General features: G+C 39.5%; 53 protein-coding genes, 1 tRNA gene, 2 pseudogenes and 1 other annotated feature (1 of these 57 running past the window's edge). Of the genes and pseudogenes, 5 read left to right on the top strand and 51 right to left on the bottom strand.

What is annotated here, in order from left to right:
* From wecB to HCJ55_RS11560, 20 genes are all read right to left on the bottom strand, one after another.
* Positions 1-620, bottom strand: partial view of a non-hydrolyzing UDP-N-acetylglucosamine 2-epimerase gene (gene wecB, locus HCJ55_RS11655; protein WP_185518333.1) — the 5' portion only. 520 nt of this gene lie to the left of the window's left edge; the window shows 620 of its 1140 coding nt (coding positions 1-620); it begins with the start codon at positions 618-620; its stop codon lies off the left edge, out of view.
* 116 nt (positions 621-736) lie between these two features.
* Complete coding sequence (gene upp, locus HCJ55_RS11650) at positions 737-1366, bottom strand: uracil phosphoribosyltransferase (protein WP_185392369.1); 630 nt, start codon at positions 1364-1366, stop codon at positions 737-739.
* Positions 1367-1503: 137 nt separating this feature from the next.
* Complete coding sequence (gene glyA / locus HCJ55_RS11645) at positions 1504-2745, bottom strand: serine hydroxymethyltransferase (protein ID WP_003732521.1); 1242 nt, start codon at positions 2743-2745, stop codon at positions 1504-1506.
* A gap of 135 nt (positions 2746-2880) precedes the next feature.
* The gene (locus HCJ55_RS11640) at positions 2881-3288 is read right to left on the bottom strand and encodes a low molecular weight protein arginine phosphatase (RefSeq protein ID WP_185518330.1); all 408 of its coding nucleotides are present in this window, start codon (positions 3286-3288) and stop codon (positions 2881-2883) included.
* A complete protein-coding gene (locus HCJ55_RS11635) occupies positions 3285-4322 on the bottom strand; it encodes an L-threonylcarbamoyladenylate synthase (protein WP_185518328.1) in 1038 nt (345 codons plus the stop codon). The genes HCJ55_RS11640 and HCJ55_RS11635 overlap by 4 nt, the downstream gene beginning before the upstream one ends.
* 300 nt (positions 4323-4622) lie before the next feature.
* A complete protein-coding gene (gene prmC / locus HCJ55_RS11630; protein ID WP_185518326.1) occupies positions 4623-5474 on the bottom strand; it encodes a peptide chain release factor N(5)-glutamine methyltransferase in 852 nt (283 codons plus the stop codon).
* Positions 5461-6537 (bottom strand): peptide chain release factor 1, encoded by a 1077-nt coding sequence (gene prfA, locus HCJ55_RS11625; RefSeq protein WP_008948779.1) that lies wholly within the window; start codon positions 6535-6537, stop codon positions 5461-5463. The genes prmC and prfA overlap by 14 nt, the downstream gene beginning before the upstream one ends.
* 22 nt (positions 6538-6559) lie before the next feature.
* The gene (locus HCJ55_RS11620) at positions 6560-7135 is read right to left on the bottom strand and encodes a thymidine kinase (protein WP_185392374.1); all 576 of its coding nucleotides are present in this window, start codon (positions 7133-7135) and stop codon (positions 6560-6562) included.
* A 111-nt stretch (positions 7136-7246) separates the two neighbouring features.
* Positions 7247-8113: a homoserine kinase gene (gene thrB, locus HCJ55_RS11615; RefSeq protein ID WP_185518325.1), complete on the bottom strand. Its 867-nt coding sequence runs from the start codon at positions 8111-8113 to the stop codon at positions 7247-7249.
* Positions 8113-9168, bottom strand: coding sequence for a threonine synthase (thrC, locus tag HCJ55_RS11610; protein WP_185503242.1), 1056 nt, complete (start codon positions 9166-9168; stop codon positions 8113-8115). The genes thrB and thrC overlap by 1 nt, the downstream gene beginning before the upstream one ends.
* Positions 9169-9170: 2 nt before the next feature.
* The gene (locus tag HCJ55_RS11605) at positions 9171-10457 is read right to left on the bottom strand and encodes a homoserine dehydrogenase (protein WP_185503241.1); all 1287 of its coding nucleotides are present in this window, start codon (positions 10455-10457) and stop codon (positions 9171-9173) included.
* Between the two features lie 221 nt (positions 10458-10678).
* Positions 10679-10924, bottom strand: coding sequence for a type B 50S ribosomal protein L31 (locus HCJ55_RS11600; protein ID WP_003726356.1), 246 nt, complete (start codon positions 10922-10924; stop codon positions 10679-10681).
* A 101-nt stretch (positions 10925-11025) separates the two neighbouring features.
* Positions 11026-11463 carry a cell wall teichoic acid glycosylation protein GtcA gene (gtcA, locus tag HCJ55_RS11595; protein ID WP_185392378.1) on the bottom strand — a complete coding sequence of 146 codons (438 nt, stop codon included), beginning with the start codon at positions 11461-11463 and terminating at the stop codon, positions 11026-11028.
* 27 nt (positions 11464-11490) lie between these two features.
* A complete protein-coding gene (gene rho, locus HCJ55_RS11590) occupies positions 11491-12762 on the bottom strand; it encodes a transcription termination factor Rho (RefSeq protein WP_008948787.1) in 1272 nt (423 codons plus the stop codon).
* A 107-nt stretch (positions 12763-12869) separates the two neighbouring features.
* Positions 12870-14141 carry a UDP-N-acetylglucosamine 1-carboxyvinyltransferase gene (murA, locus tag HCJ55_RS11585; protein WP_185503240.1) on the bottom strand — a complete coding sequence of 424 codons (1272 nt, stop codon included), beginning with the start codon at positions 14139-14141 and terminating at the stop codon, positions 12870-12872.
* A gap of 117 nt (positions 14142-14258) precedes the next feature.
* Complete coding sequence (locus tag HCJ55_RS11580) at positions 14259-15332, bottom strand: lysylphosphatidylglycerol synthase transmembrane domain-containing protein (protein ID WP_185503239.1); 1074 nt, start codon at positions 15330-15332, stop codon at positions 14259-14261.
* A gap of 5 nt (positions 15333-15337) precedes the next feature.
* Positions 15338-16363 (bottom strand): glycosyltransferase family 4 protein, encoded by a 1026-nt coding sequence (locus tag HCJ55_RS11575; RefSeq protein ID WP_185518323.1) that lies wholly within the window; start codon positions 16361-16363, stop codon positions 15338-15340.
* Entirely contained in the window at positions 16356-17639 is a 1284-nt protein-coding gene (locus HCJ55_RS11570; RefSeq protein WP_185504609.1) for a glycosyltransferase family 4 protein, read from the bottom strand. The genes HCJ55_RS11575 and HCJ55_RS11570 overlap by 8 nt, the downstream gene beginning before the upstream one ends.
* Before the next feature lie 324 nt (positions 17640-17963).
* Positions 17964-18818, bottom strand: coding sequence for a class II fructose-1,6-bisphosphate aldolase (gene fba / locus HCJ55_RS11565; protein ID WP_185504608.1), 855 nt, complete (start codon positions 18816-18818; stop codon positions 17964-17966).
* A 168-nt stretch (positions 18819-18986) separates the two neighbouring features.
* Complete coding sequence (locus HCJ55_RS11560) at positions 18987-19907, bottom strand: diacylglycerol kinase family lipid kinase (RefSeq protein WP_185518321.1); 921 nt, start codon at positions 19905-19907, stop codon at positions 18987-18989.
* A 313-nt stretch (positions 19908-20220) separates the two neighbouring features.
* On the opposite strand from HCJ55_RS11560, the gene HCJ55_RS11555 reads away from it, so the two are divergent.
* Complete coding sequence (locus HCJ55_RS11555) at positions 20221-22533, top strand: GW domain-containing glycosaminoglycan-binding protein (protein WP_185518319.1); 2313 nt, start codon at positions 20221-20223, stop codon at positions 22531-22533.
* Positions 22534-22579: 46 nt separating this feature from the next.
* Here the strand turns inward: HCJ55_RS11555 and pyrG are convergent, their stop codons facing one another.
* From pyrG to HCJ55_RS11530, 5 genes are all read right to left on the bottom strand, one after another.
* Positions 22580-24178 carry a CTP synthase gene (pyrG, locus tag HCJ55_RS11550; RefSeq protein WP_185503234.1) on the bottom strand — a complete coding sequence of 533 codons (1599 nt, stop codon included), beginning with the start codon at positions 24176-24178 and terminating at the stop codon, positions 22580-22582.
* A 367-nt stretch (positions 24179-24545) separates the two neighbouring features.
* A complete protein-coding gene (gene rpoE, locus HCJ55_RS11545) occupies positions 24546-25082 on the bottom strand; it encodes a DNA-directed RNA polymerase subunit delta (RefSeq protein ID WP_185399408.1) in 537 nt (178 codons plus the stop codon).
* A gap of 365 nt (positions 25083-25447) precedes the next feature.
* Positions 25448-27118 (bottom strand): arginine--tRNA ligase, encoded by a 1671-nt coding sequence (gene argS, locus HCJ55_RS11540; RefSeq protein ID WP_185504605.1) that lies wholly within the window; start codon positions 27116-27118, stop codon positions 25448-25450.
* The gene (locus HCJ55_RS11535) at positions 27115-27564 is read right to left on the bottom strand and encodes a YwiB family protein (RefSeq protein ID WP_003723610.1); all 450 of its coding nucleotides are present in this window, start codon (positions 27562-27564) and stop codon (positions 27115-27117) included. Before HCJ55_RS11535 ends, argS begins: the two co-directional genes overlap by 4 nt.
* A gap of 77 nt (positions 27565-27641) precedes the next feature.
* Positions 27642-28295 (bottom strand): site-2 protease family protein, encoded by a 654-nt coding sequence (locus HCJ55_RS11530; protein WP_185503232.1) that lies wholly within the window; start codon positions 28293-28295, stop codon positions 27642-27644.
* Positions 28296-28368: 73 nt separating this feature from the next.
* On the opposite strand from HCJ55_RS11530, the gene thmT reads away from it, so the two are divergent.
* On the top strand, positions 28369-28554 hold the full coding sequence (gene thmT, locus HCJ55_RS11525; RefSeq protein ID WP_003729271.1) for a 2-hydroxymuconate tautomerase: 186 nt from the start codon (positions 28369-28371) through the stop codon (positions 28552-28554).
* A 34-nt stretch (positions 28555-28588) separates the two neighbouring features.
* Here the strand turns inward: thmT and HCJ55_RS11520 are convergent, their stop codons facing one another.
* The 12 genes from HCJ55_RS11520 to HCJ55_RS11465 all read right to left on the bottom strand — a co-directional run bounded on the left by HCJ55_RS11520 (position 28589) and on the right by HCJ55_RS11465 (position 38686).
* Positions 28589-29911: an HD domain-containing protein gene (locus tag HCJ55_RS11520; RefSeq protein WP_185504604.1), complete on the bottom strand. Its 1323-nt coding sequence runs from the start codon at positions 29909-29911 to the stop codon at positions 28589-28591.
* A gap of 24 nt (positions 29912-29935) precedes the next feature.
* Entirely contained in the window at positions 29936-30772 is an 837-nt protein-coding gene (lipL, locus tag HCJ55_RS11515; RefSeq protein WP_185518317.1) for a lipoyl-[GcvH]:protein N-lipoyltransferase, read from the bottom strand.
* 318 nt (positions 30773-31090) lie between these two features.
* Positions 31091-31291: a hypothetical protein gene (locus HCJ55_RS11510; protein ID WP_008948803.1), complete on the bottom strand. Its 201-nt coding sequence runs from the start codon at positions 31289-31291 to the stop codon at positions 31091-31093.
* Positions 31292-31314: 23 nt separating this feature from the next.
* Positions 31315-31638, bottom strand: a complete 324-nt coding sequence (locus tag HCJ55_RS11505; RefSeq protein ID WP_008948804.1) for a YxeA family protein — start codon at positions 31636-31638, stop codon at positions 31315-31317.
* A gap of 154 nt (positions 31639-31792) precedes the next feature.
* The gene (locus HCJ55_RS11500) at positions 31793-33454 is read right to left on the bottom strand and encodes a peptide ABC transporter substrate-binding protein (protein ID WP_185504602.1); all 1662 of its coding nucleotides are present in this window, start codon (positions 33452-33454) and stop codon (positions 31793-31795) included.
* A 136-nt stretch (positions 33455-33590) separates the two neighbouring features.
* Entirely contained in the window at positions 33591-34205 is a 615-nt protein-coding gene (locus HCJ55_RS11495; protein ID WP_008948805.1) for a DUF1648 domain-containing protein, read from the bottom strand.
* A 22-nt stretch (positions 34206-34227) separates the two neighbouring features.
* Positions 34228-34860, bottom strand: a complete 633-nt coding sequence (locus HCJ55_RS11490) for a nicotinamidase (RefSeq protein WP_185518315.1) — start codon at positions 34858-34860, stop codon at positions 34228-34230.
* Positions 34861-35385, bottom strand: a complete 525-nt coding sequence (locus HCJ55_RS11485) for a dihydrofolate reductase family protein (protein WP_185518313.1) — start codon at positions 35383-35385, stop codon at positions 34861-34863. It abuts the gene before it with no gap.
* Positions 35386-35387: 2 nt separating this feature from the next.
* Positions 35388-36386: a zinc-binding alcohol dehydrogenase family protein gene (locus HCJ55_RS11480; RefSeq protein ID WP_185518311.1), complete on the bottom strand. Its 999-nt coding sequence runs from the start codon at positions 36384-36386 to the stop codon at positions 35388-35390.
* 96 nt (positions 36387-36482) lie between these two features.
* Positions 36483-36755, bottom strand: a complete 273-nt coding sequence (locus HCJ55_RS11475; RefSeq protein ID WP_185518309.1) for a hypothetical protein — start codon at positions 36753-36755, stop codon at positions 36483-36485.
* A gap of 48 nt (positions 36756-36803) precedes the next feature.
* Positions 36804-37715, bottom strand: a complete 912-nt coding sequence (locus HCJ55_RS11470; protein WP_185506893.1) for a cation diffusion facilitator family transporter — start codon at positions 37713-37715, stop codon at positions 36804-36806.
* Positions 37716-37858: 143 nt separating this feature from the next.
* The gene (locus HCJ55_RS11465) at positions 37859-38686 is read right to left on the bottom strand and encodes a Cof-type HAD-IIB family hydrolase (RefSeq protein WP_185518307.1); all 828 of its coding nucleotides are present in this window, start codon (positions 38684-38686) and stop codon (positions 37859-37861) included.
* A gap of 114 nt (positions 38687-38800) precedes the next feature.
* On the opposite strand from HCJ55_RS11465, the gene HCJ55_RS11460 reads away from it, so the two are divergent.
* Entirely contained in the window at positions 38801-39676 is an 876-nt protein-coding gene (locus tag HCJ55_RS11460) for an alpha/beta hydrolase (protein ID WP_185518305.1), read from the top strand.
* A 12-nt stretch (positions 39677-39688) separates the two neighbouring features.
* On the top strand, positions 39689-39970 hold the full coding sequence (locus HCJ55_RS11455) for a putative quinol monooxygenase (protein ID WP_185518303.1): 282 nt from the start codon (positions 39689-39691) through the stop codon (positions 39968-39970).
* Positions 39971-40020: 50 nt separating this feature from the next.
* Here the strand turns inward: HCJ55_RS11455 and HCJ55_RS11450 are convergent, their stop codons facing one another.
* The 10 genes and pseudogenes from HCJ55_RS11450 to fdhF form a co-directional block, all read right to left on the bottom strand.
* Positions 40021-42168: a LapB repeat-containing protein gene (locus HCJ55_RS11450; RefSeq protein ID WP_185518301.1), complete on the bottom strand. Its 2148-nt coding sequence runs from the start codon at positions 42166-42168 to the stop codon at positions 40021-40023.
* A gap of 471 nt (positions 42169-42639) precedes the next feature.
* Positions 42640-42735, bottom strand: a pseudogene (locus HCJ55_RS14035) (LPXTG cell wall anchor domain-containing protein); the annotation flags it as partial.
* A gap of 147 nt (positions 42736-42882) precedes the next feature.
* Positions 42883-43695: pseudogene (locus tag HCJ55_RS13995) on the bottom strand (InlB B-repeat-containing protein); the annotation flags it as partial.
* A gap of 479 nt (positions 43696-44174) precedes the next feature.
* Positions 44175-44843, bottom strand: coding sequence for an ABC transporter ATP-binding protein (locus HCJ55_RS11440; RefSeq protein WP_185503222.1), 669 nt, complete (start codon positions 44841-44843; stop codon positions 44175-44177).
* The gene (locus HCJ55_RS11435) at positions 44843-45931 is read right to left on the bottom strand and encodes an ABC transporter permease (protein WP_008948818.1); all 1089 of its coding nucleotides are present in this window, start codon (positions 45929-45931) and stop codon (positions 44843-44845) included. The genes HCJ55_RS11440 and HCJ55_RS11435 overlap by 1 nt, the downstream gene beginning before the upstream one ends.
* Before the next feature lie 78 nt (positions 45932-46009).
* Positions 46010-47383, bottom strand: a complete 1374-nt coding sequence (locus HCJ55_RS11430; protein ID WP_185518299.1) for a sensor histidine kinase — start codon at positions 47381-47383, stop codon at positions 46010-46012.
* Entirely contained in the window at positions 47380-48057 is a 678-nt protein-coding gene (locus HCJ55_RS11425) for a response regulator transcription factor (protein WP_008948820.1), read from the bottom strand. The genes HCJ55_RS11430 and HCJ55_RS11425 overlap by 4 nt, the downstream gene beginning before the upstream one ends.
* Before the next feature lie 46 nt (positions 48058-48103).
* Positions 48104-48889 carry a formate dehydrogenase accessory sulfurtransferase FdhD gene (fdhD, locus tag HCJ55_RS11420; RefSeq protein WP_185518297.1) on the bottom strand — a complete coding sequence of 262 codons (786 nt, stop codon included), beginning with the start codon at positions 48887-48889 and terminating at the stop codon, positions 48104-48106.
* Between the two features lie 61 nt (positions 48890-48950).
* Positions 48951-49427: a helical membrane plugin domain-containing protein gene (locus HCJ55_RS11415; RefSeq protein ID WP_185518294.1), complete on the bottom strand. Its 477-nt coding sequence runs from the start codon at positions 49425-49427 to the stop codon at positions 48951-48953.
* The gene (fdhF, locus tag HCJ55_RS11410) at positions 49427-52414 is read right to left on the bottom strand and encodes a formate dehydrogenase subunit alpha (RefSeq protein WP_185518292.1); all 2988 of its coding nucleotides are present in this window, start codon (positions 52412-52414) and stop codon (positions 49427-49429) included. Before fdhF ends, HCJ55_RS11415 begins: the two co-directional genes overlap by 1 nt.
* A gap of 179 nt (positions 52415-52593) precedes the next feature.
* Positions 52594-52842, top strand: a binding site (T-box leader).
* Positions 52843-52911: 69 nt separating this feature from the next.
* Here fdhF and HCJ55_RS11405 point away from each other — a divergent pair.
* Positions 52912-53754: an SAM hydrolase/SAM-dependent halogenase family protein gene (locus HCJ55_RS11405; protein ID WP_185503336.1), complete on the top strand. Its 843-nt coding sequence runs from the start codon at positions 52912-52914 to the stop codon at positions 53752-53754.
* Positions 53755-53803: 49 nt separating this feature from the next.
* Here HCJ55_RS11405 and mdrT read toward each other — a convergent pair whose 3' ends face one another.
* The 4 genes from mdrT to HCJ55_RS11385 form a co-directional block, all read right to left on the bottom strand.
* Positions 53804-55285 (bottom strand): cholic acid efflux MFS transporter MdrT, encoded by a 1482-nt coding sequence (gene mdrT / locus HCJ55_RS11400; RefSeq protein ID WP_008948825.1) that lies wholly within the window; start codon positions 55283-55285, stop codon positions 53804-53806.
* A 100-nt stretch (positions 55286-55385) separates the two neighbouring features.
* The gene (gene brtA / locus HCJ55_RS11395; protein WP_008948826.1) at positions 55386-56273 is read right to left on the bottom strand and encodes a bile-regulated transcriptional regulator BrtA; all 888 of its coding nucleotides are present in this window, start codon (positions 56271-56273) and stop codon (positions 55386-55388) included.
* Between the two features lie 104 nt (positions 56274-56377).
* A complete protein-coding gene (locus HCJ55_RS11390; protein ID WP_185518290.1) occupies positions 56378-57025 on the bottom strand; it encodes a hypothetical protein in 648 nt (215 codons plus the stop codon).
* Positions 57026-57501: 476 nt separating this feature from the next.
* Positions 57502-57574: transfer RNA gene (locus HCJ55_RS11385), tRNA-Thr, on the bottom strand.
* Positions 57575-57671: the final 97 nt, after the last annotated feature.

The raw sequence follows: 57671 nt of genomic DNA, 5'->3' as shown, positions 1-57671 counted from the left end.
GCAGTCATAAGTATTAGACGATTGTCGCCAAGATTTTCTAGGATTGGATGGTGATAATCTTTTTGAACAGTCGTTTTAAGTGCATCAATAGCTGTATTCCCAGTTACAAAAATCGTAGCTGGATCTTTACCTTCTGCAAGTAAGTTTTCTTTAGCCTGTTTCGTTGGAGAAAAGTGCATGTCTGCCATCACACCAGTTAATTGGCGATTCATTTCTTCTGGGAACGGCGAGTATTTGTTCCATGTTCTAAGTCCAGCTTCGACATGCCCTAGCATTTTTTGTTGATAGAAGGTCGCAAGTCCGGCAGCAAAACTCGTTGTTGTATCACCATGCACTAAAACGATGTCTGGGTTTTCCGCAGCGATAACTTCATTAATTCCGTTCATTACACGTGAAGTTATATCGGCTAGGGTTTGGCCTTTTTTCATAATATCTAAATCAATATCGGGTTTTATATCAAAAATTTCTAAGACTTGATCCAACATTTCGCGGTGTTGAGCTGTAATAACTACCGTTGATTCAAACGTTTCTGGTTCTTTTTCTAATGCCAAAACGAGCGGTGCCATTTTTATTGCCTCTGGTCTTGTACCAAAGATACTCATTACTTTGATTTTAGCCAATTTCGAGCCTCCTTATAAAAAAACTCCTCAGAAATAGCTCGACAAAAAATTTTTCAGTTTGCCAAAAGCAGCACTGTTTATAATTCCTTATCTCACTATATCGAGGAGAATGTTAATTATTTAGTTCCGAATAATCTATCGCCAGCATCTCCTAAGCCTGGACGGATATAACCATTTTCGTCTAACTTCTCGTCTAAGCCAGCTACGTAGATTTCTACATCTGGATGCGCGTCTTGAAGAGCTTTAACGCCTTCTGGAGCCGCTACTAGACACATGAATTTCATGTTGCGTGCGCCACGTTTTTTCAAGCAATCGATAGCCATAATTGCGGATCCACCAGTTGCAAGCATTGGATCTACAACGATGAAAAGACGTTCTTCCACGTCAGAAGGTAGTTTTACAAAATATTCTACTGGTTCAAGTGTATCATGGTCGCGGTAAAGACCTACATGACCTACTTTAGCAGCAGGGATTAGTTTTAAAATACCGTCTTGCATACCTAGACCAGCTCTTAAAATAGGTACAATACCTAATTTTTTACCAGTAAGTGTTTTAGCAGTTGTTGTTTGTAGTGGTGTTTCTACTTGGATGTCTTCGAGTTCCATATCACGTGTAATTTCGTACGCCATTAATGTAGCGACTTCATCTACAAGTTCGCGGAATGCTTTTGTTCCCGTATTTTTATCTCGAATGATTGTTAATTTGTGTTGTACTAGTGGGTGATCAATTACGTGTACATTTGCCATCGATTAGTTCGCTCCTTTGATATTGAAAATTTCCTTCTCTTATTGTATCAGAACAAGACACAAGTGCAAGGATTAATTTGCTATACATGAAAAAAACCGGTTTTCTCTATAAATTAGAAAAAACCGGAATCATTATTTTATAAACTTGGATAAAGCGGATATTCATTTGTTAAAGTTGCAACACGCGCTTTAACATCTGCTAAAACTTCTTCATTTTCTAGGTTATGCAATACTTCTGAAATAAGTACGCCAACTTTTTCAATCGCAACTTCATCGAATCCACGAGTTGTCACTGCAGCAACACCCACACGGATACCACTCGTTACAAATGGGCTTTCTGTTTCAAATGGGATGGTATTTTTGTTCACAGTAATACCAACTTCATCTAAAACTTTCTCAGCAGCTTTCCCTGTTAAGCCAAGTGGTTTTAAATCAATTAATAGTAAATGATTATCTGATCCACCTGTTAAAACAGCAACATCATTTGCTTGAAGCGTTTCTGCTAATTTTTTAGAGTTACGAATAATTTGCTCGCAGTACGTAGTGAATTCCGGTTGTAATGCTTCGCCAAATGCCACTGCTTTCGCTGCGATAACGTGCATTAACGGTCCACCTTGAATTCCTGGGAAAATGGATTTGTTTAATTTTTGTTCCCATTCCGCTTTGGCTAAAATCATTCCGCCGCGAGGTCCACGAAGGGTTTTATGTGTAGTTGTCGTTGTAAAATCAGCATAAGGAACTGGGTTTTGATGTAAACCAGCGGCAACAAGACCAGCGATATGCGCCATATCAACCATTAAGTATGCCCCAACTTCATCAGCAATTTCACGGAATTTAGCAAAATCAATTTTACGTGGGTAAGCACTTGCGCCTGCTACGATCATTTTTGGTTTATGTTTTAAAGCAGCTTCACGGACGATATCATAGTCAATTTCTTTCGTATCTTCACGCACGCCGTATTCAACAAAATTGTATAAAACGCCACTGAAATTAACGGGGCTACCATGTGTTAAATGCCCACCATGTGAAAGGTTCATACCAAGCACTGTGTCGCCTGGTTCAAGCACAGTATGATAAACTGCCATGTTTGCTTGAGCGCCTGAGTGAGGTTGAACGTTCGCATATTCAGCGCCAAATAATTTCTTCGCGCGGTCACGTGCTAAATCTTCCACGATATCCACGAATTCACATCCGCCGTAGTAACGTTTTCCTGGATAGCCTTCTGCATATTTATTCGTTAATACAGAACCCATTGCTTCCATTACTTGCTCACTAACAAAATTCTCAGATGCGATTAATTCGATATTCGCACGTTGTCTACCAAGCTCTAACTTAATTGCATCAAAAACTTCCTTATCTTGCTTTTGTAAATAGACCATCTGTGGACCCCATCCTTTTCTGATAAATTTTTCAAGTGAACTGTTATGTATTATCTTTAATAATTACTTAAATTGGGTAGAAAAGCAAGCATTTTGGAATAAAAAAACGCAATTCCCGATAGTGAAGCGCTTCACTTATAGAAAACGTTCGGAAATTGCACTTTTTAGTTCGTAATAGGTGATTTCGTATTGTTCAATTGGTCCACCGTATGGATCCGGAATATCCGTTCCATCTTCGGAAATCAATTGTATTTTATCACTCGCTTTTTGAAAAATGCTTTTGAGTTCTGCTTGATGACTTTGGGTCATTACGTAGATTTTATCTGCCCAATCGATATCAGCTTGTGTGATTTTTTTAGCTTGGTGCGTTGTTGGTAAATTCATTTGCGTGAGAATTTGACGCGAGTTTTCAGCGATAGCATCCCCGTCCAAAGCACGCGTACCAGCTGAACGAACATCTAAATCCGGGCGCAAGTTTTCCAAGATTTTCTCAGCTAAAGGGCTTCGGCAAGTGTTTCCTGTACAAACAAATAATACCTTCATTCGCTAATCCTCCTATTTCCAGCAGCTTTTTCTAGTCGGTTCATAATCGCCGCCCCAAGTTCTGTTTCTGGGTAAACTTCTGCAAAAATCAGCTCCACATCGGCATGATCAAATGCGCGCAGCCCGTTGTAAAGGTTAGTGGCCACTTCCTCCAACGCATCAATGCTACCTGTTGTTTGAATGACCGCACTCGTCGTTAGTTTATCTGTCAGCTCTTTTGTAGCTAAAATACCGATTTTTTTGTGCGTAGCTTCGGCTTTATTTATTTCACTTTGCCAAAATTCAGTAGAACCTTCAATAAGGTAAACAGGGGCTTTTGGTGCGTAGTGCGTATATTTCATGCCTGGCGCTTTTGGTTTTTCTGTTTCGGTAGTGCTGTTTGAAGATGAGTCTACTGGTCCGATAACTCGTTCGATTTGTTCTTTCGTAATGCCACCCGGGCGCAAGATGATTGGCATTTCCAGTGAGCAATCAATCACGGTGGATTCTAAGCCAACACCAGTCGGACCACCATCGATAATTCCCGCAATTTTCCCATCTAAATCTTCTATTACATGGTTAGCAGTCGTCGGGCTCGGTTTTCCGGAACGATTTGCACTCGGAGCCGCCACTGGAATATTTGCTGCTTTTATTAATTCAAGACTTACTGGGTGTTCCGGCATACGGACTCCGACTGTGGATAAACCAGCAGAAACATTGGCTGCTAAACTATCTTTTTTCAAAGGGAGAATCACCGTTAATGGGCCTGGCCAAAATTTTTCCATGAGTTGGAGGGCTTTCGGTGGATAACTCGCTACAAACGAATCCATCTGTTCACGGCGACCGATGTGGACAATTAGCGGATTATCTGACGGGCGACCTTTCGCAGCATATATTTTTTGAATGGCAGCTTGGTTTGTCGCATCCGCTCCAAGGCCGTACACTGTTTCAGTTGGGAAAGCCACGCATTCACCATTTTGTAGTAACTCAGCGGCTTCTTGATAGATGGATTGATTTGATTGTTGTTTGTTTATTTTCCAATGGATGGTTTGCATGAATTCCGGTCCCCTTTACATAACTTCTATTATATTTTAACGTTTTCTGCCTTATTTTTACAGTATTGTTTTTTAAAATCTGAAAATCGCGCTTTTCGAACAAAAGTTATCCCCAAACTGTGGATAATAACTTTGTCAATGGGGATAACTTATTGTGAAATGTGGATAATTCGTAAAGCTAAGTAAAAAAGCCATTTTCTTTATTAAGATTTGATTAAAAAAATTTTTTGCACAACATTTTATCCACAGTTTTGTGGATAACTTTGATAAGAAAAAGACGCTTCTTTTTCAGAAACGTCTTTATACCAGTATATTAGAGCATGTTACGTAACGATCTTTTGAATTTATATCTTTGTGGATAAGAACGGTGGAATGTGGATAACTTTTTTCAAATAGTTGTTTTACTCGCTCACCTTGTGTATAACCTATCTCCACACCTACCCAAAAGGACGGTTTTAGTACGTATTTCAAGTTATCCACAAATCGTTCATAGATAGCAAGCCCATCATTTTCTGCAAATAATGCTAGAGCTGGCTCATTTTTCAAAACATAATCCGACATCTCCGCTTTTTCAGCTTCTGCAATATATGGCGGATTCGCGACAATCATATCAAATCGCTCATTATTTTGTTTGAAAGCTTCAAGCAAATCTGTTTCCACAAAGCGCACATCGGCATTCAACAATCGAGCGTTCTTTTTCGCGACCGCAAGTGCTGGAGCTGATATATCAGAAGCTGTCACTGCAATACTAGGAAATGCTTTTTTTAGCGCAATAGCAATGATTCCACTGCCGGTGCAAACATCTAATACATTGTTCAGAGGATGCTTTTTCAAAAAGGCTTCCGCACAAGCGACAAGTTCCTCAGTTTCAGGGCGCGGAATAAGAACATCTTCCGTCACTAAAAAATCATATCCATAAAAAGGCGCTGTTTTTAAAATGTATTGCACTGGCTCTCCTGCCAAATATCTGGCAAAATCTTCTTTGAATTGCTTTTCATGATTCGGTTCGAGTTCCCGACCCAGTTCCATCCAAAGCTCAGAACGCGAAAGTCCCATTCTGGTTTCGAGTAAAATTTCCGCTGCGTTTTGATCCAAGCCTTTTTCAAGAAGGATGGCTTCCGCATTTTTTAGCAATTGACTAATTTGCGTCATTTAAATGCTCCAGTTTACTTGTTTGATCTTCTAGGATTAGCGCATCAATGATTTCATCGAGTTTGCCTTCCATGATTTGATCTAATTTTTGGATCGTTAAGCCGATACGGTGGTCGGTCACGCGATTTTGTGGATAGTTGTAAGTACGGATACGTTCGGAGCGGTCACCCGTTCCAACAGCTGACTTACGGTTAGCATCATATTCCTCGCGAGCTTCACGTTCAAATTTATCATAAACACGTGCGCGCAAAACTTTCATCGCTTTATCTTTATTTTTCAACTGAGAACGTTCATCTTGCATCGAAACGACAATCCCGGTCGGAATATGCGTTAAACGTACAGCTGACATCGTTGTATTGACACTTTGTCCACCGGCACCAGTAGATGCAAATGTATCTGTACGGATATCTTTGTCATGCAACTCGATTTCCACTTCTTCCGCTTCTGGCAAAATGGCAACTGTCGCTGTTGATGTATGAATTCGGCCACCTGACTCGGTTTCCGGAACACGTTGTACACGGTGCGCCCCGTTTTCATATTTCATTCGAGAAAAAGCATCATTTCCGTTCATCATTGCAATAATTTCTTTGTATCCCCCAATACCAGTAGGGTTAGCGTCCATGATTTCTACTTTCCAGCCGCGTGATTCAGCATATTTGCTGTACATTCGGAATAAATCACCCGCAAATAAAGCCGCTTCGTCTCCTCCAGCTGCTCCGCGAATTTCTAAAATAACGTTTTTATCATCATTTGGGTCTTTTGGAACAAGTAATAATTTTAGACGTTCTTCTAGTTCGGTTTTTTCTTTTTGAAGTTCCGCGAATTCTTCTTTCGCCATTTCGCGCATTTCATCGTCTAGTTTTTCGCCTAGAAGTTCTTTTGTTTCGTTGATTTGTTCGTTTACATTTTTGTATTCGCGGTACGCTTCAACTGTCGCTGTAATGCCGGACTGTTCTTTGGAAAGGTCGCGTAGTCGCTTTGGATCAGATACTACATCTGGGTCACTTAATAACTCATTTAGTTCGTCGTAACGGTCTTCCACCGCTTGTAATCGATCATACATTGTATTCCAACACCTCTTTCACTTATTTTATTGGTGGATTGGCATGGCATTTGCGGCACACTGGATAATAGTGGTCATTTCCGCCAATCATAATTTGTTCGCCTGTATAAACTGGTTTGCCTTTATCATCAACGCGCAGAACCATCGTCGCTTTTTTAGCACAAAACCAGCAAATTGTTTTCATTTCTTCTAATTTGTCCGCATATAGGAGCAAGTATTTCGAGCCTTCAAATAATTCATTTCGAAAATCATTTTTTAACCCGTAAGCAATTACCGGGATATTTAAACTATCGACAATTTTCGCTAACTGAAATACATGTTCTTTTTCTAGAAATTGTGATTCATCTAAAAGAACACAATTTGGTTTCGGATTAATATTTGCTACGATTTCAAAAATATTCGTGTCGCTAAAAATGGGGGTTGCTTCTCGTTTCAGTCCAATTCGACTTGAAATGAATCCAACTTGGTCTCTATCGTCAATACCTGAAGTAAAGATAGCTACTGTTTTATTTTGTTCTTCATAATTATGTGCGACTTTTAGAATTTCAATGGTTTTCCCACTATTCATGGAACCATAACGGAAAAATAATTGTGCCATTAAGACCGCTCCCTTTAACTTTATAAACTCTTTTCCTATTTTATCATAGAGCGGCACAAATTGGGACATATAGTTAAAAAAAGCTACGCCGCATGTGGGCATAGCTTAATTTTAACGAAAAACTTCTGCGCCGCTTCCTTCTACATCAAGAAGAAGAACGTCCGCATCTATTTCCAGTGATTGTAAAGATGTTTGCAGTGTACTTGCTATGTCGCGAGGAGCAAATACTAATACCGTTGGACCAGCACCACTTAAACAAGCTGCATAGGCACCTTCACTTTTGGCAACAGCTCGAATTTCGGTTAAATGTGGTACTAATTTGCTACGATATTTTTCATGCCATAAATCACGTTCCATCATTTCGCCAGCTAACGTCATATCATTACGCAAAATAGCTGCGATCATCACGTTGGCAATGCTGCTTGCTTTGACAGCTTCTTTGAACGGAAGCGTATCAGGAAGCACACCGCGACTTTCCGAAGTTAGCAATTCGGTTCTCGGGATAAAAGCAATTAAAGCACAATCTGGAAAAAGGTGGCGTACATAAAAATCTTCTCCGTCTAATTTTGCTCCTACGACCCAGTTTCCTAGGACGGCAGGTGCTACATTATCCGGATGGCCTTCTATTTCAGCAGCAATACGAACTTTTTCTTCTTTTGAAAGATGAAGTTCTGCAAGTGTGTTGGCTAATTCAATTCCCGCGACAACTGCGGCTGAACTGCTACCAAGTCCGCGAGCCGGTGGAATATCACATGCCATCACTAAATGGTGCGGCGTTAAATTAGGTGCTAAGTTTAGGGCTGTTTCGATAATCACATTGGTTTCATCATGCGGAATCCCACCGCCAATATTATGTTCGATATACCAAGAATCTGCTTCTTCGCCAATATCGAGCGTGAGATATAATGTTAGAGCTAAACCGCAAGAATCAAAGCCAGGACCAAGATTGGCCGTTGTTGCTGGGACACGAATACGCATTAAGCATTCACTCCTGAACGTAAATGTGTGCGCATTGCTTCAATATCATCGACGTGAGAAATTGGAATTTCATGCACGCTCATCGCAGTATCTGGATCTTTTAAGCCATTTCCAGTGAATACACAAACAACTGTTTCGCCTTTTTTAATTGTTCCATTTGCTACATGTTGGATAACACCGGCTAAAGATGCGGCAGAACCTGGCTCAATGAAGACACCATCTTGTGCGGCAATTTTTTTATACGCATTAACAATTTCATCGTCTGTTACAGAATGGATGTAACCACCAGATTCATCGCGAGCTGCTTCTGCAAGCCCCCAACTAGCTGGGTTTCCGATACGAATCGCTGTTGCAATTGTTTCTGGGTTATCAATTGGTTTCCCTTGAACAATCGCCGCAGCTCCTTCTGCTTCAAAACCATGCATCCGCGGCAGTCCAGAAGCTTTAGCCTCATTCCATTCTTTAAACCCCTTCCAGTATGCAGAAATATTCCCGGCATTACCGACTGGAATTGCAAGTACATCTGGCGCGGAACCTAATTGCTCACAGATTTCGAATGCAGCTGTTTTTTGACCTTCTAAACGATATGGATTCACGGAATTTACAAGTGTTACTGCTTCTGTTTCAGCTAATTCACGAACCGATTTTAATGCTTCATCAAAATTACCTTGAATCGAGATAATATCTGCGCCATACATAACTGCTTGCGCTAATTTTCCTAGAGCGACTTTGCCTTCTGGAATAACAATGTACGCTTTTAATCCCGCACGTGTTGCGTATGCCGCAGCCGCAGCAGAAGTATTCCCAGTGGATGCACAAATAACCGCTTCGGCACCTTCTTCTTTCGCTTTAGCAACAGCCATAACCATTCCACGATCTTTAAAAGAACCTGTTGGATTTAACCCTTCATATTTTCCGTATAAAGTAACACCAAGTTCTTTGGACAAATTCGGTAATGGAATAAGTGGTGTATTTCCTTCCGCGAGTGAAATCATTGGCGTTTTATCAGTTACAGGTAGATATTCTTTATATTTTTCTAGTAAACCTTTATACATATTTAACCCTCCACAACGGAATATTTTGCGAGCATTTGCATTTCTGGCTCGTCTTTCACCCTAGTGATTGCTTGTTCTAATTGCGCTTGGCTTGTTGAGTGTGTAACGATAACAACAGTCGCTGTAAAATCATCATACGGTTGTTGTAAAATTTTATCAAAACCAACGCCAGCTTCTGCAAAGATTTGCGTTAACTTGAGGAAGGTTCCTGTTTTATCGTCCATTGTTAGACGAAGATAGTATTTGGAGAAAACTTGTTCTTTTGGTGTATGTTTTGTTTCGTGTTTGTAGCTGTTGAAAGCATTACCGTTTGTACCTAGACGGCTATTTTTCGCAACAGTAATCAAATCACTAACAACACTTGTCGCTGTTGGTAATTCGCCAGCACCAGGTCCGTAAAACATTGTTTCTCCGACAGCTGCACCTGTTACAAATACGGCATTATTTTCATAGTTAACGCCGGCAAGTGGATGTGCTTTTGGTAATAACACTGGTCCGACATTGACGTTAACTGTGCCATTCGTTTCTTCGGCAGTACCTACTAGTTTAATTTTGTAGCCTAATTGGTACGCTACTTCGATATCTTCAGGAGAAATCCCGCGAATACCATTTGTTTCTACATTATCTAAATTCACATTCATACCGAATGCGAGTCTTGTCATAATAACCATTTTTCTAGCTGCATCGATTCCGTCCACGTCATTCGTTGGGTCGGACTCGGCAAATCCTAGTGCTTGTGCTTCTGCTAAAACTTCTTCATATGACTTTTTCTCTGATGTCATTTTTGTTAGCATGAAATTGGTCGTCCCGTTGACGATACCCATTACTTTTTGAATTTTATCTGCTGCAAGGCTGTTTACGATAGTACGTAAAATTGGAATTCCGCCCGCAACACTTGCTTCATAGAATAAATCACAATTATTAGCTTGTGCAACTGCCACTAATTCGTCGCCGTGTAGCGCAATCAAATCCTTATTCGCAGTTACTACATGTTTTCCAGCTTTCAAGGCCTGCAAAATGTATTCCCGCGCAGTTGTGATGCTGCCCATAACCTCGACAACAACAGCAATTTCTGGATCATCCAGTACATCAGACGGATTGGTGGTTAGTTCAAAACCTTTTGTTTCATAACGGCGATTTTTTTCTAAGTCACGAACTAGCACTTTCTTTACAGAAATATGGTATCCAGTTACTTGACTAATTTTTTCTTGATGCTCTTCTAAAATATGAATAACACCGCTACCTACCGTTCCAAATCCTAACACACCTACTTGTAACTTTGCTTCCACTTGAAAACCTCCTTATTATTGTTTAACAAAACAGAAAATTTAACTTTTTTATTACCTACTCATAAAAAAAGTAATTAGTGATATTATACGCAACTTCACAGGGAAAAGTAAACCCTTGAAAGGAAAGTTTTTATTTTTAGTGGTTCCGGGAGATAATTCCATAAAAAAACACACCCAGCAAAAGCCGAGTGCGCAAATTATTTCGTTCGTTACATACAGTCTTATTTGAGACCGTATTTTTTGTTGAAGCGGTCCACACGGCCATCTGCAGTCGCATGTTTTTGTTTACCAGTATAGAACGGGTGCGAATCAGAAGAGATTTCGACACGTAGTAAAGGATACTCGTTGCCATCTTCCCATTTAATTGTTTCGCTTGAGCTCTTAGTAGAACCTGACAAAAATTTGAAATCAGTACTAGTATCAACAAATACCACTGGACGGTACTCAGGATGAATTCCAGTTTTCATTTCTTTTCAACTCCTTCGCCCTGAATCATCTGAAACAGAGTAATTAAGTGCTTTTACACACAGTATAAATATTATAACAATGTTGAAGCAAACAAGCAAGATTATTTTTTCACTTTGAAGATTATCCATTTGCTAAACACGTAGTTCAGTACAAGCACAATAATGTTTGTCCAGATTTTTGCCCATAATTCATCTACGGATAGAACACTGATTAACAGAATCATAACTAAAATATCTATTATATAAGTCAAACAGCGGAATCCAAAGAAAGAGCTCGCTTCACGTAGACGATCTTTCCAAGTAGGCGTATAACTATCAAACACAAATTTTTTATTAGAAAAGTAGGCGAAAAGAACAGAGGCGATAAAAGCAATTGTGTTTGCAATACGATAATCCCAGTTCAACACATATGTACACAGCCAAAATGTTACGATATTAATAAGCGTAGTGAATCCGCCCATGATTAGATACATGAAAATACTGTGTACCTGATCTGTATACCACGGAATTTTATTTAATAATTGTCTTATTTTACTCATAAAATAACTTCTTTCTATGCTTGATTTTTATTTTTTAAACATCTCTTCTTGCAATAACTCATAAAATGCTTCGTTATTCTCCGTTTTCTTCAAATAGCGCACGAAACGTTCTGAAATCTCAAGTCCGTCGCTTTGTTTTGGCATTGCTTTACGGATTTTCCAAAGTTGTTCTAGGCGATCTTTGGATAGTAGCAATTCTTCTTTTCGTGTTCCGGAGCGGCGCATATCAATTGCTGGAAAGACACGGCGTTCTGCAAGTTGGCGATCAAGATGTAATTCCATGTTTCCAGTTCCTTTGAATTCCTCATAAATAACGTCATCCATACGAGAACCCGTATCAACTAAGGCAGTGGCAAGGATTGTTAAACTTCCGCCTTCTTCAATATTACGAGCAGCTCCAAAGAAGCGCTTCGGTCTATGGAAAGCCGCTGGATCAATACCGCCAGAAAGTGTGCGGCCACTTGGCGGAATAACTAGATTGTAAGCTCGCGCCAGCCGCGTAATACTATCCATTAAAATCACAACGTCGCGTTTCTGTTCAACTAAACGCATCGCACGCTCAAGTACTAGTTCCGCCACTTTAATATGATTTTCTGGTACTTCATCAAAAGTAGAACTAACCACATCGGCTTTTACAGAACGTTCAATATCCGTTACTTCTTCCGGACGCTCATCGATTAACAAGACAATCAATTCGGAATCCGGGTGATTAGTCGTAATCGCATTGGCAATTTCTTTAAGCAAGACTGTTTTACCTGCTTTTGGTGGTGCAACGATTAGTCCACGTTGACCGAATCCGATTGGTGAAATCAAATCAATCGTTCTAGTAGAAATCGGATTTTTTCCCGTTTCCAAATGAATTTGACGATCTGGATAAAGTGGCGTTAACCCTGGGAAATGTACTCTTTCTTTCGCCACTTCCGGATTTTCTCCATTAACAGCTTCAACGTGAAGTAAGCCAAAATAACGTTCATTTTCTTTCGGAGGACGAACCTTTCCAGAAACCTTATCCCCAGTTCTTAACTCAAAACGTCTGATTTGGGACGCTGAAATGTAAATATCTTCTGAACTAGAAGAATAATTGATAGGACGCAAGAAACCGAAACCTTCATTTGGAATAATTTCTAATACGCCTTCCATGAAGAAAAATCCTTCTTTTTCCGCGTTTGATTTTAATAAAGCAAAAATTAATTCTCGTTTTGTGAGTTTGCTGTAATAGGCAATTTTATGCTCTTTTGCTAAGGCATAAATCTCTTTAATTGTTAAACTTTCTAAGTATGCAATGGACAGTTTAGCCATGTATGTACCACCTTTTTGAGTTAATAAATAGTAATTAGGAATAAATGATAATGGAGGGAATTTGAGGAAAGGCTGAAACGACTTGACTCGGCTCAGCCTCAGATTTTTTACAATTGTGTTTCTGCTGCACTGCTACGGCTAATGTCAGCCCCGATAGCAGAAAGTTTCTCAATAATTTTACTATAACCACGTTCGATATGTTCAACGCCATGGATTTCTGTTTGTCCGTCAGCTAAAAGACCAGCAATCACTAGTGCTGCACCAGCTCGTAAATCTGTCGCTGTGACTTTGGAACCTTGCAGTTGGACAGGTCCGCTTATGACAGCCGATCTGCCTTCTAGTTTGAATTTCCCACCCATTCGCTCAATTTCAGCAATATGTTTAAAACGGCTTGGGTAAATCGTGTCCGTAATAACGCTACTACCTTCCGCGCGTGTTAAAAGTGCGGTTAGTGGTTGCTGCAAATCGGTTGGGAAACCTGGATACGCATAGGTTTTAATATCTACTTTTTTAACTTTTTCTACTTCTCCTACAAAAATAGCATCTTCCTCAATATCCATCGGAACGCCCATTTCTGTAAGTTTGGCAATGATTCCTTCTAAATGAGTTGGAATAACATTTTCGATTCGTACGCCTTTACCTGAAGCCGCCGCAAGTACCATGAATGTTCCCGCTTCGATTCGGTCTGGAATAATCGTATGATGACAGCCATGCAGATGATCTACCCCAGTAATGCGAATAGTATCTGTTCCAGCCCCTTTGATAATTGCGCCCATATTAGTTAAAAGGGTCGCAACATCAATGATTTCCGGTTCTTTAGCTGCATTTTCGATAATTGTTTTTCCTTTTGCACGAACAGCTGCTAGCATGATATTAATTGTAGCGCCAACACTTACAACGTCTAAGTAAATTCGCGCGCCTTTTAGTTCATCAGCACGTAAATAAATGGCGCCTTGTTCGTTAGTTACTTTTGCACCTAGAGCTTCGAAGCCTTTAATATGTTGGTCGATTGGACGTGGGCCTAAATAACAACCACCCGGCAGCCCAATAACAGCTTTTTTAAATCGACCTAACATCGCGCCCATTAAATAATAAGACGCACGCAATTTCTTCACATTTCCTGATGGAAGTGGCATCGAAATCATATCTGTTGGATCAATAACTGCTGTTTTATTATCATAGCGAACTGTGCCGCCAAGTTCTTCTAAAATATCATAAAGTGTATATACATCCGAAATATCTGGTAACCCTTCTAAAACTACTTCAGACTCCGCCAAAATTGCAGCTGGAATCAAGGCCACCGCACTATTTTTCGCACCATCTACTTGCAAAGTGCCAGCTAATTTTTTACCGCCTTGAATAATCAGTTTATCCGTCACAAATGTACCCTTCTTTCCTGAAGCTTGTCATACTTTTTCATTATCCATTAATTTGATTTACTTTGCAAGATGCTTTCTTTAAAAAAAGCCGGGAACTGTTCGCCCCCAAGCTTTCTATTATTGTGGTATATTTTTGACTGGTGCTTTTGCGAGAGCTTCAATATGTGGCTTGATTTTCTTGGAAGCTGTATCTTTTATTAACAAGGCTCCAGCGCCAAAAACAATGCAGCTATAATAAGTGATAATCCGCCATAAAACTAGCGCCATGAGCAGTTTCGCCGGGCCAAGTAACATCCCGAATAGCAAGGTGAACGTATACTCAGCCCCACCAGCCCCACCCGGCGTTGGCATAACCGTCGCAAACATAATAATAAATGCGTGATACGTAATCGCCATATACAGCCCGATTCCCGTAACACCAATCGCTTGTAAAATGAAAAATGGAATCGAGAAATAAATCCACAGTTGTAGCGTTGTATAAAAACAACAGCGTACAATTAACTTCCAATCTTTCCCAATTCGGCTACTCTCTTCGTGGAAAGTAACAATTTTTTCATCTAGCATATTTCTTAAATTAGCTACTTTTTCCTTTTTCATAAAAAGTCGCGTTGGTACAAGTAAGACATGGACTAATTTTGTCGTGAATTTTTGACTTCTACCTACTAAAATAAGTGCGGCAATAACGATGACATGTACACCAAACCCTAGTAAAACGAGGAATTTCAGTTGCGTCACGCCAGTCATTAAATAATGAATTCCAAAAATCAAAATAACTAAAAAGTTCAGCACGACCATCGCTTGATAAATAATAAATTTTACGAGTAAAACTGAGCTACCCCGGCCCGCATCCATGCCTTGCTTCGTTAACATCACGAGCTGTGCCGGTTGTCCGCCAGTTGACATCGGAGTAATCGTATTGAAAAATTGGCCAATCATGGTAATCCGAAAAGATGAAAAGAATCGTTGCTCTTTATTCGCTGGTTTAGATGCCGTTTGTAAAACGACTGCTTCTAAAAACCAATAAAGGAACATCGCAGCAAATGCCGCCAGCAGCCACCAAGGGTTCACTTTCAACATCGAAGCGAAAAAAGTGGAGATATCTACGCCTTGAAATTGCCAAATAATAAAGCCGATACTAATTGCTAATACAAGCGCAATATTAAATAGATTTTTCTTCGCAGCTCCACTCATACTCTTCACTCCTTCGTTAATAAACCTTGATAAAAGTCCAACCATATTTGCGCTAGTCGATCTTCGGAATAATAAGCTGCTCCTCGTTTTGCAGCTTGCAACATTTCTTGATAGTAATCCGCGTCATTTTCTAAACGTTCGATAGCCCGGATAAAACCTGGATTATCGACCTCTTTTACATAGTAACCATCTAAAATTTCTTCATATAAATCCAAATTTCGTAATAATATCGGAACATCCGAGCTCATTGCTTCCAAAATTGCCATCGGGAACAGCTCATTGTAGGAAGGCATAAAGAACACATCCGCCATATTGATACAAGCGTTCATTTCCGAACGATCAACAATCCCGATGAATTTCACATTACTTGGTGGATTATCATAGATTTTTTTCAATTCTTCGTAACCAGAAGTAATTTTCCCGAAAGAAAATCCGCCAGCCCAAACAAATTGAACATCAGGCAGTTGTTTAGCCACCTCGATAAAATCAAGCACACCTTTACGATGCTGCACTTGTCCAATCCCAATCACTGTAAATTTATCTGCTGGAATTCCATATTTTTTTCGCGCAAGTTGCTTTTCCGCCTCTGGAAGCGGGAAAAAGCTCTTTTTAGAAACAAAATTCGGAATGTAATGGATTTTTTCTTCTGGAATATCATACGCAGTAAGTTTTGGTATGAATGAAGGGTTAACCACAACGATTTCATCCATTCGCTTATAAAAGCCAATCAAGTATTTATAAAAAACGACCCGGGCGATCCACGGTAATTTTAGACTACCTTCCATTGTTTCCGGTAGAAAATGAACATATCCGACCCGAACGCCGCGTTTCTTCTTAAAAAAAGTCGAAAGAAAAAAACGGAAATCAACGGTATGATAATGCGTGATATCCGATTTCTCAAAACTATTAATCTTCATATCAATTTCATTTATATATCTTTCTTCTAGCAAGTTCACAAGTTCGCGGTAAGCTGATGCTACACCTTGTCCTTTTACTTTTTCTGCCGAAGATAGCATTGTCAACTTAATCACGCCGCGATGACCTCTCTTTCCTTTGAACATGCGTAGAAGATGAAAGTGAAAATACTTGTGAAGCTATTTTACTTTTTATTAATGTCGGTTTTACTTTAATCGTCCCATTTTGTCGTTTAGCTCGGTAGATTTCTCGAACTTCATTGTATGTAGATTCAATGTTGATTCCAAATTGGTCCGCAGAAATTGATTCCACTTTGACTCTACCGTTTGATGCTACTAATGTTGCGGTATTTTTATCTGAAATTATTTTGATTAACAGACTGGCAAGCTCGTAATCTTCATCGAACAAAAAGGCCGTTTCTCTGTCGCTTAAAAAGCCTTCAATACTTTCATCACGTTTAGCCACAACTGGTAAAGATGCCGCCATTGCTTCCGCATAAGTTAGACCTTGCGTTTCCGTCGTTGATGCACTCACAAAAAGGTCGCCTAATTGGTAATATAAACTAATATTTTCCCAGTCCACTGCACCGGTGAAAATAACATGTGTCTCTAATTGTTTTTCTTCTACTAACTTTTCTAAGTCTTTACGTACCGGTCCATCACCAACAATGACTAGTTTGGCTGTTGGTTTTGTTTGAAGGACTTCTGGCATCGCGTTAATAATCGCATCAATATTTTTCTCATGCGCAATTCTTCCGAGCGAAAGTATCACTGGATCCTCTGCTCCGATACCAAGTGATTTTTTCAGATCTAAAATACGTTGTTTCTCAACCGGTGCGAACGATGAAATATCTGTGCCTGTTGGAACTGTATACATTAGTTTGTGGATACCTTGTTCTTCTAAGTGATGTCTTACTTTTGCTGTTGGCGTAATTATCGCATCATAACTATCACAAAATGATTTGGTCATTTTCCCCACCATGGACGGTGTTAAAATTTTACCTTTCGCAATATAATGCAAGTAATCGACATACATTGTGTGGTAAGTATGAATAGAAGGAATATGATATTTTTTCGCAATTCGCTTACCTAAAAGACCTAAGGAGAACTCCGTATGTGTGTGGATAACATCTAAATCTAAGCGACCTACTAGCTTGATAAACTTATTCATTCCAGCAATTGCTACACGACGTTCTGGAAAAAAGACAAACGGAATACTTGGCAAACGAAACACACGCCCCTCTTCGCTTTCTCTATCAGCGTTCGGATCGGTTGTCGTAAATATATATACAGTGTGCCCTTGTTTTCTTAGTTCGTTTTCCATAATCATTATCGATGTAGCTACACCGCTAATTTGCGGACTGTAGGTATCCGTAAAAATCCCTATATTCATTACTATCGCCTACTCTCTTCCTCGTTGGTTCATTCATCATTTAATATATTATTATAACATAACTATAGTAAGTCGTATTACATAACTAACTACATTATGACTCATTTATTTTGATAAAACATGCGCCTGAAGCATGATTTTTAATCGGGAAATTTGGAGTGTTTACTTCTATTAAATGAAAGCTATAGTTATCATACCATATTCGCCCTCATAACGATAATTAAATTCCTTCTATAAAAGGCCCTAAGATACACATAAAAAAATAACTGGCAAAATCAACAAGTGATCCTACCAGTTATTTTTTATATCATCATAAAGTTTGTCTTACGCTTTACCGTTAGAACCAAACTCTTGAATTTTTTCTGAAACAGTTTTGATAATCGCGTCCACACCAGGGCCGATTACTTTACGTGGATCATAAACTTTGTCATCAGTAGCTAATTTTTCGCGAACAGCTGCAGTCCAAACGATTTGGCATTCAGTGTTAACGTTGATTTTGCTGTGACCTAGTTCAATTGCTTTTTTAACTTGGTGTTCAGGAATTCCAGAACCACCGTGAAGTACAAGTGGAGCACCTGTAAGTTCGGAGATTTCTTTCATTTCGTCAAAACCAAGAACAGGTTCGCCGTGGTAAGGACCGTGTACAGAACCTAATGCTGCAGCAAGTGCATCAATGTTAGCTTCTTTAACTACACGTAAACATTCTTGTGGATCAGCATAGTTGATTCCACCAGTAACTCCGTCTTCGTCTCCACCAACAGTTCCAATTTCAGCTTCAACAGATACGCCTTTAGCATGCGCGTAATCAACAACTTTTTTAGTCATTTCAATGTTTTCGTCGATTGGGTGGTGAGAACCGTCGATCATTACAGAAGAGAATCCTGCATCGATAGCCGCTTTACAAGAATCAAAGCTTGAACCATGATCAAGGTGAATCGCAACAGGTACAGTGATTTTCAGGTCTTCTACAAGTCCTTCAGTCATTTTTACAACTGTTTTGAATCCTCCCATGTATTTAGCAGCTCCTTCAGAAACTCCTAAAATAACTGGTGCTTTTTCTGCTTCTGCAGCTTTCAAAATAGCTTGAGTCCATTCAAGGTTGTTGATGTTGAATTGACCAACAGCATATTTTCCAGCTAATGCTTTTTTCAGCATGTCTGTCATGTTAACGATAGGCATAATACAATTTCCTCCCTCAGGAATTTAGGAAAACCATTTTTGATTTTCCCTAAGATTTGAATTTCCGCCGTGAAAAATAGTGGCAGCTATTTTCCCCTAACAAACATATGATAACAGATTTGTGATGAATTTACCATAAAAACTAGAAAATTTTCTGGTGTAAACGCTTTAGCCTCTAAGACGTTCTGAAATTCGCTTTTCATCAGCAAATACTTCTAGCGCTTCCGGAATGACCTCTAATGTATACGGAGCTTTCCCACCATATACACCGTCATAACTGACATTTAAATCTGCCTCACTTTTTATCACTACTTTATCGGTGCGCGCATGAATGACATCCGGACTAGTTAAATGCGTTCCTTTTTTTATAGAAGCAAACAGTTGAAATAATTTTTTAGGCGACACCTTTTTTAAAATTAAAAGTTCGAACATACCGCTGTTTAATTCTGCTGGTGGACATAGAGTTTCCATCCCGCCTACTGAATTCGATTTATTTACGAAAAATAGTAGAATTTCGCCTTTGAAAACTTCATCATTGTAGGCGATTTCCACACTCACTGGTGATAATTTTGGAAGTACTGTGAGCCCACTGAAAAGATAAGCTAATCTGCCCCATTTGGATTTCATCGATTCTTTTACAGCGTAGGTTATTTCCGTGATTTTCCCGCCTGCTGCATTATTAATAAAAAATTCGGTTTCGTTAGCTTTTCCAATGTCTACCTGAATCGTTTCTTGTTTAGCGATAATTTGAAGCGCTTCGAGTGGATCTTTAGCCACATTTAGTGCCCGGGCATAGTCATTCGTTGTGCCTACTGGTAGAATTCCTAGTTTTGGTCTTTTTTCAACTTGCATTAAACCGTTGACGACTTCATTCACTGTCCCATCGCCACCAGCAGCAATCACTACATCATAACCTGATTCCGCTGCTTGTTGTGCAATTTTTGTTGTGCTCTTTGGCGCTTTGGTTGACGGTACTAAAGTTACTTCAAAATCTGCTTCTGTTAAAATTTTTTCTGCGTCTGGAAGTAATTTTCGAAATTTATTTTTCCCCGCTGCCGGATTGTATACTATCATCGCTTTCTTCTGCAAATTGCCGCTCCCTCTTTCCTATAGATAGTGTTAGTTTCCTATTTTGGCTTCTTGATGTCAACTTGTTTGACCGAAAAAGAAAAAATCATTTAACTAGAGTCTTTTTACCTATTACAAAACACATACCTCTACTTCTTTAAAATTACATTTTGTGTACCATTTTGAAATTATATTACTTTTACATTAAAAAACATGTGCAATTAGGTTCATTGTTGCTTATAGCCATTGACTACGACTTCACGTATTGTCATAATTAGTGTAGAATAATTTTATTTCTTATTGAAAGTAGTGCAGTTAGGAGAGGATTTAAACTTTGAAAAAATTAGTAAAATCGGCGGTTGTTTTTACAAGCCTTGCTTTTATTGGCGTGTCCGCTACCATGATTACAGAGAAAGCAAGTGCAGCTTCTACGGAAACAGTGCAAAATGTAGATGATCAATCCATCTATATCCCGCAAGGAGTTAGGGACGGGACTGCTACGGAAGAACATGACGGCTTTGAAGATGGAACTAATAGCGTACTGAAGTCTGTACCTTTACTTCGCGCAACAGCAGGATATCCTGACGTTAATTCCTATATTAAATCAAATAAATTTTCAAGCGCATCCATTGAAAAGCAATTGCAAAGTCAATTTCCTAAATTTAATTACCGTAATGGTTACGGAAAACCAGAAGGAATTGTCATTCACGAAACAGCAAATAATTCTTCTACTATCACAGGTGAAATTAGTTACATGAGTAGAAACTACAATAATGCCTTCGTTCATTCGTTTGTAGACAAATCTCGTATTATTCAAATTCACCCTACCGAAAACGGAGTATGGGGAGCTGGCCAATATGCCAATGCTCGCTTTATCCAAGTCGAATTAGTTCGTTCAAAAACCTTTGACGAATTTGCTCGTTCTATTAATAACTATGCCTATTACGCGGCTTACTTGTTAGATCAATATAATCTTCCAGTTGATAGTGCGCATAATGACGGTAAAGGAACAGTTTGGTCTCACGATTCTGTTACACGTTATCTTGGTGGAACAACGCACACGGATCCCGTTTCTTATTTCAACCAATGGGGCTATAACTTCAATAGTTTTGTGACGTTGATCAACGAAAAATATAACGCTATTCAAGCAAGCAAAGTCACTTACGACAAAATCGAATATGATAAAGGCGTAACTGCTTATGCAAGAGTAAAAACTGCACCTTACAATGCGGTTTGGACAAGACCATACAAAACTGAAGGCGCAAAACTTGTGAATCCACTATCTTCGTATGTTGGCAAAAACATGCGTATCTTGCGCGAAGCTAAAACACCAATCACCACTTGGTACCAATTTAGCATCGACGGCAAGACAATTGGTTGGGTTGATACACGCGCACTTGATACATTCTACAAACAAAGCATGGAAACATCTGCTAATTTAACGCGTTATGTCGTGGCAAATAAAGCGAACGAAGCGTACTACAAGGTTCCAGTAGCTGATGCCGATGTTAAATGGGGCACTTTATCTACTTATAAAAACGAAAAATTAACCGTTGATAAACAAGCAACTGTTGAAGGACAACTTTGGTATCGCGTGAGCGCAGGCTCTACCTTTATTGGTTGGACGAAAGCTGCGAACTTAACAGCAACTTCTCCTTTCGATAAAATTGAATACGATAAAGGCGTAACTGCTTATGCACGAGTGAAAACTGCACCTTACAACGCCGTTTGGACAAAACCTTATAAAACAGAAGGTGCTAACTTAGTCAATCAACTTTCTGTCTATGAGGGTAAAAATATGCGCATCTTGCGCGAAGCCAAAACACCAATCACTACTTGGTACCAATTTAGTATTGATGGTAAAACGATTGGTTGGGTTGACACACGTGCGCTTGATACATTCTACAAACAAAGTATGGAAACTCCTGCTAATTTGACGCGTTATGTCGTGGCAACCAAAGCGAATGAAGCTTACTACAAAGTTCCTGTCGTGGATGCCGATGTTAAATGGGGCACTTTAGCCACTTATAAAAATGAAAAATTAACCGTCGACAAACAAGCAACTATCGAAGGAGAACTTTGGTATCGCGTGAGCGCAGGATCTACTTTTATTGGCTGGACAAAAGCTTCCAACTTAACAGCTACGTCTCCATTTGATCCAATCGAATATGATAAAGGCGTAACCGCTTATGCACGAGTAAAAACTGCTCCGGGTAATGCCGTTTGGACAAAACCTTACAAAACTGAAGGCGCTAATTTAGTTAATCAGCTTTCTGTCTATGCTGGTAAAAACATGCGTATCTTGCGCGAAGCTAAAACACCAATCACTACTTGGTATCAATTTAGTATTGATGGCAAAGTAATTGGTTGGGTTGACACGCGTCCACTCGATACGTTCTACAAGCAAAGCATGGAAACACCGACTAATTTAACGCGTTACGTTATCGCAAGCAAAACAGGCGAGGCGTACTACAAGGTTCCAGTAGTGGATGCCGATGTTAAATGGGGCACTTTAGCAACATACAAAAACGAAAAATTAACTGTCGATAAGCAAGCAACTGTCGAAGGACAACTTTGGTATCGTATAAGAACAAGTACTACTTTTATCGGTTGGACGAAAGCTTCTAACCTTAGTGCTACTAAATAATTCAAAAAAACTCCCAGCCACACTCGGCTGGGAGTTTTTTAACGTCTTATTTATTATTAAGTGCTGCGCCAACAAAATCTTTGAATAAGCTTTGTGGACGGTTTGGACGGGAAATGAATTCTGGGTGATATTGACAAGCGACGAACCAAGGGTGATCAATTAGTTCAACTACTTCAACTAAACGACCATCTGGGCTTGTTGCAGAAACAATCATACCAGCTTCTTCCATTTGTTCTCTATACTCGTTATTAAACTCATAACGATGACGGTGACGCTCTTCTACAAGTGTTGTACCATAAGCAGCCTCCGCTTTAGTTCCTTGCTTAATACGTGCTGGATACAAGCCTAGACGAAGCGTTCCACCCATGTTTTCGATATTTTTTTGTTCTGGTAGTAAATCAATGATGTTATGGTTTGTTTCTGGTTCGATTTCTGCGGAATGAGCTCCTTCAAGACCAAGAACATTACGGGCAAATTCAACAGTTGCTAGTTGCATACCTAAACAAATACCGAAATAAGGCACTTTATTTACACGTGCATACTCGATAGCAGCAATTTTACCTTCAATAGCACGGTCGCCGAAACCACCAGGAACTAAGATACCATCAACGTCTTTCATGATTTCAGCAACGTTTTCTTTTGTTACTTTTTCAGAATCAATCCAGTCGATTTCGATTTCTGCATCATGGTCATATCCGGCATGACGAAGTGCTTCTGCTACAGAAAGGTAAGCATCTTGCAAGGAAACATATTTACCAACTAAACCGATACGAACTTTTTTGGAAAGGTTTTTCACACGGTGTACTAGATTTTTCCAATCAGTCATTTCAGCTTGTGGTGCTTCTAATTGCAAGTGTTCAAGGACGATATCATCCATTTTTTGTTTTTGTAAAGAAAGTGGTACGTTATAAAGTGTTTCTTCATCGCGAGATTCAATAACCTCAGAAGCTTTAATATCACAAAATAGCGCAATCTTGTCTTTCATTTCTTGTGAAACTGGTTGCTCTGTACGAACAACGATAATGTTTGGTTGAATTCCTAGGCTGCGAAGTTCTTTTACACTATGTTGTGTTGGTTTTGTTTTCATTTCGCCAGCTGCTTTGATATAAGGAATTAAAGTTGTGTGGATATAAAGTACGTTTTCCGCACCAACATCCCCTTTAATTTGACGAATTGCTTCTAAGAATGGTAATGATTCGATGTCTCCAACAGTTCCACCAATTTCAGTGATGATAATATCTGAATTAGTCATACGAGCTGCACGGAAAACACGATCTTTCAATTCGTTTGTAATGTGTGGAATAACTTGCACAGTTCCACCTAAGTAATCCCCGCGACGTTCTTTTTTAATAACTTCTGAGTAAACTTTACCAGTTGTCACGTTGCTGTATTTATTTAAGTTAATATCGATAAAACGTTCGTAATGGCCAAGATCCAAGTCTGTTTCTGCACCGTCATCCGTTACATAAACTTCCCCGTGTTGGTATGGACTCATTGTTCCTGGGTCCACGTTGATGTATGGATCAAACTTTTGAATTGTAACACTAAGCCCACGATTTTTCAGCAAACGTCCTAGTGATGCTGCTGTGATTCCTTTTCCGATTGACGAAACTACGCCACCTGTAACGAAAATATACTTTGTCATGTTAAAAAAATCTACTCCTTCCTGAAATGAAAAACTTGCAGGGTTCTGACGATTTTCCTGCTGGGGTGGGAAATTGCCAGATAAAACAATATTGTGATTATCTTTCTAACGTATCAATCACAATTTCAAGTATTTTGTAAACCAAAATAAAAAACACTCCGCCTACTTTATAAAAGTAAGGGAGCGTCGATTCTCATAAATATCCGTCCCTATAAAAGGGAGCCCAAATAAAATACTACTAATGATAGCGATAGAAGTCAAGTCTTTATTTTTTGAAACCGCCATCAATCCATTAAGTACGTTAAAAAAAATCAGATAGACACTTTTCCATAAAAATGGGTGTGTCTATCTGATTAAAATTTAGTTATTATTTATCTTCTGGGTCTTCTGTATAATCGCCATCAGAATAGTCATCTTCTACAGTAGCTAAATCGCCTTCGATTCCGTCTGGTAAGTGATCATCGTCATCTTCCTCTTCGTCAAGTAAAACGTCAGCAAGAGAGATTTCTTCTTCACCAAGCTCTTCCACGATTTCTTCATCATCGTAGTCCACGTCATCATCCAAGATTTCTTCATCTTCATCGTCATCATCGTCTGATTTACGTTTTTTCTTAGGAGTAGTTTGTGTTTGAACTTCTTCATCAATTGCATCCATTGGATACCATGCACGAAGTCCCCACATGTTGTTTCCTAATGAAATAAAGTTACCATCAATATTCATATCTGTATAAAATTGAACAAGACGCTCCCTTATTTCTGCATCTTTCAAACCTAGGAACGCTTGAATCTCTTTCACTAATTCAGGGAAAAGAATAGTTTCTTTCCGTTGTTCCAAAATAAAATGTGCAACATCAATTAAAGACAGTTCACTACGTTCTTCTTGCGTTAAGTTCTTTAAATCCAAAACTGGCACGCCCTTTCTATCGTAATTCCAATTTATTTAGCTGTTATTTTTTCGTTCAGCCCAACTTCACTATTTTACATGTTATTTCTGGCAAGTACAACCTAAATTTTCTTAATTACATCAATTCTTCTTGACTATTTTATATCCGATGTAAAAGAAAAGGATGGCCATTAAAAGAATTGGGATCGATCCAAGTTGAAAGTCGTAGAGAATATAGATTGCGACGCACAGAAACACGAAAAGCAGCGCCAAAATTATTAATCGCTTCATCATATGCTCTCCCCGTTTTTTCAATTACCTATGTTTCTATTAACTTTAGTACATTTTGGTTATGACGTCAACGAGTAACCTATAATTTTAGGATATCACATTTTTTCTGGTGCTGATACACCTAGAAGCGTCAAACCATTTCTAAGAGTAATTTGTGCGGTCTTAATAAGTGCTAGTCTTGCTTTCGTTACTTCTAAATTATCCATATCGAGTACTTTATTGCTATTGTAGAAACGGTGGAATGCAGCCGCTAAATCGTTTAAGTAGCGAACGATACGATGTGGCGCTCTTTTGGCAGCAGCTTCTGCAACAACATCCGCGAACTCACCTAGTACTTTTAACAAATCATATTCTGCTTCGGTTTGTAGCAAGCTCATGTCAGCAGCTTCTGTAACTTCTAAACCTTGCTCTTTACCAGAACGTAAAATACTAGAAATTCTGGCATGCGCATATTGTACATAATAAACCGGATTATCGTTAGACGTTGATTTCGCTAAGCTCATATCGAAGTTCATATGTGTATCAGAACTACGCATTGCAAAGAAATATCTTGTCGCGTCAAGGCCAACTTCTTCAATTAAGTCACGCATTGTAACAGATTTACCAGTACGTTTACTCATTTTAACTTGAACACCATCTTCAAATAAGTGAACAAGTTGAATAATTTCTACTTCCAGTTGATTCGGCGAGTAACCAAGTGCTTCAATCGCAGCACGCATCCGCGGAATATAACCATGGTGATCCGCTCCCCAAATATCAATTAGCACATCAAAGCCACGCTCTAATTTGTTTAAATGATAAGCGATATCTGGTAAGAAATACGTGTAGCTACCGTCTGATTTGATTAAAACACGGTCTTTATCATCTTCAAAATCAGTCGTTCTCAACCAAGTCGCGCCATCTTGTTCGTAAATATAGCCATTTTCTCGTAAACGTTCTAACGCTGGCAACACTTTGTTTTCTTCATATAGAGACGTTTCTGAAAACCACTCATCAAAAGAAACACGGAATTCTTCTAAGTCAGCACGTAATTTTCCAGTTTCAAATGCTAGTGCATCAACGCGGAAAACGGAACGACGCTCTTCTTCGCTTGCATTCACATATTTATCGCCGTATTTAGCAGCTAAATCTTTACCAAGGGAGATAATATCTGCGCCGCGGTAGCCATCTTCTGGGAATTCAGATTCTAAACCTAACGCTTCAAAATATCGTGCTTCTGCTGAAAGAACTAAATTATTAATTTGATTTCCGGCATCATTAATATAATATTCTCTTGAAACATCGAAGCCGGCCACGCTCATAATGTTAGCCAGCGAGTCTCCGATTGCCGCTCCACGGGCATGCCCTAAATGCAAGTCACCAGTTGGGTTCGCGGAAACAAATTCAATTTGGAATTTTTCTCCTTTACCAAAATCAGACTCGCCGTATTTTTCATCTTCTTTTAGAATAACTGGAACTAAGTCGGTTAAATAAGCATTATCTAAATAGAAATTAATAAAACCAGGTCCAGCAATTTCTACTTCTTTAATTAATTTGTTATCTTTTTTAAGTTCTGGAACGATACTTTCGGCAATTTGACGAGGGGCTTTCTTCGCTACTCTAGCAAGTTGCATCGCAATATTAGTCGAATAATCTCCATGCTTTTTATCTTTAGGTACTTCGAGTAAAATTTCTGGTACTTCTGTTTCTTCTAAACCAACCGCTTGAACAACTGCTTGTTTGATATGTTCAATTAGTTTAATTTGGTTCTCTTGCATGACATTCATTCTGCGTCCTCCTCTATTTTCATTAAAACAGTATATGAGCCGATGTATTCGCCGTGGCTTAGCAAATCATATTGAAAAGCAACTTCACTCAATACATCTGGCTTATTTTCATATAGTTCTTCCATTGATACTAATTCTGATTCTAATTGTAATTTCCCTGCTCCTGAATCAACAGACGCAGTACTTCTCCTATTATCTCGGAAAAAGTGCATTCTCATATTTACGGCACCACTTCGCATTAAAAGCAGTTCGTTGTCAGCAATTTTAAGAACCGTGCGAATTGTTCCAGCTAATTGTTTTTCCTCATAATGCAGATAACGATTGCCTTTATCCCGGTAAAAAACACCCGAAACAGACATATCGGATTTCTCTTCTGCATCCATCTGACGGATGACATTGGTGATATGAATAGTTACTTTTTTTCGTTCCATTTGGTTGGCTGTCATATCGCTTATTTACCCCTTTCCGGTCAGAAGAATAGACGCATTATATTATAGTGAAAAATAGCATGAAAAGCAACAGCTTAATATGACGTCAGACCAAATATTGCTAAAATCACATTTAGAACAAACGGAATCACCGTATCAAAAATTGGTTGAATCGTAAATTCAGAGATAGGCGTTACCGCAACTACTAAGAAAATAAGTATCGCATATCGTTCTAACGGTTCAAGTTTGGCCCTCGCAGACATTGGTAAGAATTCTACTAAAATTTGGTAGCCATCTAGTGGCGGAAGTGGAATCAAGTTAAATACAAATAATACAAGATTTAGGTTTATAAAAATCATTAAAAATGTTTCTGCAACCGAGCCATATGTAAAGAAAGAAAAATTTAAAAATAATGCATAAAAGCCAACGCCAACCATCGCAAGGAATAAATTACTGATTGGACCAGCAAGCGAAACTAGAATACTGCCAAGTCGGCGTTTCTTTAATTTAAATCGATTGACCGGGGTCGGTTTAGCCCAACCAAAACCAGCAATTAAGATCATCAGTAAACCAAATAAATCGACATGTACGATTGGGTTCAAGGACAATCTTCCTTGATTTTTGGCTGTGTCGTCTCCAAAAGCGAGCGCAACCAAGGCATGAGCCCATTCATGGATTGTAAAAGCAATTAATAATGTAGCTACAACATAAGGTATCATTTCTAGTGGGTAAGCGAGAAAACTAGGCATAAGTGCCTCCTTTATCTTTTATTGAGTAATTTTTATATGCTATAATGAAAAAAACGTTGATCGAGGTGAGAAAATGCCATTTGTTACTATTCAATTTTTAGAAGGTCGTAGTGACGATCAAAAGAAAGCTTTAGTTAGCGAAGTAACCGAAGTTGTTTCCAAAAACCTAAAAGCGCCGAAAGAAAACATTCATGTGATTTTAGAAGAAATGAAAAAAACGGATTACGGTGTTGGCGGCGTAAGAAAATCTGATATTTAAGCATGCTAAAAGCAAGGTTTATCGCCTTGCTTTTTTATTTTTCTTTAAGCGAATGCGCATGAATAAGCGAAATCATTCTTTCCGCAATTTCTTGATCCACTCTTCCACTCTCGATAAAATCAAGCGGATAATACAATTTAATATCAGTTCGTCGTTCTCTGCCAATCGCTTCAACAACCGGAGACTCGGTCGATAATTCGCGCAGTTCCCCGTTTCCCATCAAAAGTTTAATCGGATCTTTCCCACTGCCAACCCCAGGAAGATAGTAATCGTAGGGTAAGTCGCTGGAAGAATCAATTACTAAATAATACGACGGGTCAATATCTGCCTTTTCAAGAAGCCCTTTTAATTCCGCATAAAATTCCGCATCTTCTTTTGGATCGTAGTTGGTGTATCTAAGCAACCTTCTATTCAAAAAGCGACTACATAAATCACTTAAAATCGGATCTGCTTCTTCTTGCCAAATCGAAAAATAGTACATTAATACAATATCATCAAGTACGATATATTCTTTTAGACTTACTTCATTTAAAAAGAATGGCAGTACTTGGATCGGTGTAACGTGAAATTCATAGCCAGCGCAATATAGCTTTTTGGCGCGCTCGAGAATTTTCCATAATAACACTTCACCACTACGACTAACCGGGTGAAAATATACTTGTTGGTACATTTGGTAGCGGCTCATAATATAGTCTTCTACCGCATGCATCCCAGAATATTTTACAATGACGCCATTGCCATCTGGACTCGGTCTTAACACCCGCAAAATCCGCTCGATATCAAACTTCCCGTAACTAACCCCGGTATAATAAGCGTCACGCAACAAATAATCCATCCGGTCTGCATCAATCTGGCTCGAAATCAATTTCACGAGTGTTTGATTAGGATAATTTTTCTTAATAATAGCGGCAACCTTTAGCGGAAACTCTTCCCCAACCCTCATTAGGACTTCGCTAACTTCTGTATCACCAATAATAATCTCCTGCGTATAGGCTTCATGATCCGTTCCAAAAACCTTTTCAAAAGCGTGTGAAAATGGCCCGTGACCTAAATCATGTAAAAGTGCGGCACACAAAGCAACCATGCGTTCTTCTGGATCAAGTTGCGGCTCATTCGCAAACGTTACATCAATGATTTGCCGAACAATTTCGTAAACACCTAACGAATGATTAAAACGGCTGTGCTCTGCCCCGTGAAAAGTGAGCGAGGTTGTTCCTAGTTGATGTATCCGCCGCAAACGCTGAAACTCTTTTGTCGCAATTAAATCCCAAATTAATTTATCAGAAACATGCACATAACCATGCACCGGGTCTTTGAACACTTTTTCTTCAAGTAGTTTCTCTGTTAAGTAACTCATGCAGCCCTCTCCTCTCAAGTAAGTTCACGCAAGCACTTTATCATTTCTTGCAATTAAGCGTTCGTAATACGCTGGAAAAAGATCCAATTCTTCTGGTGTGAGCGTACCTGACACAAGTTCGCCAGCATAGTGCCGCAAGCTGTTGAATAGGCGCACCAACGTTTCATTTATGCTTATATCGTTCTTCATTAAGTCTGAAAGTGAACCCATAACAGTAGAATCCACATCCGGGAAAGTATATTTTGTTTGCTTGTCTTTGCCACTAATCGCGTAGAAATCACGAATTAATTCCGAGCGAGTTGTTTGGTCTCCTTCAATTGCTAAATAAATTTGGACTGCTACGCCTTTAGCCATTCTTCGTTGAGAAATACCAGCAAATTTTTTCCCGCGAATGCTAAGGTCATAGCTACCAGGACAATAAGAATTTACGATTTCTTTCGCTTCAATTACTTCATTACAATCCACGAACATATCTTTAATCAGTGTAAACATGGTTTCATAGCCTCGCTCAATTGCGATTCCTCGTTCTGCATCTGGTAACACCATCGACAAATTAAGCACGCCGGAATCAAGTACTACAGCTAGCCCACCAGAATTCCGGACAACTACGCGGTAACCTTGTTCTTGCAAAAATGCAATTCCTTTATCTATATCAGGCAACTTAGAATCTTGTATCCCAAGTGAAACGGTTTTTTCATGTAACCAGCCACGAACGGTGGATGGTGCCATTCTCGCCCCAACTGAACGACATAGCGTATCATCTGTAGCAAATGATTGAATCGCATCAAAAGCTGGATTAATAGTTGTATTATCAATAAAGCGCCACACATCTTGTTTTAGTAAGGTGTTTTCAATATTCATCTCTATGTCCTCCATGATTTTCTTTTTGTTATTATAGCATACCGACTCCTATTTTAGGTGCAAATGGCTTAAAATAGCCATTTAATCATGAATTATGTTTTTTGGACGGTTATTTAACTTTTTTGCGTTTAATGTTGAAAACTAGGGCTGTAATGATTGATATAACAACAGATTTTACGATTATATCTTTTTTCATTTCTATCGCCTCATTTCCTTTATCTTATTATAACAAACTTACCATACAAAAAAACCTAACTTCTATAAAAGAAATTAGGTTCTTTATATCTAAAAGCCTAGGGAGCTTTTTTAGCGAGTATATTACCAGTTGTAGCGGTCTTCATTGTCGCGACTTGAGCGTTTCGGGGAATTGCCCCACATGCGATAAAGTACATATCCAATACCACCTAATACAAGGACTGGGAATAAGAAGTGAAGTGTGATTCCAACGATATCAAGTACGATATTAAGTGCAATAAATCCTAAAATAATGGTAAAAAATATTTTCCAAAAACTGTTCATGATTATTTCCTCATTTCTAATTTTTATTTACTACTTGCAAGTGGCACATTGTTTATTTCCTTGGCTTGAACGAGTAATTCATTGTCTTGAACGACGATTTTATACTGTTTATTCTTTTTAAGTTGTGTAGTTGACATGAAGTTAACTTTACGACTGTTTCCTTGATTATCTAGACACGACTCGTGGAAAGAATAGCCTTTGAACTTTGACTTAGTAACTTCTTTCCCATCGTTTTTGATTGTAACGTAATATGTATTTGCTGCTGATCCAACTGGTGCTGAAAACTCAATTACAACCATTGTTAATACAAAAATTGCAGCCAGTAAACCGAAAAGTCCCTTTTTCATTGTTTTTACCGTCCTTTTTTGTTGATAGGTTAATTATAGGGGAGATTTTAAAAAGGAACGAACGGCTCTAGGCTGAAAATTGGTACATCCTAGGTCTTATTTTCATTCGGGTATAAAAAAAGAGCCTAGCTTGTTTAACTAGACTCATTTCAAATTAATTTTTCTCGATCCATTTATAGTTTTCTGAACCGATTGGATAGGTTGTATAGTTTTTCAGATCGCTTTTTTGCAAATATGCGCGGCCACCTTGGTATAGCGGAATAAGTACGGCGTTATCTTTGAGCAAAATTTGTTCTGCTTCTAGTAATGCTTGCCATCTTTTTTCCGGATCTGCCGAGAGTTTGCCTTTGGCGCCAAGGACTAGTTCGTCGTATTTGGCGTTTGAGAAGCCAGTGTGGTTACCTGGGCTGTTTGTTAAGAATAAGTTGAGGTATGTGAGTGGGTCTTGATAATCGCCACCCCAGCCTCCTAGTAGCAGTTCAAAGTCTTGTGTAACGTCTGCTTGGAAACTTGCTTGGTTTGTAATGTTTTTTAATTTGATCGTTAAACCAGGTAAATTTTCTTCTAGTTGATTTTGGATAAATTCGGTTTGTTTGCGTTGTAAGGACGTATCGCCACTCGTTAAGGTAAGTGTTAATTCGGATTTCCCAATTTCTTTTAAGCCTTGTTTCCATGCGCTTGTGGCTTCTTGTTGGTCAAATTTAAGTAAGTCACCATTTTGTTTACGGAAATCTTCTTTTGTTTCTGGATCAAACATGATACCGCCCGGAACATCGCCATTTAGCGCCTTGGAACCATTAGCGAGCAGCGTGTTGACCATGCCAGTCTTATCAATCGCCATTGCTAAACCACGGCGCAAGTTCAAGTTGGCCAAATCTGTTTTCACACCGTCTTTACCTTGATTCATTTTCATGTAGACTGAACGGCCGGTTGCTTCTTTATGGAAATTTTTATCGTCTTTATATTGTTTAACAAATTCGCCGTCAAGTTCCACTCGGTCTAATTTGTTGGTATTGTATAAATTTAAAGCCGCATTAGTATCTTTTACGACTGTTACATGAATTTTCTCTGTAGGAACATTTTTTTCATCCCAATATGTTGGGTTTTTAATGTAATCCCAAGTCATATTTGTGCCATTCCAATTTTCGAGTTTAAATGGGCCGTTGGAAATAAGTGTGTCGCTTTTTGTTCCGTAACGATCGCCTTGTTTTTCTACGAATGCTTGGTTTTGCGGGAAGAAGGTGCCAGTCGTTAGGAGTTCTTTAAAAATTGGCACAGGATTTTCTAGTTGAATTTGTAGTGTTTTGTCGTCTAATGCTTTGATACCGAGCTCATCTGGTGACATTTCGCCTTTGAGGATTTGGGTAGCATTTTTGACGATTTCTTCCATTTGTGGTCCGTACGCTGCGGCTGTTTTTGGATCAACCACTTTTTTCCAGGCGTACTCAAAATCATGCGCTGTCACTGGATCGCCATTGGACCAATTAGCATCTTCGCGAATTTTGAAAATAAGTGTTTTCCCGCCATCTTTTTCTTCGGGTTCACTGGCAGCTAGAGCTAGTGCCGGTTTCCCGTTTTTATCTAATCGATATAATCCTTCAAAAATCTGATTGATTACTCGGAAACTTACGCTATTGTCCGCGAGTGTTGGGCTTGCGTTTGGAATCCCACTCGTTTCCATGATGTTCACAACTTTTGTTTTCTTATCGGATGTTACTTTTTCACTTTCCCCTTTATCGCCAGACTGACATGCTGTAAGTACTAGTAAACATAGCAAACTGAGTGCCACTACTATTTTTCTGGCTGTTTTATGCAAAATTTCTCCTCCTCTTTTTGTAAGCGCTTTTTGGTTACGTAAAAAAAATGACGGACTTCCTGCCAAATACGCGCAGAACTTCCGCCACCATTATAAACCGAAACTGTATCAATTGTAAATAAAAACTGTTATATTTTTATTTCTTGTTAAGGTAAACTCCTGAACCAACAACAATCACACACATCGTCATTAACATTGCTAGCATTAAGTAACTGGGGTCATTCCGCATAAATAAAGCTAAGATAAAACAGAGTGCACCAGCTATATTAAGTGTAACAGTTGTAATTTTTCTAAGTAGGTTTCTAGACCATGCATCAATCTTTTTAAAACCAATCATCGTTAAAAATTTAAAGAGTTTTTTCGAGTATTGAATGTATGCTGCAACAACAAACATGAACGCTCCCACCGTAACTAACGAGAATCTGCCAGTTGGGATTTCGTAACCTAGCGCGTACACAATAATACTCATTTGAATAATCGTTAGGAGCACTAACAACAGCCTAAAGCAATATTCAAATTCCAGCAAACTCTCTTGGTTCACTTTTTCTTTTCCGTAATATTCCGTTCCTGTAAACATAATCATTAAAAATGGAACAAGAATTAGGCCAAGCCATTTTTGCATAAACATATCTGGGGAGAAGTCCGTACCGAAATGCACCGCCACTTCAGAAGGTAGTAGCGGATATAACACAGCAGAAATTCCTACTGTGAAAAGAATTATCATACTAGGAAATACACCAACTTTCCTCATTCCCCTCACCTCTTCCAACCTTTTATTGGCAGTAGGCGACAAGTTCCTCCCTTGTTTCGATAAGTTGAACTTTCTCGGTATTCGCTAATTGCTCTTTTGTTTCATCAAAACCTTGTTCAGATAATGCACGTGTCGCTGGTAAATAGACTAATACAGAAAAGCCTGCCCTACTTAACTGTGTAACTGTAGTTTTCACGCAAAAATCAAATGCTAAACCTCCAACAAGTACTAAATCTACTTTTTGTTCCCGTAAATATTCAAGTACGCCTGTTGAAAGCTGTTCGACAATATCGTGATAACAGGCGCCATATGGGTGAATATCTGGCTCCATGCCTTTCCAAATAAAGTAATCGTAATCCGTCACGACCGGTAAACCATCTAGTAATTCAAAACCTTTCGTACCCGGTTCGCAGTGCCTAACCCAAGTAAGGTCCGCATTTGGATATTTAAGTTCGGCGAGCATCTCATCTTTTGAGTCAACAACCCATACAGCATTTTGCGGGTGCGCGTCTTTGCTTCCAATTCGGAGCGAAGCAAGGCTCGCCATAAAATTCAGCTCTGGAACAATTTCATCTCCACCCGGAACCGGCAATTCATCTGGACAAAGCGGCGTAAAACCTTTTTGTGCATCAATATCAAAAGCCGCAATTTTCATTTAGCTTTCCTCCAAGTTTCTATAAGTTAACTGCGCAAACTGTCCGAAACGGGTTACTTCTTCTAGTTCCAGAGCATGCTCCCCGTCTTTTTCAAACAGCGGAATTCCTTTTCCTAAGATAATCGGCGCAATCGTTATTACAAAGCGGTCAATCGCCTTTTCTTTTAAAAATTGCTTCACTAATTGCGCGCCACCCACAAGCCAGATCTTTTCACCGTCAATGTTATTTAGCCACGTGTCTACAGTCCCAGACACAAAATCAGCATATTCATCTTTTGTGCCTGCTTTCGTATTTGAAAAAACGTAGACATTTTTTTTGCTGTAAGGGAACGTGTCGGTGAGCGAGAAGATTTGTTGATACGTCGTGCGGCCCATTACGACTGTATCCACGTTATCAAAGAAAGCTTCATAACCTGCATCGCCTTCGCTATCAATTGATTCTAGCCATTCGACACTACCATTTTCATCCGCAATGTAGCCATCCAAGCTAACTGCGATATATAGCGCAACTTGTTTTCCACTCATAGTCACTCAAATCCTTTCACTACTAATTTTCCAATCATTTTTCCAGATGAGATTATTTGGTGAGCTTCTTCTATCGTTGCTGCGTTTATTGGAGCTAATACTTTATTTAACGTTGCCCGCAAAGTACCTCCGTCTAGCATATGCGCAGCCTTTGTCAGAATTTCATGCTGTTTGACTTTATCTTCCGTATCGTATTTCGAGCGAGTAAACATAAATTCATAACTAAACGTAGCACTTTTATCTTTTAAAAGGGTCATTTTCACCGGTTCTGCAAGTTCCACAATCGAGCAAATTTTCCCTTGTGGGCGAATCGCTTCTTGCATATCATCCCAGTGAGCATTTGTATTATGCAAACATAAAATAAAATCGACACCTTTTTCGTAACCAAGATTTTTCAATTGTTTTGTTAGATTTTCACGGTGATTAATGACGTGGTGCGCGCCGTGTTTCTTCGTCCATTCTATCGTTTCCGGGCGTGACGCTGTGGCGATGACTTCGAGACCGATGTTTGCAGCTAGTTGCGTGGCAATCGAACCAACACCGCCAGCCCCATTAATAATTAAAATCGATTTCCCGCTGTCCTCTTCCACAATCCCTAAACGATCAAAAAGCGCTTCCCAAGCCGTAATAGTTGTCAGTGGCATCGCAGCGGCTTCTTCTACACTTAAACTGCGTGGTTTCAAACCAACTAGCCGTTCATCAATTAAAGTGAATTCTGCGTATGCTCCAGGCCTTGTGACGTCGCCTGCAAAATAAACCTCTTGCCCGGTTTTAAATAAAGTCACTTCTGAACCAATCTCCACTACTTCACCAACTGCATCCCAACCTAAAATCCGCACTTCATCTCCAGTAATTTTAATTGCTTCGCGTTGTTTTGTATCGACTGGATTAATCGAAATTGCTTTGATTTTCACTAATAAATCATGACTTTCAGGTTCCGGCTGTGCGATTTTCATATCCATAAAATCAGTTGATGCTTTTGTTAATCCTACTGCTTTCATTTGACAACACCTCTCGTTTCCTTTTCCCGATTTTCTTAAATTAATGCACATATAAATAAAAAAGCCTTCTCCATTTTACCGAGAAGGCTTTAAAACTTATTTTTCGTCGAGCAATTCGCTGTCTTTGAATTTCATTTTCGCATGACAGGCTGGACATTTTATTTTTAATTTACCGCCGTGGGAATGAGTATGGTCGCTAGCTTGTTTTTTAGTAAGTAGCATATTCGCCGCTTTTTTTAGTAGTGGGATAGCGATTACAACACCGATGATTGTGAACATTGCTAGAACCCCGATAAATACTAAGGTTAGAGCAACTATAGCGATAAAAGCTTTTTTCAAAAAATGACCTAAATCAACTTGTTCTTCCATCTAAACCAACTCCTCTAATTGATATGTTCATCATATCATGAAGCGGCATTAATTGCAGTGATGATGGTGAGCATGATTTCCTTCCAGTTGAATCGTGCTATGTTCTAAAGAAAAATTCTCTTGTAAATAATGCTCGATATCCGCTAAAATTTTATCACGGTCAGCATCTTCGCTTACGGTCAAATGAGCTGTAAGAGCGTTAAAATCAGAAGTAATTGCCCACACGTGTAAATCATGTACTTCTTTTACGCCGTCTTGCTCTTGGAAGAAAGTTTTTATTTCTTCTGTATTCACGTTAGCTGGTTTACCTTCCATCAAAATATGAATGGCATCTTTCAACACGCGCCAGCCACTAACTAGAATTAGCGCCGCAACGATAACACTGGCAATCGGATCAGCGATGTTCCAGCCTAGGAAGATGATTAGTAAGGCCGCAATAATCGCACCAACAGAACCAAGCAAATCACCAAGCACATGCAAGAAAGCACTCCGCATATTTAAATTTTCGCTTGTATCACCTTTCATTAAAATCCAAGCAACTAAAATATTAATAAGCAACCCGATAACTGAAATAGTCATCATTCCCGCTCCGATTACTTGCGGTGGATCAAAGAAACGACCGATTGCCTCGTAGAAAATGAAAACGGAAATCCCAACGAGCGTCAACCCGTTTAAAAAGGCTGCTAAAATTTCAAAGCGTTTATAGCCATATGTTTTATCAGAACTTGCTGCTTTTTCACCAAATTTAAAGGCTGCTAAACTTAAACCTAATGCAACAGCATCAGAAAGCATATGCCCCGCATCAGAAAGTAGCGCCAAACTATTGGTCATAATTCCACCAATAACTTCTACTACCATAAACGTAGCGATTAAGATAAAACTAATTAATAATGATTTTTTGTTGGCATTATGCGCATGATTATGATTGTGTCCATGTGCATGATCGTGGTTATGTGCCATATGATTACTTCCCCTCTGTAAGTACCTAAATTCTTTATATGCATATATTAGCATATATACATTTTGAGTGCAAGCCATCTTCTGAAAAACTTTCAAACGACAAAGAAAAACCCTTTAGATTGGTACCTAAAGGGTTAGTTTTTTTATAAAATCTCTTCTTGCATAAATAAACCTAGTCCACCAATATCATGATGTTTCGCGATTTTATCTGCTTTTTCCAAAGCTAGCGGAATGCCGTTTTCCATCGCTACGCCGATTTTAGCTAATTCAATCATGCCGACATCATTTTCATTATCACCAAAAGCAATCGTTGTGTCGAGATTGATATAGCCATTTTCAGCAAGGTACGTCAGTCCTTTTGCTTTATCAATACCTTCATTCATAATATCAATTAAATTCGAAGCAGACGCTAGAACGGAGAGCGGAAGGCCTTGTAATGCGGCTTTGATTTCCGCTCGTTTTTCTAGGTCAGATTCAATAACTAGAACTTTCAACGGAAACTCATCTTCGCGCAGAACGCTGAATGGGTCAGTAGTTAATGTAATCGGAACTTGTTCATTTTCCGGTAATGTTTTATTTAATTCATTGAAAAAAGCAATTTTGCCAGTATTAGTTGGTCCGATAATTCGTTCAGTTGTATAAATATGGTAATTTACGCCAAGTGGTTCAAGCGTATTTAAAATTGTATGTACCAAATCCAGCTCGATGTTGCTTTTATATAAAATTTCTCCGGTCGTAAAATCACGTACTAAACCGCCATTACAGGAAATAACCGGTGTTTTAATTTTTAGTTCGTTGATAAATGGTAATATCGCTAAGTCCAATCGGCCCGTCGCTAGGAAAAGTTTCTTGCCAGCCGCTTGCCAATCCATTAAAACTTCTTTGTTTAGCGGATGAATTTGGTCTCCTTTTTTTACAAGTAATGTTCCGTCCATGTCTGTAATAACTGTGTCAATTGCTAGATTTGCCAATAGTTTTCGCACCCTTCTAAAATTCCGTCATTATGTATCTCGATTATAGACGAAATTTATATGATTGTCACGCCGATTTTTGGTATAATAATTTGGAATGGAGGAAGATAGTTAGTGAAGAAATATTTTATTACGATCATGATTTTGCTTTTTGGTACGCTACTACTTAGTGCTTGCCAAAATGACAAAGAGGCTGAAAACTCTTCGCCTCCTAAGGTAGATTTAAAAGATCAAATACCGATTATTTTAATTCATGGGAGCGGTGGCGACACACATTCCCTTGACGAAATGGCAGACCAACTGATGAACGAATATAAAAGTTCAAATGAAGCGATGTCGATGTCGATTAGCGCGGACGGCGATATTACCTACCAAGGTGAGTTGACGAAAGATGCTAAACGTCCAATTATCAAATTTGCTTTCGACCAAAACCAAGCAACGCCAGACGATTGGTCCCAGTGGTTAAAAATCGCGATGGTTGATTTAAAAAACCGCTACGGCTTCACGCAAATGGACGGGGTTGGTCACTCAAACGGCGGTTTAGCACTAACTTACTTTGCTGAAGATTATGGCAAAGACGAAACTGTACCTACTTTACGTAAAATAGTCGCAATTGGGTCACCTTTTAACGATTTAGATTCTAACGATAATGGGAAAGACTTAACATTTAAACAATTGCCTAATAGTACTGCGCAATTAGATTACTTTATGGAAAAACAACATGATATCAATCCCAATCTCGAAGTACTTGCTATTGCAGGCGCACTAAGCGATGATAATCCAACTGATGGTGTTGTTCCAACAAACAGTTCACTCGCAACAAGACTCTTTATGCCAGGGAACGCAAAAGCCTACATTGAAGATGTTCAAGTTGGAAAAGGCGCCGTTCACCAAACGTTACATGAAACAACGAAAAGTATTGAGAAGACTCACTGGTTTTTAGAAGAATTCAAAACAGACGAAACACTTATCAAATTAGACTATAAATAGGAGGAATGGCAGTTGTTACACATTGAAGCGAAAATCCAAGTAAAGCCCGATTTAATAGAAGCATTTTTAACAGAAGTGGACTTAGTTGTCCAAGGGTCGCTAAAAGAAGCTGGAAATCACGGCTACGAATTGGTTCGCTCGGTGAGTAACCCATCCACTTTTTATTTTTTAGAAAAGTGGGCGGATGAAACTGCTATTCAACTACATAATGCGACAGCGCATTATAAACGGTTTAAAAAGAACGTCCCGGAATTTTTAGCGGTACCAATTGAAGTAGCGTTACTAAAAAATTAAATGCAAAAAAAGATGGCTTCTATAAAATAGAGGCCATCTTTTTTATTGTATTATTTGCTATAAGCTTTTTTAAAGATACGGAATGACACACCTACAAGTAATAGTCCTGCTAGTAAGAACAGCATGTTTTGGCTGTCTCCTGTTGCTGGTTGTTTACCAGTAGTTTTATTGCTGTCATCATCAGTACCGTTACAGTCGTTTGATGCAGTTGGATCAGTCGGATCACCATTGTTTTCAGTTACAACAGGTACAACATTTACATCTGTACCATCGTCGTTACCGTCATCATCATTCGGATCTTCCGCTGCATCTTCGCTAAATTGTGCGTATAAAGTTACTCCTGCTGTAGGCATTTTGCTCGTTGCGAAGTTCCATTTGTTTCCGCCTGTTTTCGCATCAAACCAACCTTCGAAAGTATAACCTTCTTTTGTTGGTGCTGCTGGTTCAGTGATTAATCCTTCTACTACAATAGCTTCTGTTGTTTGCACATCGTCTATATCAAAAGTAACGTTAGCCATTTGTGGTGCTGGAGCTTGAGTAACGCGAACAGTTACAGTTACCGGAGTTGCGGCAACGCCATCTCCATTTGTAGAGTTCAATGTTACTACATAATCTCCTACTACATTCCAGTCTACAACTGTATCTAAATTAGTTGTAATTACTGAACTATCATTTGTTGTAGCTTGTATGCTACTTAGGAAATTTGCAGCAGTGATGTTAGCAAACTGCATGTAACTAATTTCTGCATTAGCTGTAATTACAGGAGCTGGTGATTTAGCAACACGAACTGTTACTTTCACTGGTTCAGCTTCATAGCCAGCAGTATTTTTTGCATTTAATGTTACTTCATAACTTCCAGCTTTTGTGAAATCTACTGCAGTTCTAAAATCAGAAGTGATTGTTGCTCCTTCTGTCGCAGTTGCAGAAATACTTGCTAAAAATTGAGCTTCTGTTACACTCGCATTTTTATCATAGCTCATTTCAGCATTGGCTGTAATTACTGGCAAATCAACAATTTTCACTGGTACAGTTACTTTACCGGAGAAAGTTCCTTGAATTGCTGGATTGGTGACATAATCATCAAACTCAAAATCTACAGTAGTTACGCCTTCAAGATTTTCTGCATTCCACTTAAATTGGTTGTTAGTGTAAACTCCTTGATTGGAAATGTTCTTCGGTGTAGCAGATTGTCCAAAGTTTTTGATTTCGTTGTCAAAAGCTATTTTACCTGCTCCTGCTTTTTCAGACAATGTAACTGTTTGATTTGTTGCATTAATAACATCCAATAGAGGCGCTTTTGTTGTTAAGTTCTCTGGCAATACGCTGATATGGTTGTTATTTACAGAAATACCAGTCATATTCGGGAAAGATTTCAACGATTCTAATTCAGTTAATTCATTTTTACTAGCATAAATATTTGTCAGGTTTGGTAAGTTTTCCAGACCTGCTAAAGTAGTCACTTTGTTACCAAATAGGTTTACACTTTTAGCTTCTGCCAAATTTTTCACACTAAGTTCTGTGATTCCACAGCCATTTAGTTCGATTATATCCGTCATTGCTGGTAAGTTCTCTAAAGTAACTTTTGTTAATGTAGGCGTTGTGGCGAAATTAATAATATCTAATCCACCATCAGCAAAAGTTCCCGCTTGTTTCAACGCTGGAAGATTTTTTAAAACTACCTCTGTTAACTCTGCTGAACCTTGTGTATCAGTAGCAACTTTAGTTAGTTTAGGTTGATCTTGAATATCAATTTTCGTTAAATCATTACCAGTTAAATTAATGCTTGTTAATTCTGGTAAAACGTTTGTACCTTTTAAAGTGAAATTAGTAATTTGATTCAACCTTAAGTCTAGGCTAGTTAATTGAGTCAGATACTCAATACCTGCCAAATTAGTAATACCTTTAGATACAGCTGTTAACGTTGTAACTTTATTCAAGTCTGCTTGCGTTACTACTAATGAAGTATTTTCAGAACCAGTTGCTGCTTTTACAACAGCTAGAGCTAAAGCTTCATCAGGGAACAATGATTGGTACGTGCTCCCTTGTGGTAGAGTCGCTTTTAAATTACCTACTTTTTGGGGTGTTGCTTCTTTAGGCTTTTCTTCGTTTTCTGAAGCCAAAGCTGCTAAAGGATACGCATTAAATGATTGGAAAAGAATCATTCCTGCTGCAATAATAAATCCTACTTTTCTTTTCACGATTGTCCTCCTTATCAAAGTTGCTAATTAAATATATAAGTTTCCATAAAAAAACGTACCTAATTAAATTCAATTGAAGGTACGCACATGAACTCACATTAGTATTATATCTGTAAAACCTTTTTCATAAATACTAAAAATAGACCTAAACAAACTACATTCATTCTAATTGTGTCTTATTTGTGAATGGCGAATTTGAAGATTTCAAATGATTTTCGGTTCTTTATAAAAAGGCAAATCCTCTTGTATATGTCGAAATCCTTTACTATCAAAAGGTTTATAACTAAGTGGTATAGCTATAATTGTATTTAAATCACATTTCACCACTTTTCTCCAAAAAATTCCCGCTTGATACATTAAGTACCAAAACGAGAAAAATCGTCTTATATCTCTGGGCACATTGCATCGAAATATAAACAAAAAGCTGAGTATGTCCATAATTGCCAAACTCAGCTTTTAATGTTCTACGTATTATTTAGCAGTATTCTTCTTGAAAATTAGTAATGCTCCTCCAATAAGTAACAATCCGCTTAATAAATATAAGACGTTTTCTTGGTTACCTGTTAATGGTAGCTTTTTACTTAGTTGGTTTGCTTTTGCAGGATCTGCTTTAGGATCTGCTGTTGTATTTGCTGGAGCAGCCGCCGCGCCAGCAATTGGTTGAATCGGCTGTGCTGGTTGTGCTGGATTTCCAACATTATTCTCTGCATTTTTACTGAATTGAGCATATAATGTTACATCTTTTGCTGGCATTTTATTTGTTTGGAAGTCCCATTTGTTGCCGCCAGTTTTTGCATCATACCAACCTATAAACGTGTAGCCTTCTTTTGTTGGTGCAGCTGGTTCTTCTAGAAGACCTTCGTAATCAGTTGTTTGCGTAGTCGTCGTACCGTCCGCATTTAATGTAGCAGTATAGCTAGCAAGGCTAAACTGGGCATATAAAGTTACTTCATTTGCTTGCATTGGGCTTTGGAAATCCCATTTGTTTCCACCTGTTTCTGCATCATACCAACCCATAAACTTATAGCCTACTTTGGTTGGAGCAGTTGGTTCTTTAATGACACCCGGATAATCCACTATTTGCGTAGTAGCTGTGCCTTCTGTTGTAAAGTTGACAGGGAAAGCATTAGCTCTAAACTGGGCATATAAAGTCATATTCTTTCCAGGCATTTTATCTGTTGCGAAATCCCATTTTTGGCCGCCTGTTTCTGCGTCATACCAACCTGTAAACGTATAGCCTTCTTTCTTTGGCTTCGTTGGCTCATTCACAGTTTCTTGGTAGACCACATTTTGCGTGGCTGTTCTTTCTTCTGAGATTAATGTAGCTATGTAGCTATTAATTCTAAATTGAGCGTATAGATTCACTTCGGTTGCTGGCATTGGAGTGTCAAAATTCCACGGGTTTCCACCAGTTGGCTCTTCAAACCACCCGACAAAAGTGTGCCCTTCTTTGTCTGGTCTTGCTGGTACAGGAATTGAAGAACCTACTTCACGGGGATAGACTGTAACTCGCCCATTAGAATGCATAATCACATTTTGCATATTGCTAACTGTTTCTTCATTCCCCGTACTTTCCTCACCTTCAACAGCCCATATATTCAAGGGAGATACATTTAAAGCTTGAAAAAGAATGACCCCTGCTACAATAATTAAACTTATTTTTCTTTTCACGATTTTCCTCCTAGATGTATAAAAAATTATATTTTATGTGCATTAATCGCTTAAAATAAAAAAACACCTACCATTTATGTAAAAGATGTCCCTCATTTAATCACAAATAAGATTATATCCTTAAAGCACCTACTCGCGAGTGATAAGATTAGACTTAAATAGAGGTTTTTTGTGTCTATTTTATGACAAAATAAGCTATTTTGTGGAAAATGGCTTAATACGGCTTATTTTTGCGTACTATTTTATTACTTTGTTTGAATAATAGCCGATTATATCTTCGTCACTTAAAAAATAATAAAAAAGTTTGGCCCTCGTGCGCGGGGGCCAAACTTTTTTTAATCCTTCAAATAGCCATCCTCAATCCGAATCACGCGGTCAACTAAGTCTAAAACTCGTTCATCATGTGTAACCATAATTGCTGCTTTGTTTTTGCGTTTTACTTCATCCGCAATCATTTGGACTACTTTATGGCCACGGTTTGCGTCAAGGCTTGCAGTTGGTTCGTCTGCTAAAATAATGTCGGGGTCGTTCATCAGTGCTCTGGCAATGGCAACGCGTTGTTTTTCGCCGCCTGATAAACTTTCTGGATAATTATTTTGCCTAGCAGTTAAACCTAATTCTTGGAGTAGCTTGTCTGCTTTTTCTTTCGCAACTCGCCCTTTTTCGCCGGATAGTTCTGCAATCACGAGTAATTGATCGCGGACGTTTAAATACGGGATTAAGTTGGCGCCTTGGAAAATAAAGCCAATTTTATCGAGTCGGACTTTTGTTAGGTCTTTGCTCGTAAGGTTGTTTAGCGTTTTTCCGCCAATCGTAATTTCACCTTCAGTCGGGGATAATAAAGCACCTGCGATCGATAAAAAGGTACTTTTCCCTGCGCCGGATGGGCCGACGATAGCAACGAATTCACCTTGTGCCACTTCTAAAGATACATTTTTCAATACTTCGATGACTTGCTCGCCATCTTGATAATTTTTAGATATATTTTTCATCATTAATGTCATTAGTTTGCCCTCCCAATTGCTTCTAGCGCGTCCACTTTTGCTACACGGTAGAGTGATAACATTGATCCGATGACTGCTACAACAAGGAATAAGGCGGAGCAGCCGACTGCGAGTATTGGGCTAAGTGTAAATGGCATGCTCGCTGGTAAAATTGCAGCGAGACCGAAAGTTAAACCATTCCCGATGAGTAAGCTTACAACGGATAGGAAAACAACTTGCGTGACGATGCTTCGCGCTAAATAGGCTGTTCGTGCGCCAACTGCTTTCAAGATGCCGAATTGGTTGATTTTTTGAATCGTAATGACGTAGAAAAATGCAGCTAAGACAAATGCGGCGATTACGAATAAAAAGGCAATCATCATTAGCAAAGAGCCTTGTTCTTCTGAGTAGCCGGGGATGCCTTGCAGAACTTCTTTACTGGATGAAAGTTCCAGCGAGCCGAGTGATAAGTTTTCGGCGGTACTTTTTGAAACATTCAGTGCGACTGCGTTGTATTCACCTTCTGCGGCTTGGTTTGTTTGGTGAACTAGTTGCCACGCATCCCAGCCAACAAAAATAACTGGTGAATGGCTGAATGTATTATTTTTTGTAAAAGCAGTAATCGTGAATGTTTCTCCTGTTGCGCTGTCTTTGAGCTTGCTTCCTAATTTATAGCCAGACTCTTTCAAAGAAATATCGGCAACGACATCTTTTGTTTGTTGCGGCGCTGTTCCTTCTGAGATGGTCGGTTTCATGAAGCCTGTTTTATCAATGCCAAAATACGTAATGTCTGTTTTTTTATCTTTGTTTGGTGGGGTAATTGTCCCCATTTGCACGCCTAGGTTAGTGCTTTCTGATTTTTTCAGTTGTTTTGCTACTTTTTCTGTTTCTGCTGCGGTTAAATTGGACCTTGTTAGGCGGTTATCTGAGTCTTTCTGAAGTACATAATAAGTCGCTTTGTTTGATGAAATCGCTGCTCCGTTATCGTTTGCTAGTCCACTCGCGAGTCCTGTTACAAACAAAACGAGCCATGCGATTAATACCATAATTAACCCGATTAAAATATAGCGTAATTTTGCGTGTTTTAATTCTCTTAATGCCAAAAACATTCCGTTCAACTCCTTCTAAGATCTTACACTTAGTTTAAAGAAGTTTTGTAAACGGAATGTGAATCGGATTTTACAAATTTAGTTTTTTGGTAGTTTGACGGTGAAAGTTGTGCCATGATTGCTTTCAACCGTGATTTCACCGTGGTGTAACGCGATGATTTTTTGGCAAATGGATAAACCTAGGCCGCTGGAACCTTCTTCGCGAGTGCGGCTTTGGTTCGCTTTGTAAAAACGGTCGAAAATCTTCGCAAGGTCTGGTTTGCTAATACCGATGCCGCTATCTTGTACTTCTACAAGAATGTTTGTTGTATCTTCGTGAAGTCGGATTTGGATGTTCCCGCCTAGTGGTGTGAATTTAATCGCGTTTGTTAATAAATTGGACCATACTTGGTAAAGAAGTTCGGCGTCACCGGTGTAGTCAACATCTGCTAAGTCTAAGTTTATTGTTAGTTCTTTTTCTCGCCAGCTCCATTCAGTCATTTGGATTAATTGGCGCCATTGTTCGGCTAAGCGGACTGGTTCTTTTTTTCGTAATTCTGATTCTTGGTCGAGTGAGGCTAGCGTGAGCAATTGTTTTGTCAGGGAGGATAAACGTGTTGTTTCTTCTGATAAAACGGTTAAATATTCTGCTTGCTCTTTTTCTGTTAATGTTCCTGAGCCTAATAACCTTGCAAAGCCTTGCATCGAGGTCAGTGGTGATTGCAGTTCATGAGAGACATTAGCGACAAATTCTTGGCGGGCGGCTTCGGATTTTTCGAGTTCACTAGCCATTTTCGCAAATGAGTCTGCCAGTTGGCCAATCTCGTCTTTACGACGGACTTCGAGCGCCACATCGTAATTGCCTTTGCGGATTTTCCGAGTTGCATTTGTCAGCTTCACGACCGGTTTAACAATATATCTGCCGCTGATGAGAACAAACAGAATACTGATGATGGATGTAAAAATCAGAATCATTGCGAAAAAGATGCGGAGTTCGCCAAATTGCTGTTCTGGATCTTGACGTATAAATAGCGCGAGTCGTTTGCCGTCTGTTTTGACCGGAACTCCAATGGTATTTCGAACGTCATTATCAAAAAATCCTGTGATGAAAATGCCTGTGTTGAAAGTGTCGATTCCATGGTAAGTTTCCCCGTTTAGCACTTGCTGGATGGTTTCGTCGGGTAAATCTTTTTTGCGAAATTCTCCGCCAAAATAAGTCGCGTTGGCTGCTCCGTCGGTGAGGTACAGTTCGTATCCGAGTTCTCCCACATTATCCAAATATTCGTCCAGAGAAATTGTTGCATTGGATTGGTAAAATTGTTGGATTTCCTCGGCTATTTTAGCAGTTTTTTCATCGTTGAAAGGTTTTAATTGTATTTGGTAATAAATGTTGGCAAAGAAAAATCCGAGCAGACTGCTGGAAAGAATGACGAGGAGCATCGTGATAACTATTCGGCTGTATAACGACTTCATGTTGTTTCCTCCAATTTATAACCAACGCCGCGCACGGTGACAATCCGGATGCCATCCTTTTCCTCGTCAAAATGGTCGCGCAAACGTTTAATATGTACATCCACTGTCCGGTCACTGCCGTCATAGTCGCGTTGCCAAATACGTTCAATTAATTCTTCACGGGTGAAAATACGGCCGGGGTAGCTCGCTAGTTGATATAATAGCTCAAATTCCTTCACGGGAATCATGCGTTCTTGGTTGCCAATTTTTATGCCGTAGCTTTTTTGGTCGATGGTGATGTTGCCGATGTTGATTTTCACTTCGCTTGCTTGGTTGGAACGTCTGAGCAAGGCGCGAATTCGGAAAACTAGCTCTTGTGGTTCGAAGGGTTTAGTGACGTAATCATCAGTTCCCACTTCAAAACCGCGCGATTTATCTGCCAGTGCGTCCTTGGCGGTTAGCATAATTACCGGGATATCCGGATAGCTTGCGCGCATTTTTTGGCAAAGCTCGAAGCCGTCCATATTCGGCATCATCACATCAATCACAGCCAAATGAACTTGCTCGGTTTCGACTATTCGCTCGGCTTCCACGCCATCATTTGCCTCTAAGACGCGAAATCCTTCTGCACGGAGATAGTGTCCCACAAGCTTCAATATATGTCGATCATCATCTACTACTAAAATTTGTTTCATCGTTCTACTCACCTTACTTATCCTATTTTACTGCATCATATCAAACTTATGTGATTCGTTCAAATCCGGAATAGACGTTTAATCGATCGCCGCGAATGAAGCCAACTGTTGTGATGTTGAGTTCTTCGGCCATATTAATCGCTAGTTCGGTTGGGGCTGAACGCGACAAAATAATTCCGCAACCTAATTTGGCTGTTTTAACGAGGATTTCCGATGAAATTCGCCCGCTAAAAATAATCGCTTTATCTTCGGTCGCTGTCCCGTCTTGCAAGGCGCGGCCGTAAATTTTATCGAGCGCGTTATGCCGACCAATATCCATCCGACTATAAATAATTTCCGCCGAACTACAAAGTGCCGCATTATGAACACCACCAGTCTGATGAAATGTTGCGGAATTTTGTTCGAATTTATCCATTAAGCGGAAAATCTGGTTGGTTGTCAGTTTTAAACTCGAATTTTGCTTTACGTTGACGAGTGAGGCATCTGATTGAAAATAGAAATTCTCGCGCGATTTGCCGCAACATGAGGTGATGTAACGCTTGCCGCGATACTTGGCGTTGAATTTATTTACAAAATTAGCGCTAACCTTGGCGTGCCCAGTCGCTTCGATGATATCCACGGATTCGATGTCCCCTGGGCCGCGAATGATGCCTTCCGATGTCAGAAATCCCACAACTAAATCTTCTAGATATTCTGGCGTGCAGACGATGGTAACGAGTTCTTGGTCGTTGACGTAGATAGTTAGCGGATACTCGGTCGCTACGCTTGACTCGATTTCTTGGAAAATGCCAGCTTCAAAACGGCGAATTTTTTGACGCGATACAATATCCATCAAAACCCTCTCCTCTCTAAACCGAAACAGCGATACCGTGAAGTCTCGCTGTTTCGTCTACTTATTTTAATGTTTGCCCAACTTCTTTTAAAAATGTCATGCCATACCGGAGCGCGCGGTTGATATCGGGGTCTTTCAGCGCCTTCATCATCGCTAACATTCCCATGATTTCATCGTTTTTCGCGCTTTCTTCTGCTTTTTTCGCAGCATTTTTCAAATTGGCTATCATTTCCTCGGTTTGCTCTGGTTTTGTATCGGTCAACAACTTGCTCGAAATCATCATATTATTAATCGCATTCGTCATCGGTTCCTTGCGCCACTCATTCAAAAATGTTTTCGTAATATCCCCGCGAGCCTTTATCGCGCTATTCAAAGCCTCAAGCGCACCCGATTCTTGCAGCAATTTTACCGTTTCTAAAATTTCCATAAAACCAGAATCTTGTTCAGCAATATCCGCTTTCATTTGTTCTAAACGTTCTTGTTCCAATTCTTCCAGAGTCTTTTTTGTATCACGTATCGTTGAAATTGGTTCTGCCATCAGTGCTTCCTCCCTTTCCCGCCGCAGCCACAGTTCCCACCACAAGCGCAGTTCACTTTGGAAATCGGTTGATAATCTTCTCTCGACCATTTGCGCGCTACCTCAGCCCCGTTTTGCGGGAACCTTTTTCGATTACGCGGATTATGGTCTGGAAGTGGATTTTTCCCAGTTTTTTCAAGCACAGTTAGGTTCACTTTAGTTTGTTTATAAGCTGGTGTTTTCGTCCGAACATCGCCTGCACTTGAAGTCAGCAAATTGACTGCCGTTTCGCTACTCACAGAATGCATTGGCACATAGACTTCATACCCTTTCATCCGCTCAGTCACAACAGCACGAAGCTTAATACGACCATAAGGCGAACTTAAACGAACGAGCGAACCACTTTCAATATCACGTTCTTTCGCTAATTCATGCGACACTTCCACAAACACTTCCGGCAATTTATAATCCAAGCCTTTCGATTTATCCGTCAAATTCCCCTCATGGAACTGCTCCAGTAAACGCCCATTATTCAGTGTTAAATTATATTCTTCCGGGAAAGTAATCGGTGCAATGTACGGTAACGTCGAAAATTGCGCTTTGCCATCTGGAAAATTAAATCGTTCTTCATAAAGTAACGGCATATCCTTTCCATCCGCGTTCACTGGCCACACCAGGCTATTAAACCCTTGCATCCGGTCATAACGAACCCCTGCAAAAAATGGTGCCAAGCTAGCAATTTCGTCCATAATCTCGCTCGGATGCTCATAATTCCAGTCCGTTCTTCCGCATGCTCTAGCCACCTCTTGAATAATCCACCAGTCTGGCTTTGAGTCTCCAAGCGGTTCTAACACTTCATAAAGCCGTTGTACCCGGCGCTCTGTATTCGTGAACGTTCCTTCTTTTTCAAGTGAAGGAGCCGCCGGGAAAACAACATCCGCAAACTGGGCTGTTTTCGATAGGAACACATCTTGAACCACAAAGAAATCAAGGCTTGCAAGAATTTCTTGTACATGGTTTGAGTTAGAGTCCACCCAAGCCATTTCCTCGCCAATCACATACATGGAGTGGAGCGTTCCCGCCTCAATCGCATCAAGCATTTCGTTGTTTTTCAAACCCGGTTCCGGCGAAATCGACACCCCATAAGCTTCCTCAAAACGAGCGCGAACTTCATCATTTCCAAGCGGCTGAATTCCCGGTAAAACATTCGGCAACGACCCCATATCGCAAGCACCTTGCACGTTATTATGTCCTCTAAGCGGATAAGCTCCCGCCCCATGTCTTCCGAAGTTCCCAGTGACAAGAAGCAAATTCGCAATAGCCGAAGAAGTATGCGATCCCGCAATATTTTGCGTAACACCCATTCCCCAACAAACCGCCGTCCCATCCGCTTCATGAATCATCTGCGCCACTAATTTCAACGTTTCAGCAGACAGCCCCGTTTCCTTTTCTGCATAATCAAGTGTAAATGGTTCTAAAAATGCCAGATAATCCGCCACATTGCTAATCCGATTTTCCATAAAGACCTCATCATGCCATCCCTGATCAATCATATATTTAGCAACTGCCGTCAACCAAACAAAGTCAGTTCCTTGCTTCGGATGAATAAACAAATCCGAACGCTCCGCCATTTCATGTTTCCGCAAATCAGAAACAATCAGCTTTTGACCACGAGTCTTCTGCGCTCGCTTAATTCTGCTAGCAAGCACGGGATGTCCATCAGCCGGAGAGGCACCAACAATGATCACAAGTCCCGCTGTTTCAATATCTTCCACGGTCCCCGAATCCGCACCAATTCCAACCGTCCGCGTCAGCCCATCCGAAGCTGGTGCCTGACAATAGCGCGAACAATTATCAATATTATTCGTCTCAAAAACCTGCCGCGCCAATTTTTGCATCAAATAGTTCTCTTCATTCGTTGTTTTAGACGAGCTAATAAATCCAAGCGAATCATTGCCGTACTTAGCCTGAATTTCCCGCAGTTTAGTCGCAACTAACTGAATCGCATCTTCCCAACTCGCCGGCACAAACTCGTTTCCCTCACGAATGAGCGGCGTCGTAATCCGTTTCTCACTATTAACAAAATCCCAACCAAATTTCCCTTTCACACACGTAGCAAATTTGTTCACAGGACCTTCCCCAGTTGGCTCGACTTTCAAAATTTTACGATCCTTCGTCCACACCTCAAACGTACAACCAACCCCGCAGAAAGTACAAACCGTCTTCGTTTTCTTCGTCCGTGTTTCCCGCATTGCCGCTTCCATTTCCGACACAGCAAAAACGGTCTGATAATTCGGCTCCACTTTTTTCACCATATCAATCATCGGTTCTAGCATATCTTCATCTAACCCCGTCATAAAGCCAGCTTGACCGAGCATTGATTTTTCCATCAGCGCATTACAAGGGCACACTGTTGCACAAAGTCCACATGAAACACAAGAAGACAAATTCGCCGGACGATCATCATCCCAAATAACCCGCGGCTGACTACGCTCCCAATCAATCGAAAGCGTCTCATTCACCTGCACTTGCTGACACGCCTCCACACAGCGCCCACAAAGAATACACTGATCCGGGTCATAACGGTAAAACGGATGCGAAAAATCATTCAGATAGCCTTTTTCACGGTAAGGTCGTTCTTGTTTTTCCACACCAAGCAATTCCGTCGTATTATGTACTTTGCAGTTGCCATTATTATTATCACAAACCGTACAATACAGTAAATGATTCTCCAAAATCCGGTCCATCGCTTCTAATTGCGCATCTTTCGCCAGTTCTGAATTAGTTTTAATTTCCATCCCGTCTGTTAAATTCGTGCTGCACGCCCGCACAAGTTCCCCGTCAACCTCGCACATACACGTATCACAAGATTGAATTGGCCCAATTTGCTCACTATAACAAATATGCGGATGCTGTATTCCCTCTGCATTTAAATAGTCCAGTATTCGCGTTCCTTCCACCACATCCCGCGCCACGCCATTAATTTGCACCGATACTTTTGCGCCCATCACATTACCTCCTATATAGAGAAAGCGTTTCCAAATTTCGCTTATATTATAACAGTTCTTACTTAAAAATCACAGTAATACGACAGTTGATAATCGTTCTCAAACAGCACCACTATGCGATTTCCCTCACAAGGATGCTGAATTCATTGACACTTATCCAATTTTTCTGTATTCTTTATTACAAAGCTACGATGAGAAAAGTACGACATTCGTTTTTTCCAAAAGAGAGTTCCCACTGCTGAAAAGGAACAAAAAACCATGTCCGAAAATGGCCTCTGAGTTTTGCCGCTGAAATTAAGTAAGCCGCAACGGATTTGGCGTCCGTTATCAAACGCCGTAAGTATTGTACATAAATGCTTATTTGAGGTTTTCAGTGTGAACTGGAAATAAATTAAGGTGGTACCGCGTGAAATTTTCTCGCCCTTATTCCAAGATGTTATTTTGGACGAGGGCGAGTTTTATTTTACCCTAAATTGTTGAAAATGGAGGAATTTAAAATGACAAAACAGCTACTTGTTTTACAGTCCGATTTTGGTATTAGTGATGGTGCAGTTAGTGCAATGTATGGCGTGATTAACAGTGTTAGTGTCGATTTACAAATATACGATTTAACACATCAAATTCCTCAATTTAATATTTGGGAGGCATCTTATCGTTTACTACAAACTGTGACTTACTGGCCTGAAAATACGATTTTTGTCTCTATTGTGGACCCTGGCGTTGGTTCGAAGCGCCGCAGTGTGGCCGTTTTAACAGAAGATGGTCATTATATTATTACACCCGACAACGGCACTCTAACTCATATCGCGCATTACGGAACAATCAAAGAAGTTCGTCTCATTGATGAAGAAAAAAATCGGCTTCCAAAATCTGGCGCGTCTCATACCTTTCATGGTCGTGATATTTTTGCCTATACAGCAGCGCGACTTGCAGCTGGCGTGATTAACTTTGAAGATATTGGACCCGCTGCCGCTCCCGAATCGATTGTCTCTCTGAGTTTAAGCGATTCCTATTTAGAAGGCGAGCAAGCTTTTGGCACGATTGATATTATCGACCGCCCATTTGGCAACCTTTGGACAAATATTCGTCGGATTGATTTCCTTGAACTCGGCGCAAACTACGGTGATTCCATTGAAGTCCTAATCAAGCACCACGACCGGATAGTTTATAAAAATTTCGTTACCTACAGCCGCTCATTCGCAGACTTGCGCATCGGCGAGCCACTCATCTACGTCAACTCACTCGACAATCTCGGCCTTGGTATCAATCAAGGTTCCTTCGTAGACGCTTATTCAGTCGGCACCGGCACCAGCTGGAAAGTCACCCTTAAAAAAGTATAAAAAAACAGGGTCAATCGTCCAAATTGGATTTTTGACCCTGTTTCATTTTTTATTTAGTATATTCTTTGACGATTGGTTCTTGTTTTTTAGTTTTAAGGAATAGACTTAAAATCATCCCAATTGCCGCGAAAATTGCCGCAACCATAAACGCCGCACGCATTCCGTCCAAGCTAGCATCTTGTGCCTTTTGAGCAAAACTAGCTGGGTCCGTCGCCATAAGCGCCTTACCTGGCATATTATCTTTCGTCACATTCGTTAAAACAGTAATAAGTACCGCAGTCCCAATCGAACCAGCAATTTGACGGATTGTATTATTCACTGCCGAACCGTGGTTAATCAAGTGATTAGGAAGTGCATTCATACCTGCAGTCGAAACCGGCATCATCGCCATCGAAATCCCGAAGAACCTCACTGCGTAGAACACGACAATATACCAAAGTGGTGTATCCATCGTTAAGAACATAAATGGAATTGTACCGATAGTCAAAATAGTAACCCCGGTAATCGTCAGCCATTTTGCCCCAATTTTATCGAAAATAATACCCGTAATCGGACTCATTATCCCCATAATAATCGCACCAGGAAGTAATAACAGACCTGATTGAAGCGCCGACTCTCCGCGAATTGTTTGAATATAAAGTGGCAACACAATCTCCGCACCAATCATCGCCATTGTTACAATCGAACCAAGAACAACTGACAATGAAAATACTGGATATTTAAACACATGCAGCTCAAGCATCGGGTTATCAATAACTAGTTGACGCCATACAAATAGGCCAATAACAACGACACCAATAATCAGCATCGTGATAACCGTTGCATCTCCCCAGCCATCATTACCCGCTGAGCTAAATCCATAAAGAAGTGACCCAAAACCAATTGAAGACATTACAATCGAAAGAAAATCAATTTTTGTATCAGTTAGCTTCACTACTTTTTTCATTCCAAAGAACGCTAAAATAATATCAATAACCGCGATAGGAATTAAAATAAGGAATAATACACGCCAATCATACGAATCAACAATCCAACCAGACAAAGTTGGCCCAATTGCTGGAGCGAACGCAATAACGAGTCCCATCAGCCCCATTGCCGCCCCACGTTTTTCACGAGGGAAAATCAGCAAGAAGATTGTTTGAAGTAATGGCATCATAATCCCCGCACCCGCCGCTTGAACAATACGCCCAGTAAGCAAGATCGGGAATGAACCCGCCACAGATGCAATAATTGTACCAATTGTAAATACAGTCATCGCCGTAATAAATAACGTTTTCGAACTAATTTTTTCAATTAAAAGTGCTGTAATCGGAATCATAATCCCATTTGTCAGCAAGAAAGCTGTCGTTAACCATTGCCCTGTTGCTGCTGTAATATGCAAATCATCCATAATCATTGGCAGCGCTGTTGCAAGTAACGTCTGATTTAAGATCGCTACAAATGCCCCAATAATCATTGTTACTACTAATAAACTTCTACTATACGACTTCCCATTAACATCAACGGGCCGTTCTACTGCTGTACTATTCAAAATTAATACCCCTTCCCATGTGGAAATTTCCAGATGAATAATAGAAGTATAATAAAAAAAGACCAACAAGTCAACAAAAAGTGACTAGTCGGTCTAAAATTTATAAAAGCCCGTTCACACAAGCTTCTAATTTATTTACTTCTTTCGTCAAACTAGCTGGCACATGCTGTTTTAAATATAGCAATGTCCCCTGAACCATGAAATCTCTAGGCGCTTCATTATTATTAATCTCACCAACAAGTGCATTCATCGATTCCTTATACTGCCATTTATCCGAATCAGCAATATCCGCATTCTCAATCCCAACATTAAGCTCCTCAAGCGCTTCCCGTAATTTAGCCAAGCGCTTCTTCCGGATCATTGTTTGGTCAGGTACTAAGTTTTCCGTGTCCGCTTCCGTAAACACAATCTCTCCACTCTCCAAAATATCCTTAACAAGCGCATCAAGCCTTCTCACAACATAAGGAATCGCACGCTCAATCAACCCAGAGTTAATATTTTTGCTACCACTCGCAAAGACATACATCGCCGCCATACCACTAAGCAGCATCGTAATATCATTAATATACGGCTCCGTTTCCTCCCCGTAAACCTCTAACAACTGATATTTAACCCATTCCATATTTTTCAGCCGAACATTCTGTAAAAAAGCATTAAAATCATCATCAATCATCGTCTGAGAAAAAGTAATATTCAATATCTCCCCATTCTCCGTATAAAAATGAATAATAATCTTCAAACACTCCGTAAAATTATCCTTCTTCGTCCCGTCCTGCGCCATCGTGTACTCCAAACGCTGATGCAAAACCGAATACTCCTGCTTAAAAATCACAATCGCTAGTTCCTCTTTCGAAGTAAAATAATTATAAAAAGTCCCTTTAGAAATCCCAGCTGCGTCAACCATATCCTGCACAGACGTTTTCAAATACCCTTGCTTTTGAAACACCTCTTTAGCTGACTTAATAATCCGCTGCTTCTTCTCCTTCAAAAAAACACCCCATCCCGTCCAGTTATTATACCCCTAGTATAATCTATTTATACTCCCGATTCAAGATAAGGCTTTTATCCCATTATAGTCCCCGAAACCAGAATTTAATTATATTCATTTAAAACATCCTGATAAATCTCTTTATACGTAGCTTTCATATCAACCGTTCCTCCCACGCTCTCATCCCCTTCAAGAAACAAATCACGATCACTCACTTTTTCAACAGGATACTTACTCAATACAGCATTGGTTAATACATAATTGTCACCCGACGTACTTTTCCTTATAAAAAGAGTATATTCTTCTCCCTCCTTCATATTTTTATAACCATCAATAGTTAAGTCATACTTTTCTCCATCAACACTTACATTTTCCACGCTGTCTTCTAATATCTTAATAAGATTATTTTCTTTCAATATCCCTGTCTCATCTTTTTCAATACTATTCACTTTCACTTCACTCATAGTATAAAATTCTGTCGGAATATCACTGTCCTTAGATTCCTTCGTTATCGATTTATCCTCAGGTCCTTTCGTTACAGTAACAATAATCGGAGAACTTCCTTCTAGCTCCTCCATATTTCCTGCCAATTCAAGATACTTCCCACGATAAGAAACTACCCGATTTTTCATTTCAACTTTCTCAATCCCTTTTGCTTCTATTGGCTTTTCCTCAGCATTTTCATCATTAGAACAACCCATCAATACACCTATACTAACTAATACCACAACAACTACAATTTTTTTCTCCATTTCCAATTCCTCTCTTAAATCATCCTTTATTAAAAGATACCATCTAAGAGCAATGTATAACCAAAAATGTAATGAAATGTCCGATTCTTATCATGAACAACCCAAAACAGAAGTTATTTAGGCTTGTTTTTGCGCTAAATAAGTAATATCATATCTCCAATTACTAAATCCTACAAAAATCAGACTATTATTCATCCTTTTATACAAACTACTTTTAATCTGTGGCAAAAAGTACATATTCTTTCCATTTTAACCATATTAAATCAAGCACAAACTAATATTTTATTGAATTACTTAACATTTACTCTAAAAACAAATTGAATAAAACCGTATAATTATTCTTTATGAGCATAAACATTCCTAAATTTTGATAAATCTAGCAAATAAGGTGTTGGATAAGGTGTTTTCTGTTTTTTAGGCAAATAAAAAAAGCTTCGCATACTAGCGAAACATCCAAAGTATAAACTATTATATTAAGCCACTTGTCGGATTTGAACCGACGACCCCTTCCTTACCATGGAAGTGCTCTACCAACTGAGCTAAAGCGGCAGCAAAGCCTTTCAAATAAAAAAATGGCTCCACAGGCAGGACTCGAACCTGCGACCGATCGGTTAACAGCCGATTGCTCTACCAACTGAGCTACTGT

Source organism: Listeria marthii (assembly GCF_014227425.1).
GTDB classification, from domain to species: Bacteria; Bacillota; Bacilli; order Lactobacillales; family Listeriaceae; genus Listeria; species Listeria marthii.
The sequence above is the reverse complement of the archived record's forward strand: the minus strand, read 5'-3'. Positions and strand labels throughout refer to the sequence as shown.

Excerpts from the sequence above, each read along its gene's own strand:
- upp (WP_185392369.1), bottom strand. The coding sequence starts at position 1,366 with ATGGCAAATGTACACGTAATTGATCACCCACTAGTACAACACAAATTA.
- glyA (WP_003732521.1), bottom strand. The coding sequence starts at position 2,745 with ATGGTCTATTTACAAAAGCAAGATAAGGAAGTTTTTGATGCAATTAAG.
- HCJ55_RS11640 (WP_185518330.1), bottom strand. The coding sequence starts at position 3,288 with ATGAAGGTATTATTTGTTTGTACAGGAAACACTTGCCGAAGCCCTTTA.
- HCJ55_RS11635 (WP_185518328.1), bottom strand. The coding sequence starts at position 4,322 with ATGCAAACCATCCATTGGAAAATAAACAAACAACAATCAAATCAATCC.
- prmC (WP_185518326.1), bottom strand. The coding sequence starts at position 5,474 with ATGACGCAAATTAGTCAATTGCTAAAAAATGCGGAAGCCATCCTTCTT.
- prfA (WP_008948779.1), bottom strand. The coding sequence starts at position 6,537 with ATGTATGATCGATTACAAGCGGTGGAAGACCGTTACGACGAACTAAAT.
- HCJ55_RS11620 (WP_185392374.1), bottom strand. The coding sequence starts at position 7,135 with ATGGCACAATTATTTTTCCGTTATGGTTCCATGAATAGTGGGAAAACC.
- thrB (WP_185518325.1), bottom strand. The coding sequence starts at position 8,113 with ATGCGTATTCGTGTCCCAGCAACAACGGCCAATCTTGGTCCTGGCTTT.
- thrC (WP_185503242.1), bottom strand. The coding sequence starts at position 9,168 with ATGTATAAAGGTTTACTAGAAAAATATAAAGAATATCTACCTGTAACT.
- HCJ55_RS11600 (WP_003726356.1), bottom strand. The coding sequence starts at position 10,924 with ATGAAAACTGGAATTCATCCTGAGTACCGTCCAGTGGTATTTGTTGAT.
- gtcA (WP_185392378.1), bottom strand. The coding sequence starts at position 11,463 with ATGAGTAAAATAAGACAATTATTAAATAAAATTCCGTGGTATACAGAT.
- rho (WP_008948787.1), bottom strand. The coding sequence starts at position 12,762 with ATGGCTAAACTGTCCATTGCATACTTAGAAAGTTTAACAATTAAAGAG.
- HCJ55_RS11580 (WP_185503239.1), bottom strand. The coding sequence starts at position 15,332 with ATGAGTGGAGCTGCGAAGAAAAATCTATTTAATATTGCGCTTGTATTA.
- HCJ55_RS11570 (WP_185504609.1), bottom strand. The coding sequence starts at position 17,639 with ATGAATATAGGGATTTTTACGGATACCTACAGTCCGCAAATTAGCGGT.
- fba (WP_185504608.1), bottom strand. The coding sequence starts at position 18,818 with ATGCCTATCGTTAACATGACAGACATGCTGAAAAAAGCATTAGCTGGA.
- pyrG (WP_185503234.1), bottom strand. The coding sequence starts at position 24,178 with ATGACAAAGTATATTTTCGTTACAGGTGGCGTAGTTTCGTCAATCGGA.
- argS (WP_185504605.1), bottom strand. The coding sequence starts at position 27,118 with ATGAATGTCATGCAAGAGAACCAAATTAAACTAATTGAACATATCAAA.
- HCJ55_RS11535 (WP_003723610.1), bottom strand. The coding sequence starts at position 27,564 with ATGACAGCCAACCAAATGGAACGAAAAAAAGTAACTATTCATATCACC.
- HCJ55_RS11530 (WP_185503232.1), bottom strand. The coding sequence starts at position 28,295 with ATGCCTAGTTTTCTCGCTTACCCACTAGAAATGATACCTTATGTTGTA.
- thmT (WP_003729271.1), top strand. The coding sequence starts at position 28,369 with ATGCCATTTGTTACTATTCAATTTTTAGAAGGTCGTAGTGACGATCAA.
- HCJ55_RS11520 (WP_185504604.1), bottom strand. The coding sequence starts at position 29,911 with ATGAGTTACTTAACAGAGAAACTACTTGAAGAAAAAGTGTTCAAAGAC.
- lipL (WP_185518317.1), bottom strand. The coding sequence starts at position 30,772 with ATGAATATTGAAAACACCTTACTAAAACAAGATGTGTGGCGCTTTATT.
- HCJ55_RS11510 (WP_008948803.1), bottom strand. The coding sequence starts at position 31,291 with ATGAACAGTTTTTGGAAAATATTTTTTACCATTATTTTAGGATTTATT.
- HCJ55_RS11505 (WP_008948804.1), bottom strand. The coding sequence starts at position 31,638 with ATGAAAAAGGGACTTTTCGGTTTACTGGCTGCAATTTTTGTATTAACA.
- HCJ55_RS11495 (WP_008948805.1), bottom strand. The coding sequence starts at position 34,205 with ATGAGGAAAGTTGGTGTATTTCCTAGTATGATAATTCTTTTCACAGTA.
- HCJ55_RS11490 (WP_185518315.1), bottom strand. The coding sequence starts at position 34,860 with ATGAAAATTGCGGCTTTTGATATTGATGCACAAAAAGGTTTTACGCCG.
- HCJ55_RS11485 (WP_185518313.1), bottom strand. The coding sequence starts at position 35,385 with ATGAGTGGAAAACAAGTTGCGCTATATATCGCAGTTAGCTTGGATGGC.
- HCJ55_RS11480 (WP_185518311.1), bottom strand. The coding sequence starts at position 36,386 with ATGAAAGCAGTAGGATTAACAAAAGCATCAACTGATTTTATGGATATG.
- HCJ55_RS11475 (WP_185518309.1), bottom strand. The coding sequence starts at position 36,755 with ATGGAAGAACAAGTTGATTTAGGTCATTTTTTGAAAAAAGCTTTTATC.
- HCJ55_RS11470 (WP_185506893.1), bottom strand. The coding sequence starts at position 37,715 with ATGGCACATAACCACGATCATGCACATGGACACAATCATAATCATGCG.
- HCJ55_RS11440 (WP_185503222.1), bottom strand. The coding sequence starts at position 44,843 with ATGACATTAATGATGAAAAATATATCTAAAAATTATCAAGATGGCGAG.
- HCJ55_RS11435 (WP_008948818.1), bottom strand. The coding sequence starts at position 45,931 with ATGTTTTTGGCATTAAGAGAATTAAAACACGCAAAATTACGCTATATT.
- HCJ55_RS11430 (WP_185518299.1), bottom strand. The coding sequence starts at position 47,383 with ATGAAGTCGTTATACAGCCGAATAGTTATCACGATGCTCCTCGTCATT.
- HCJ55_RS11425 (WP_008948820.1), bottom strand. The coding sequence starts at position 48,057 with ATGAAACAAATTTTAGTAGTAGATGATGATCGACATATATTGAAGCTT.
- fdhD (WP_185518297.1), bottom strand. The coding sequence starts at position 48,889 with ATGGATATTGTATCGCGTCAAAAAATTCGCCGTTTTGAAGCTGGCATT.
- HCJ55_RS11415 (WP_185518294.1), bottom strand. The coding sequence starts at position 49,427 with ATGGCAGAACCAATTTCAACGATACGTGATACAAAAAAGACTCTGGAA.
- fdhF (WP_185518292.1), bottom strand. The coding sequence starts at position 52,414 with ATGGGCGCAAAAGTATCGGTGCAAATTAATGGCGTGGCGCGGGATGTG.
- HCJ55_RS11405 (WP_185503336.1), top strand. The coding sequence starts at position 52,912 with ATGACAAAACAGCTACTTGTTTTACAGTCCGATTTTGGTATTAGTGAT.
- HCJ55_RS11390 (WP_185518290.1), bottom strand. The coding sequence starts at position 57,025 with ATGGAGAAAAAAATTGTAGTTGTTGTGGTATTAGTTAGTATAGGTGTA.